Source organism: Streptomyces sp. CBMA291, from assembly GCF_014596525.1.
Lineage (GTDB): Bacteria > Actinomycetota > Actinomycetes > Streptomycetales > Streptomycetaceae > Streptomyces.
Genome location: NZ_MSJP01000094.1, coordinates 1 through 57009 on the forward strand (window position 1 = coordinate 1; position 57009 = coordinate 57009).

At 72.7% G+C, this 57009-nt stretch carries 51 protein-coding genes and 1 pseudogene; 22 read left to right on the plus strand and 30 right to left on the minus strand.

From position 1 onward, the window contains the following. Positions 1-518: 518 nt before the first annotated feature. From BU197_RS22400 to BU197_RS22415, 4 genes and pseudogenes are all read right to left on the minus strand, one after another. Positions 519-1616, minus strand: a pseudogene (locus BU197_RS22400) (diguanylate cyclase domain-containing protein); the annotation flags it as partial. A gap of 182 nt (positions 1617-1798) precedes the next feature. Further along, a complete protein-coding gene (locus tag BU197_RS22405; protein ID WP_188270105.1) occupies positions 1799-2587 on the minus strand; it encodes an enoyl-CoA hydratase/isomerase family protein in 789 nt (262 codons plus the stop codon). A 395-nt stretch (positions 2588-2982) separates the two neighbouring features. Continuing rightward, positions 2983-4122, minus strand: a complete 1140-nt coding sequence (locus tag BU197_RS22410; protein WP_188270106.1) for an adenylate/guanylate cyclase domain-containing protein — start codon at positions 4120-4122, stop codon at positions 2983-2985. 694 nt (positions 4123-4816) lie between these two features. After that, positions 4817-5668 (minus strand): biotin--[acetyl-CoA-carboxylase] ligase, encoded by an 852-nt coding sequence (locus BU197_RS22415; protein WP_188270107.1) that lies wholly within the window; start codon positions 5666-5668, stop codon positions 4817-4819. Between the two features lie 134 nt (positions 5669-5802). Between BU197_RS22415 and BU197_RS22420 the strand changes: the two genes are divergently transcribed. The 4 genes from BU197_RS22420 (at position 5803) to BU197_RS22430 (ending at position 8964) form a co-directional block, all read left to right on the plus strand. Continuing rightward, the gene (locus tag BU197_RS22420) at positions 5803-7395 is read left to right on the plus strand and encodes an acyl-CoA carboxylase subunit beta (RefSeq protein ID WP_188270108.1); all 1593 of its coding nucleotides are present in this window, start codon (positions 5803-5805) and stop codon (positions 7393-7395) included. 86 nt (positions 7396-7481) lie between these two features. Next, positions 7482-7694 carry an acyl-CoA carboxylase epsilon subunit gene (locus tag BU197_RS22425; protein WP_188270109.1) on the plus strand — a complete coding sequence of 71 codons (213 nt, stop codon included), beginning with the start codon at positions 7482-7484 and terminating at the stop codon, positions 7692-7694. 426 nt (positions 7695-8120) lie between these two features. Continuing rightward, the gene (gene mmpB, locus BU197_RS31100; protein WP_262928266.1) at positions 8121-8249 is read left to right on the plus strand and encodes a morphogenic membrane protein MmpB; all 129 of its coding nucleotides are present in this window, start codon (positions 8121-8123) and stop codon (positions 8247-8249) included. A gap of 109 nt (positions 8250-8358) precedes the next feature. After that, positions 8359-8964 (plus strand): nucleoside triphosphate pyrophosphatase, encoded by a 606-nt coding sequence (locus tag BU197_RS22430; RefSeq protein WP_188270110.1) that lies wholly within the window; start codon positions 8359-8361, stop codon positions 8962-8964. Between the two features lie 18 nt (positions 8965-8982). Here BU197_RS22430 and BU197_RS22435 read toward each other — a convergent pair whose 3' ends face one another. Continuing rightward, entirely contained in the window at positions 8983-9426 is a 444-nt protein-coding gene (locus BU197_RS22435; RefSeq protein ID WP_188270111.1) for a hypothetical protein, read from the minus strand. A 372-nt stretch (positions 9427-9798) separates the two neighbouring features. On the opposite strand from BU197_RS22435, the gene BU197_RS22440 reads away from it, so the two are divergent. Then, positions 9799-11553: an acetyl/propionyl/methylcrotonyl-CoA carboxylase subunit alpha gene (locus tag BU197_RS22440; protein WP_188270112.1), complete on the plus strand. Its 1755-nt coding sequence runs from the start codon at positions 9799-9801 to the stop codon at positions 11551-11553. A gap of 82 nt (positions 11554-11635) precedes the next feature. Further along, on the plus strand, positions 11636-12181 hold the full coding sequence (locus BU197_RS22445) for a TetR/AcrR family transcriptional regulator (RefSeq protein ID WP_188270113.1): 546 nt from the start codon (positions 11636-11638) through the stop codon (positions 12179-12181). A 36-nt stretch (positions 12182-12217) separates the two neighbouring features. Here BU197_RS22445 and BU197_RS22450 read toward each other — a convergent pair whose 3' ends face one another. Further along, positions 12218-13141, minus strand: a complete 924-nt coding sequence (locus BU197_RS22450; RefSeq protein ID WP_188270158.1) for a DeoR/GlpR family DNA-binding transcription regulator — start codon at positions 13139-13141, stop codon at positions 12218-12220. A gap of 254 nt (positions 13142-13395) precedes the next feature. Further along, on the minus strand, positions 13396-14835 hold the full coding sequence (locus tag BU197_RS22455) for an NAD(P)H-quinone dehydrogenase (protein WP_188270114.1): 1440 nt from the start codon (positions 14833-14835) through the stop codon (positions 13396-13398). Between the two features lie 266 nt (positions 14836-15101). On the opposite strand from BU197_RS22455, the gene BU197_RS22460 reads away from it, so the two are divergent. From BU197_RS22460 to BU197_RS22470, 3 genes are all read left to right on the plus strand, one after another. After that, positions 15102-15539: a gamma-glutamylcyclotransferase gene (locus BU197_RS22460; protein WP_188270115.1), complete on the plus strand. Its 438-nt coding sequence runs from the start codon at positions 15102-15104 to the stop codon at positions 15537-15539. Between the two features lie 196 nt (positions 15540-15735). Then, complete coding sequence (locus BU197_RS22465; RefSeq protein ID WP_188270116.1) at positions 15736-16539, plus strand: purine-nucleoside phosphorylase; 804 nt, start codon at positions 15736-15738, stop codon at positions 16537-16539. Between the two features lie 63 nt (positions 16540-16602). Beyond that, entirely contained in the window at positions 16603-18255 is a 1653-nt protein-coding gene (locus BU197_RS22470; protein ID WP_188270117.1) for a phospho-sugar mutase, read from the plus strand. 150 nt (positions 18256-18405) lie between these two features. Here BU197_RS22470 and BU197_RS22475 read toward each other — a convergent pair whose 3' ends face one another. From BU197_RS22475 to BU197_RS22525, 11 genes are all read right to left on the minus strand, one after another. Beyond that, positions 18406-19248, minus strand: a complete 843-nt coding sequence (locus tag BU197_RS22475; protein ID WP_188270118.1) for a phosphate ABC transporter ATP-binding protein — start codon at positions 19246-19248, stop codon at positions 18406-18408. 19 nt (positions 19249-19267) lie between these two features. Continuing rightward, positions 19268-20143, minus strand: a complete 876-nt coding sequence (locus BU197_RS22480) for a sortase (protein WP_188270119.1) — start codon at positions 20141-20143, stop codon at positions 19268-19270. Continuing rightward, positions 20140-21420 (minus strand): hypothetical protein, encoded by a 1281-nt coding sequence (locus BU197_RS22485; protein ID WP_188270120.1) that lies wholly within the window; start codon positions 21418-21420, stop codon positions 20140-20142. Before BU197_RS22485 ends, BU197_RS22480 begins: the two co-directional genes overlap by 4 nt. A gap of 97 nt (positions 21421-21517) precedes the next feature. Beyond that, positions 21518-22489 carry a substrate-binding domain-containing protein gene (locus tag BU197_RS22490; RefSeq protein ID WP_188270121.1) on the minus strand — a complete coding sequence of 324 codons (972 nt, stop codon included), beginning with the start codon at positions 22487-22489 and terminating at the stop codon, positions 21518-21520. A 132-nt stretch (positions 22490-22621) separates the two neighbouring features. Then, a complete protein-coding gene (locus BU197_RS22495) occupies positions 22622-25216 on the minus strand; it encodes a hypothetical protein (RefSeq protein WP_188270122.1) in 2595 nt (864 codons plus the stop codon). A 14-nt stretch (positions 25217-25230) separates the two neighbouring features. Further along, positions 25231-27057 carry a phosphate ABC transporter substrate-binding protein PstS gene (gene pstS, locus BU197_RS22500; protein ID WP_317453405.1) on the minus strand — a complete coding sequence of 609 codons (1827 nt, stop codon included), beginning with the start codon at positions 27055-27057 and terminating at the stop codon, positions 25231-25233. Then, on the minus strand, positions 27054-28253 hold the full coding sequence (pstA, locus tag BU197_RS22505) for a phosphate ABC transporter permease PstA (protein ID WP_188270123.1): 1200 nt from the start codon (positions 28251-28253) through the stop codon (positions 27054-27056). Before pstA ends, pstS begins: the two co-directional genes overlap by 4 nt. Before the next feature lie 109 nt (positions 28254-28362). Then, the gene (gene pstC, locus BU197_RS22510; RefSeq protein ID WP_317452121.1) at positions 28363-29406 is read right to left on the minus strand and encodes a phosphate ABC transporter permease subunit PstC; all 1044 of its coding nucleotides are present in this window, start codon (positions 29404-29406) and stop codon (positions 28363-28365) included. Between the two features lie 77 nt (positions 29407-29483). Then, on the minus strand, positions 29484-29837 hold the full coding sequence (locus BU197_RS22515; protein ID WP_188270125.1) for a DUF1508 domain-containing protein: 354 nt from the start codon (positions 29835-29837) through the stop codon (positions 29484-29486). A gap of 177 nt (positions 29838-30014) precedes the next feature. Beyond that, complete coding sequence (locus tag BU197_RS22520) at positions 30015-30698, minus strand: PH domain-containing protein (RefSeq protein WP_188270126.1); 684 nt, start codon at positions 30696-30698, stop codon at positions 30015-30017. Positions 30699-30732: 34 nt separating this feature from the next. Then, entirely contained in the window at positions 30733-31173 is a 441-nt protein-coding gene (locus BU197_RS22525) for a class F sortase (RefSeq protein WP_317452122.1), read from the minus strand. 1207 nt (positions 31174-32380) lie between these two features. Here BU197_RS22525 and deoC point away from each other — a divergent pair. Genes deoC through BU197_RS22540 form a run of 3 tightly spaced genes read left to right on the plus strand, consistent with a single transcriptional unit; the run spans position 32381 to position 35701 of the window. Beyond that, the gene (gene deoC, locus BU197_RS22530; RefSeq protein ID WP_188270127.1) at positions 32381-33370 is read left to right on the plus strand and encodes a deoxyribose-phosphate aldolase; all 990 of its coding nucleotides are present in this window, start codon (positions 32381-32383) and stop codon (positions 33368-33370) included. 5 nt (positions 33371-33375) lie between these two features. Further along, positions 33376-34812: an aldehyde dehydrogenase family protein gene (locus BU197_RS22535; RefSeq protein WP_188270128.1), complete on the plus strand. Its 1437-nt coding sequence runs from the start codon at positions 33376-33378 to the stop codon at positions 34810-34812. Next, the gene (locus tag BU197_RS22540; protein WP_188270129.1) at positions 34805-35701 is read left to right on the plus strand and encodes an aldehyde dehydrogenase family protein; all 897 of its coding nucleotides are present in this window, start codon (positions 34805-34807) and stop codon (positions 35699-35701) included. Before BU197_RS22535 ends, BU197_RS22540 begins: the two co-directional genes overlap by 8 nt. Positions 35702-35762: 61 nt before the next feature. Here the strand turns inward: BU197_RS22540 and BU197_RS22545 are convergent, their stop codons facing one another. Further along, a complete protein-coding gene (locus BU197_RS22545) occupies positions 35763-36158 on the minus strand; it encodes a hypothetical protein (protein ID WP_188270130.1) in 396 nt (131 codons plus the stop codon). A 52-nt stretch (positions 36159-36210) separates the two neighbouring features. Here BU197_RS22545 and BU197_RS22550 point away from each other — a divergent pair, with 52 nt between their 5' ends. Continuing rightward, positions 36211-36906 (plus strand): uridine kinase, encoded by a 696-nt coding sequence (locus tag BU197_RS22550; RefSeq protein ID WP_188270131.1) that lies wholly within the window; start codon positions 36211-36213, stop codon positions 36904-36906. Between the two features lie 150 nt (positions 36907-37056). On the opposite strand, the gene BU197_RS22555 is transcribed toward BU197_RS22550, so the two are convergent. After that, positions 37057-37776 (minus strand): SigE family RNA polymerase sigma factor, encoded by a 720-nt coding sequence (locus tag BU197_RS22555; RefSeq protein ID WP_188270132.1) that lies wholly within the window; start codon positions 37774-37776, stop codon positions 37057-37059. A gap of 171 nt (positions 37777-37947) precedes the next feature. Here BU197_RS22555 and afsQ1 point away from each other — a divergent pair, with 171 nt between their 5' ends. The 5 genes from afsQ1 (at position 37948) to BU197_RS22580 (ending at position 41936) form a co-directional block, all read left to right on the plus strand. After that, positions 37948-38625 (plus strand): two-component system response regulator AfsQ1, encoded by a 678-nt coding sequence (gene afsQ1, locus BU197_RS22560; protein WP_017239746.1) that lies wholly within the window; start codon positions 37948-37950, stop codon positions 38623-38625. After that, positions 38622-40151, plus strand: coding sequence for an ATP-binding protein (locus tag BU197_RS22565; RefSeq protein WP_188270133.1), 1530 nt, complete (start codon positions 38622-38624; stop codon positions 40149-40151). The genes afsQ1 and BU197_RS22565 overlap by 4 nt, the downstream gene beginning before the upstream one ends. Beyond that, positions 40148-40792: a hypothetical protein gene (locus tag BU197_RS22570; RefSeq protein ID WP_188270134.1), complete on the plus strand. Its 645-nt coding sequence runs from the start codon at positions 40148-40150 to the stop codon at positions 40790-40792. The genes BU197_RS22565 and BU197_RS22570 overlap by 4 nt, the downstream gene beginning before the upstream one ends. Positions 40793-40999: 207 nt before the next feature. Then, entirely contained in the window at positions 41000-41641 is a 642-nt protein-coding gene (locus BU197_RS22575; protein ID WP_188270135.1) for a VanZ family protein, read from the plus strand. Positions 41642-41732: 91 nt separating this feature from the next. Continuing rightward, a complete protein-coding gene (locus BU197_RS22580; RefSeq protein WP_188270136.1) occupies positions 41733-41936 on the plus strand; it encodes a PspC domain-containing protein in 204 nt (67 codons plus the stop codon). Between the two features lie 76 nt (positions 41937-42012). Here BU197_RS22580 and BU197_RS22585 read toward each other — a convergent pair whose 3' ends face one another. Together BU197_RS22585 and BU197_RS22590 are read right to left on the minus strand one after the other, a co-directional pair. After that, positions 42013-42408 (minus strand): hypothetical protein, encoded by a 396-nt coding sequence (locus tag BU197_RS22585; RefSeq protein WP_188270137.1) that lies wholly within the window; start codon positions 42406-42408, stop codon positions 42013-42015. 259 nt (positions 42409-42667) lie between these two features. Beyond that, entirely contained in the window at positions 42668-43822 is a 1155-nt protein-coding gene (locus tag BU197_RS22590) for an adenosine deaminase (RefSeq protein ID WP_188270138.1), read from the minus strand. 221 nt (positions 43823-44043) lie between these two features. Between BU197_RS22590 and BU197_RS22595 the strand changes: the two genes are divergently transcribed. Continuing rightward, positions 44044-44817: a dienelactone hydrolase family protein gene (locus BU197_RS22595; RefSeq protein WP_188270139.1), complete on the plus strand. Its 774-nt coding sequence runs from the start codon at positions 44044-44046 to the stop codon at positions 44815-44817. A gap of 30 nt (positions 44818-44847) precedes the next feature. Here the strand turns inward: BU197_RS22595 and BU197_RS22600 are convergent, their stop codons facing one another. Beyond that, positions 44848-45819, minus strand: coding sequence for a LysR family transcriptional regulator (locus BU197_RS22600; RefSeq protein WP_188270140.1), 972 nt, complete (start codon positions 45817-45819; stop codon positions 44848-44850). A 62-nt stretch (positions 45820-45881) separates the two neighbouring features. On the opposite strand from BU197_RS22600, the gene BU197_RS22605 reads away from it, so the two are divergent. The 3 genes from BU197_RS22605 (at position 45882) to BU197_RS22615 (ending at position 49109) form a co-directional block, all read left to right on the plus strand. Then, on the plus strand, positions 45882-47156 hold the full coding sequence (locus BU197_RS22605) for an MFS transporter (protein ID WP_188270141.1): 1275 nt from the start codon (positions 45882-45884) through the stop codon (positions 47154-47156). A gap of 169 nt (positions 47157-47325) precedes the next feature. After that, a complete protein-coding gene (locus BU197_RS22610) occupies positions 47326-48033 on the plus strand; it encodes a L,D-transpeptidase (RefSeq protein ID WP_188270142.1) in 708 nt (235 codons plus the stop codon). A 104-nt stretch (positions 48034-48137) separates the two neighbouring features. Continuing rightward, positions 48138-49109, plus strand: coding sequence for a sigma-70 family RNA polymerase sigma factor (locus tag BU197_RS22615; protein ID WP_188270143.1), 972 nt, complete (start codon positions 48138-48140; stop codon positions 49107-49109). Between the two features lie 9 nt (positions 49110-49118). On the opposite strand, the gene BU197_RS22620 is transcribed toward BU197_RS22615, so the two are convergent. From BU197_RS22620 to BU197_RS22650, 7 genes are all read right to left on the minus strand, one after another. Next, positions 49119-49394 carry an STAS domain-containing protein gene (locus tag BU197_RS22620; protein WP_188270144.1) on the minus strand — a complete coding sequence of 92 codons (276 nt, stop codon included), beginning with the start codon at positions 49392-49394 and terminating at the stop codon, positions 49119-49121. A gap of 228 nt (positions 49395-49622) precedes the next feature. Then, positions 49623-50897, minus strand: a complete 1275-nt coding sequence (locus BU197_RS22625; RefSeq protein ID WP_188270160.1) for a thymidine phosphorylase — start codon at positions 50895-50897, stop codon at positions 49623-49625. 99 nt (positions 50898-50996) lie between these two features. Continuing rightward, the gene (locus tag BU197_RS22630; RefSeq protein WP_188270145.1) at positions 50997-51401 is read right to left on the minus strand and encodes a cytidine deaminase; all 405 of its coding nucleotides are present in this window, start codon (positions 51399-51401) and stop codon (positions 50997-50999) included. After that, positions 51398-52663, minus strand: a complete 1266-nt coding sequence (locus BU197_RS22635) for an ABC transporter permease (protein ID WP_188270146.1) — start codon at positions 52661-52663, stop codon at positions 51398-51400. The genes BU197_RS22630 and BU197_RS22635 overlap by 4 nt, the downstream gene beginning before the upstream one ends. Continuing rightward, complete coding sequence (locus tag BU197_RS22640; RefSeq protein WP_188270147.1) at positions 52660-53787, minus strand: ABC transporter permease; 1128 nt, start codon at positions 53785-53787, stop codon at positions 52660-52662. Before BU197_RS22640 ends, BU197_RS22635 begins: the two co-directional genes overlap by 4 nt. Further along, on the minus strand, positions 53784-55460 hold the full coding sequence (locus BU197_RS22645; RefSeq protein ID WP_317452123.1) for an ABC transporter ATP-binding protein: 1677 nt from the start codon (positions 55458-55460) through the stop codon (positions 53784-53786). Before BU197_RS22645 ends, BU197_RS22640 begins: the two co-directional genes overlap by 4 nt. Positions 55461-55675: 215 nt before the next feature. Further along, entirely contained in the window at positions 55676-56734 is a 1059-nt protein-coding gene (locus BU197_RS22650; RefSeq protein ID WP_188270148.1) for a BMP family protein, read from the minus strand. Positions 56735-57009 lie beyond the last annotated feature (275 nt).

Below are 57009 nucleotides of genomic sequence, written 5' to 3' on the forward strand. Positions count from 1 at the left end.
GTGCCGGGGCGCCGGGCGGGGCTGGGCGGATGGGCCTGATGCCCGATGCGCGCCCCGGGCGCGAGCGCCCGGCGGGGGCGCCGCTCTCAGCCACCCTCCGCCGCCCGGCCCGGCTTCCCGCCCGAGCGGGGCGTCCGCTCGGGGTCCGGTCCGGTGGCCGGTCGCGGGTCCGTGTCCGGGTCGGCCGTCGGATCGGCCACCGGACCGGCCGTCGGGTCGGCCGTCGGATCCGCGTCCATGACCGGCCTCGCGCCCGCCGTCGCCCCCGAGTCTGCTGTCGGGTCCGCGTCCATCACCGGCCTCGGGCCCGCCGTCGCCCCCGAGTCTGCCGTCGGGTCCGCGCCCGTGGCCGGCCCCGGGTCCGCCGTCGGATCCGCGTCCATCACCGGCCTCGGCCCCGCCACCGCGCCCGACGGCTCCCTGGGCTCCGGCCCCTGCCCCTGCCCCGGCCCCGGCCCCTGCTCAGGCCCAGACTCAGGCTCCGGATCCACCGGCAAGGGAAGGATCGCCGGGGCGTCTCGGAAGCGGCGGCGGTCCCGGGCGTTCGGGGGGGCGTCCGCGAGGCGGATGACCGTGCCGTCGCGGCCCGCCACCACCGGACGGCCCGAGCGGGCCGCCTTCGCCTGGTACTGGGCCGCGTCGGCGAGGCGGAAGAGGCGGCGGGCGGACCTGAGGGGGCCGATGGGGTCGCCGGTGGAGGCGACTCCGCAGGCCACGCCCTCGCCCAGCTCCAGTTCCGCCGCCCGCTCGCAGACCTCCTCCGCCACCGCGACCACCTCGTCCGCCGACGGTCCGACCGTCAGCAGACAGAACTCGTCGCCGCCCAGCCGGGCCACGAGGGCGCCGGGGAGCTTCGCGCCGCAGCGGGAGAGGACCGAGCCGAAACGTTCGAGGAGCCGGTCGCCGACCGCGTGCCCATGGGTGTCGTTGACCCGCTTGAGGCCGTTGAGGTCGCAGACCACCAGGCTCACGACGGAGCCGTCCGCCCGGTAGCGCTCGACCGCCTCGTCGAGGCGCGCGTCGACGGCCCGCCGGTTGGCGAGCCCGGTCAGCGGGTCGGTGAAGGCCAGTTTGCGGACCTCCTCCAGCCGCTCGGCCTGGATGATCCCGGCGGCGACGACCGCCGCGAGGACGGTGGCGAAGCCCGCGTCCTCGCGGGTGAAAGGTTTCTCCTCCAGGGGCCTGGCCACGTACAGCTCGCCCCAGGCCCGCCCGTGGAGCACGATCGGGGCCACGACGCAGCTGCCCCTCCCCCGCCGCCGCAGGCCCTCCACCCGGCTGGTCCGCACCGGATCGGCGACCGTCTCCACCCAGGCGTCCGGCTCGCCGCCGCCCGCCCACCGCTCGTGCAGGAACTCGGTGATCTCGGGGAACTGGTGCACCGGGTACGTCTCCGCGTCCGGGAACTCCTCCTCGCCCTCGGCCCGCTCTCCCGCGTTCACCAGGACCTTGAGGCGCCCGTGGTCCCGCTGCCAGACGGAGAGGGCGGCGAATCCGCCGTCGAGCCCCTCGCAGGCACCGAGCGCCGCCGCCCGCCAGAACTCGCGCGGAGTCTGCGCCGAGGTCATCCTCTGCGCCAGCGCCACCACGGCCCGCAGCCGCCCATCCTCACCCATTCCTCCAGCTTAGGTACGTTTGATCCGTTTTCCTCCGCGAAACGTCACGTTATGTAATAACAAGTGTGCAGAAAAGTACGACCGGGGGCCGGTTCCCACGCCCGACACCCCGGCCGAGACCGGAACTCACCCCCGACGCCCCCGGTCGAGCCCGGCGCCCGCACCCGGCTCGCTCCCGCGCCTCACTCCCCCGGCCACTCCGGCTTCCGCTTCTCGTTGAAGGCCGCCACGCCCTCGGCGCGGTCGCCCGAGAAGGCCGTGGCACGCCAGGCCGCGTCCTCGACTTCCAGGCCCGCCCGCAGGTCCAGGCCCTGGCCGAGCCTCATCGCCTTCTTCGCCGAGCGCAGACCGACCGGCGAGTTGACCGCGATCCGTCCCGCGAGTTCGAGCGCGCCGGTCCGCGCGTCCTCCGCGAGCAGGTCGACCAGGCCCAGCTCACGGGCCTCCTCCGCCGCCACCCTGCGGGCCGTGAAGATCAGCTCGGCTGCGCGCGCCGCCCCCACCCGGCGCGGCAGCAGCTGCGTACCGCCGCCGCCGGGGATGACTCCGACGGAGACCTCGGGGAGGCCGACCACGGCGGTCGCGTCGGCCACGATCACATCGCAGGAGAGGGCCAGCTCGAAGCCGCCGCCGAGGGCGAAGCCGTGCACGGCGGCCACCGTCGGCATGGGCAGCTCCAGGACGCCGGTGTAGGCGGCGCGGGCGGTCGGGCGCTGCCGGACCAGCTCGGCGTCGGTGAAGGAGTTGCGCTCCTTGAGGTCGGCGCCGACGCAGAAGGCCCGGTCGTTCGAGGAGGTGAGGGCGGTGACGCGGACGGAGGGGTCGGCGGCGAGCGCCGTACAGGCGGCCCCGAGGGAGCGGGCCATCTCCGAGGAGACGGCGTTCATCGCCTTGGGCCGGTCAAGGACCAGCTCGGCGACGTAACCGTCCTTCCTGACCACCACGAACTCACCGAAACGCTGCTCGGACATGACCGCACACCCTCCCGAACCCATGGCCCGCGCGTTAACGGCTGTTAACGCGTGTTCGCCAGTGATCCTAGGGCCTGCCCGGCGGATCAGGGCCGGAAAGTCCGCGACGTCCGGTGCGGTGGACGGCCAGGCGGAGAGGCTGCCGCGTACGGGACGCACCCGGGTGCCTCGACAACGCGGCGAGGTGCGGTGCCGGGCGGCGCGGGCCAGGCGGGATCCGGAAGAGACGGTCTAGGTCGTCTCTTCCGGATCCTGCCGGTCAGGCCCGCGTCGTCCGGTGCCGTGCATCGCAAGGCGGAGAGGCTGCCGGGTACTGGGCGTACCCGGGTGCCTCGACAACGTGGCGAGGTGCGGTGCCGGGCGGCGCGGGCCAGGCAAGATCCGGAAGAGACGGCCTAGGTGGGGCGGCGGCTCAGGAGCCAGGGTTCGACGACGCCGAGGCCTCGGACCGGGCGCTGCCACATGGGCTGGAGCGCGAAGCGGTACGTGGTGGCCTCGCGGCCCTCCTCGGCGGCGCGGACGGCCTCCTCGGCGGCCTCCGTCTCCGAGACGGGCGCCTCCCCCGTCCTGGACAGCTCCTCGGCGAGCGCGCCGTCGACGAGGACGGCGTCCTTCGGCGCTATCGAGGTGAGCCGGCTGGCGAGGTTCACGGTGGTGCCGAAGACATCGCCCATCCGGGTCGTGACCGTGCCGAACGCGATGCCGACCCGCAGCGCGGGCATCGTCTCGTCGTGCCCGAGGGTCTCGATCAGGCGCAGCGCGATCTCGGCGGCGGTCCCTGCGTCGTCGGCGCAGTACAGCACCTCGTCGCCGAGGGTCTTGATCAGCCGGCCGCCGTGCGCGGCGACCAGGTCCGCGCAGGTGGTCTCGAAGGCCTCGACGAGTTCGCCGAGTTCCTCCTCCTCCAGGCGACGGGTGAGCCGGGTGAAGCCGACGAGGTCGGCGAAGCCGACGGCGAGCCGCCGGTCGACCATCTCCTCGTCGTCGGCCGCCTGCACGACCCGGCCGGTGGCGGCGGCGAGCTGGCGCCGCCACACGTAGATCAGGAACTCCTCCAGCTCGGGCAGGAGCAGCTCGATCAGGGGGTACGTGACCTCGGTGCGGGTCATGCCGGGCTCGGGCGGCTCGGTGAGGCCTTCGAGGAAGGAGTCGATCTGCCATTCGGCCAGCCGGGCGGTGGTCTGGCCGGTGGAGCGGGCGACCTGGACGGCCATCGGTTCGCTGAGTAGTCCTGCCTCGACGAGTCCGGCGAGCCGCCGCAGGGCGAGGACGTCTGCCTCGGTGAGGGCCTTGGCCTGGCCGATGTCGGCGAAGCCCATGGCGCGCCAGAAGCGGGAGGCCAGTTCCATGGAGACACCGGCGGTGCGGGCGGCCTGGAAGGGGGTGTAGCGGCGGTCCGCGCCGATGATGAGCTGTTCGAGGCGGATCGCGAGGGGGTCGTCGCTCGGCTCCGCCGTGTGGTCGACCTCGTGGTGAGGGGTCGGGTACGCGGAGGACTGTGGTCCGCCGCCCGCGTTCGCGTCGTCGACGGTCACCGGCCGCCTCCTGCCCGTTCCCTGCCCACTTGTCCTGCCGATCTGTCGCCTGGATCGCGCTCCACGATACGGCAGGTGTGGAATGGCTCACGCCCGAACGGCGAGGCGTTCCGCCCTGTGGACAGGCCAGGGGGCCAGGAGGGGGCGTCTGGGGCGGGCGGGGCGGGAAGGGACTCGCCCGGCCCGGGGAGCCCGCCCCGGAAGGGCCGGCCGGGCCCTGGGACCCACCACCCGAAGCCCGCCCGGACGGACTTGAGGACCCGGCACAGGAAAGCCCACGACCCTACGCCGAGAGCCCGTACCGGCCCGTGAAAACCCGTGGTCCCGGCCCGCGAGAACCCATGGCCCCGGCCCGCGAGAGCCCGTACCGGCCCGTGAAAGCCCCCGGCTCCGGTCCCGGGAGCCCGTACCGCCCCGGAGAAGGTCGGCCGGTTCTCGCGAGCCCGGCACCGGAAAGCACAGCCGGGCCTCGGAAGCCCGCCCCGCGCCCGAAGGCCGCCCCGTTTCTGAAGCCCGTCCCGCCCGGCCCCGACGCCCTTCCCGCCCGGCCCCGCCGCCCGTCCCGTTCCCGAAGCCCGTCCCGGCCCCGACGCCCGCCCTGCGCCGGTGTCCGCCCTACGTAAGTCCCCCTACGTAAGTCCCCCCCTACACCGGTGGCCCCACGTCGCTGCCCGCCCTGCGCCGGTGTTCGTCCCTACGCCGGTGTCCGCAGATGGACGATGTCCCCCGCTGCCACCGCCTCCGTGCCGCCGCCCTCCGTGGCGACCACGATCCGGCCGTCGTCGTCGAGGGTGACGGCCTCGCCCTCCAGCATCCGCTCGCCCGGCAGCTCGACCCTGACCCGGCGGCCGAGGGTGGCGCAGCCCGCCGTGTAGGCCGCCTGGAGGCCGGAGGCCACGGGGTCGCCGTCGGCGCGTACCCACTCCTCGTACCACTGGGCGAAGGAGCGCAGGACGGCCCGCAGGAGGGTGTCGCGGTCGGTGGAGACGGCTCCGGCGAGGAGGAGGGAGCCCGCGCGGGGGACGGGGAGTTCGTCGGCGCGCAGGGAGACGTTGATGCCGCAGCCGATGACGACACCGTCCTCACCGGCGCGTTCGGCGAGGATGCCGCCGGTCTTGCGCTCCTCGCCTTCGACGGTGACCAGCAGGTCGTTAGGCCACTTGAGGGACATGTCGACCCCGGCGGAGCGGGCGAGTCCAGTCGCCACGGCCACACCGGTGAGCAGCGGGAGCCAGCCCCAGCGCTCGACCGGGACCGGGGGCTTGACGAGGACGGAGACGAAGATCCCGGAGCGGGCGGGCGCCGTCCAGGCACGGTCGAGGCGGCCGCGGGCCGCGCTCTGCTCCTCGGCGACGAGGATCGCGCCCTCGGGCAGTCCGCCCGCGCGGGCGGCGAGGTCGCTGTTGGTCGATCCGGTGGTGGCGACCACGTCGAGCGAGGTCCACAGTCCGTCGGGCCGGAGGAGTCCGCGGCGCAGGGCGGGGGCGTTGAGCGGGGGCCGGTCGAGGTCGGACCAGCGTCCGCCGGAGTCCTGGGAGGGAGTCATGCAAGCCAGACTAGGTGTGGCAAACACCGCAGTGCCGAACGGTACCGGCGTCGCTACGCTACGGCCCAGTAGCCAAGCAGTAGCCCATTCGTCGTCCACGAATCCACCGTGACCAGGCAGGGAGCCGCATCCCGATGTCCGAGCCGGCAGAGCAGTACGAGATCGACATTCACACGACCGCGGGCAAGATCGCGGATCTGAGGCGCCGGATCGGGGAGGCCACCCACGCCGGCTCGGAGCGCGCGGTGGAGAAGCAGCACGCGAAGGGCAAGCTGACCGCGCGTGAGCGGATCGCCCTGCTGCTCGACGAGGGCTCGTTCGTGGAGCTGGACGAGCTGGCCCGGCACCGGTCGACCAATTTCGGTCTGGAGAAGAACCGTCCGTACGGCGACGGGGTCGTCACCGGCTACGGCACGGTCGACGGGCGTCCGGTGGCGGTGTTCTCGCAGGACTTCACGGTCTTCGGCGGCGCGCTGGGCGAGACGTACGGCCAGAAGATCATCAAGTTGATGGACTTCGCCCTGAAGACGGGCTGCCCGGTCGTCGGGATCAACGACTCGGGCGGCGCGCGCATTCAGGAGGGGGTGAGCGCGCTCGGGATGTACGGCGAGATCTTCCGCCGCAACACCCATGCCTCCGGGGTGATCCCGCAGATCTCGCTGGTCGTCGGCCCGTGCGCGGGCGGGGCGGTGTACTCGCCCGCGATCACCGACTTCACGGTGATGGTGGACCAGACCTCGCACATGTTCATCACGGGTCCCGATGTGATCAAGACGGTGACCGGCGAGGACGTGGGCTTCGAGGAGCTGGGCGGGGCCCGGACGCACAACGCGACCTCGGGCGTGGCCCATCATCTGGCGGGCGACGAGAAGGACGCCGTCGAGTACGTGAAGTCCCTCCTGTCGTACCTGCCCTCGAACAACCTCTCGGAGCCGCCCGCGTTCCCCGAGGTCGCGGAGACCGAGGCGACGGACGAGGACCGCGAGCTCGACACGCTCATCCCGGACTCGGCGAACCAGCCGTACGACATGCACCAGGTGATCGAGCACGTCCTCGACGACGGCGAGTTCCTGGAGACGCAGTCGCTCTTCGCGCCGAACATCCTGACCGGTTTCGGGCGGGTCGAGGGCTTCCCCGTGGGGGTCGTCGCCAATCAGCCGATGCAGTTCGCGGGCTGTCTGGACATCGACGCGAGCGAGAAGGCGGCGCGGTTCGTGCGCACCTGCGACGCGTTCAACATCCCTGTCCTCACCTTCGTGGACGTGCCGGGCTTCCTGCCGGGCGTGGACCAGGAGTACGGCGGGATCATCCGGCGCGGCGCGAAGCTGATCTACGCGTACGCGGAGGCCACGGTGCCGCTGATCACGGTGATCACGCGGAAGGCGTTCGGCGGCGCGTACGACGTCATGGGCTCCAAGCACCTGGGCGCTGATCTGAACCTGGCGTGGCCGACGGCGCAGATCGCGGTGATGGGCGCGCAGGGAGCGGTGAACATCCTGCACCGCAGGACGATCGCGGCGGCCGAGGACCAGGAGGCGGAGCGGGCACGGCTGATCCAGGAGTACGAGGACACCCTGCTCAATCCGTACACGGCCGCCGAGCGCGGTTACGTCGACGGGGTGATCCTGCCCTCGGACACGCGCCCGCAGATCGTGAAGGGGCTGCGTCAGCTGCGGACGAAGCGGGAATCCCTGCCCCCGAAGAAGCACGGGAACATCCCGCTGTAGAGACGGCTGTGGACGGCTGTGGGCAGTCGCAGAGGGCTGTGGGCGGCCGTGGAGGGCCTTACGTGGTCCGGACCGGAGGAGACGACATGATCAGGGTCGTACGGGGAAACCCGACGCCGGAGGAGTTGGCCGCCGCGCTCGCGGTGGTCCAGGCACGGGCGGCGGCGGTGGCCGCCGCCGCCGCCCGAAGCGGCGCCCCGGCCGCGCCGGAGGGATGGTCGGACCCCTCCCGCATCGCCCGCTCGGTACGGCAACGGCCGGGCCCGAAGGCCTGGGCGAGGACGTACTGGCCGGTGTGACCGCCTCGCCCGTCCCGGACGGGCGGAGGGAAGGCCGGGCCGCCGCGCGCGGGGGCCCGGCCTTCCGTGCGCGGGGTCCGGCCTTTGGTGTGCACGGGCTCTGCCTTCGGTGCGCGAGGGTTGGGCCTTTCGCGCGGGGGGTTCGGCATTCCCTGCGCGAGGGCTCTGACTTCCGCGCGAGGGTCCGGCCATCGACGTGCGAGGGTCCGGCCTTCCGTGCGCGAGGGTTCCGTCCCTCACGTGCGAGGGTCCGGCCTCCCCCGAGCGAGGGTCCCGTCCCTCACGCGCAAGGGTCCGGTCTTTCCCGCAGGGCAGGCCGGTCTCCCGTGTGTGGCCCGTCGTGGTGTGCCGCGTAGTCCCCCGGTGCCAGGCGCTTGAGTATCCGTACTCAGGCGTCCCGGCCGTCCCGCCCTCAGGATCGGAGGCATGCTGTGGTCCGACCCGAAGAATCAGCCGCCGAAGTTCCTCCGTGACATGCAGGCGATGCTCCGTCGCTCGGGCGTGCTGCTCGCGCTGGCGATGGTGGTGGGCATGGTCGTGGCCAGCGCGCGCTGAGCCGCGGGAGGATCCGGCCCCCGGCGACCCCGGTCACCGCTCCCCCGACGGCACGGTCCCCCTCCCCCGACCGGCGGCGGCCCCCTCCCGTACTGGCTACGCTTCCCCCATGACTGCTCATCCGCGCCGTGTCGTGCTCGCTTCCGCCTCCCCCGCCCGGCTCGGGCTGCTCCGGCAGGCCGGTCTCGCTCCCGAGGTGATCGTCAGCGGGGTCGACGAGGACGCGACGCACGCGCCGACCCCGGCGGAGCTGGCACTCGCCCTCGCGGAGGCGAAGGCCGCCCATGTGGCCGCCCGGCCCGAGGCCGCCGGTGCGCTGGTCATCGGCTGCGACTCGGTCCTCGAACTCGACAAGAAGGCGCTCGGCAAGCCCGCCGACGCCGAGGAGGCCGTCGCCCGCTGGAAGGCGATGCGCGGGCGCGTCGGCGTCCTCCAGACGGGGCACTGCGTCTACGACACGGCCACCAAGCGCTACGAGTCGGCGACCGCCTCCACCGTGGTCCGCTTCGGTGAGCCGACGGACGAGGAGATCGCCGCGTACGTGGCCAGCGGCGAGCCGCTGCACGTGGCGGGCGCGTTCACCCTGGACGGGCGCTCGGCGCCGTTCATCGACGGCATCGACGGGGACCCGGGCAATGTGATCGGCCTGTCCCTGCCGCTGCTGCGGAAGCTGCTCGCGAAGCTGGACGTGCGGATCACGGACCTCTGGGCCTGAGCCACCGGCCCCGGGCCGTCAGGCCGCCGCGCTCGCCGCGCCCCGCTCCTCCTCCGACTCCGACTCCTCGGCCTCCTTGCCGTACGCCACCAGGGTGAGGACGATCAGGCCGAGGACGCCCACCAGGAAGGCGAAGACGCCCCAGCCGAGGAGGGCCACGGCGAGCGCGCCGAGCAGTCCGTGGGCGAGGGCGCAGCCGACGAGGAGGGTCCGGCCGAGGCGTCCGGGGCGGCGGTCGCGGATGCCCGCGACGAGGGCGACGAGGGCGCAGAGCGCGAGGGCGGCGCCGGAGGCGATGCCGAGGGCCCAGGTGCCGGTGTGCGTCGCCGCGGGGTCGAGCCCGCCGAGGGACATCGACTGGGCCTTGACGAACCGGGCCATCACCGCGTTGACCGCGACGACACCGGGCGCTTCGAGGAGCAGGACCAGTGCCGTGACGAGAGCGATCGGTCTGCGGGCCATGCGGCCACCCCCTGTGTTCACCTGTTACCGGCAGTACGTTCGACAGCGCGCAGGCTACTGGCCGGTAATTCTCTGGACAAGGGTTCGCACGGGCCCGGCAGCGCCGGTCCGCTTCGCAAAGAATCACCAGGGCATTCGTGGAGACCCGACAAAGAATCGGGAAAGGCAACTGGCCTCACGGACAGAGACCTGCGCCACACCTCGGAGCTACTGTGCCGTAAAGGAACCCTGCGTACCGTGGTGCGACAAGGGAATTCACGACCCGAGCAGGCCCGAGGTCACGCTCCGTGTGGGCAAGCTCACCACTGGGGACGGGTCGAAAGTCCGTGTCGGCAGTCCCTAAACTCAGCTTGTTTCAAGGAGGGAGCCATCGTGCGCAAGGTGCTCATCGCCAACCGTGGCGAAATCGCTGTTCGTGTGGCGCGGGCGTGTCGTGACGCCGGTATCGGCAGCGTGGCCGTGTATGCCGAGCCTGACCGGGACGCCCTGCACGTCCGGGCGGCCGATGAGGCGTTCGCTCTGGGCGGTGACACTCCGGCGACCAGTTATCTGGACATGGCTAAGGTCCTCCAGGCGGCCAAGGACTCGGGTGCCGACGCGATCCACCCCGGGTACGGCTTCCTGTCGGAGAACGCCGAGTTCGCCCAGGCGGTCCTCGACGCCGGTCTCACCTGGATCGGTCCGCCGCCGCAGGCCATCCGTGATCTGGGTGACAAGGTCGCCGCCCGTCACATCGCCCAGCGTGCCGGCGCTCCGCTGGTCGCGGGCACCCCCGACCCGGTGTCGGGTGCGGACGAGGTCGTGGCCTTCGCGGAGCAGCACGGCCTGCCGATCGCGATCAAGGCGGCGTTCGGCGGCGGCGGGCGTGGTCTGAAGGTGGCCCGGACGCTGGAAGAGGTCCCCGAGCTGTACGACTCCGCGGTCCGCGAGGCCGTCGCGGCCTTCGGGCGGGGTGAGTGCTTCGTGGAGCGCTACCTGGACAAGCCGCGGCATGTGGAGACGCAGTGCCTGGCCGACTCCCACGGCAACGTGGTCGTCGTGTCCACGCGTGACTGCTCGCTCCAGCGCCGTCACCAGAAGCTGGTCGAGGAGGCCCCCGCGCCGTTCCTGACGGCCGAGCAGAACGTACAGCTGTACGCGGCGTCGAAGGCGATCCTGCGGGAGGCCGGTTACGTCGGCGCCGGAACGGTGGAGTTCCTCGTCGGCACGGACGGCACGATCTCCTTCCTGGAGGTCAACACCCGTCTCCAGGTCGAACACCCGGTCACCGAGGAGGTCACCGGTCTCGACCTGGTCCGTGAGATGTTCCGGATCGCCGACGGCGAGGAGCTGGGCTACGGCGACCCGGAGATCCGGGGTCACTCCTTCGAGTTCCGTATCAACGGCGAGGACCCGGGCCGCGGTTTCCTGCCCGCGCCCGGCACCGTCACCCTTTTCGCCCCGCCCACCGGCCCCGGCGTCCGCCTCGACGCGGGCGTCGAGACCGGCAGCGTGATCGGCCCGGCGTGGGACTCGCTCCTCGCCAAGCTGATCGTCACCGGCGCCACCCGTGAACAGGCGCTCCAGCGCGCCGCTCGCGCCCTGGCCGAGTTCAAGGTCGAGGGCATGGCGACGGCGATCCCGTTCCACCAGGCCGTCGTGGTCGACCCGGACTTCACCGCCGACCCGTTCCGCGTCCACACCCGGTGGATCGAGACGGAGTTCGTCAACGAGATCAAGCCCTTCGCCCCGGCCGGTACCGACACCGACGAGGACGAGACGGGCCGCGAGACGATCGTCGTCGAGGTCGGCGGCAAACGCCTTGAGGTCTCCCTGCCGTCCTCACTCGGCATGACGCTCGCCCGTACGGGTCTGGCGGCCGGCGCGAAGCCGAAACGCCGCGCGGCGAAGAAGTCCGGCCCGGCGGCCTCCGGCGACACCCTCGCCTCCCCGATGCAGGGCACGATCGTGAAGGTGGCGGTCGAGGAGGGCCAGGAGGTCAAGGAAGGCGATCTGATCGTCGTCCTGGAGGCCATGAAGATGGAGCAGCCGCTGAACGCGCACCGCGCGGGCACCGTCAAGGGCCTGACCGCCGAGGTCGGCGCGTCGGTGACCTCGGGCGCCACCATCTGCGACATCAAGAGCTGAGACGTCGCACCGAGTACGGTGACGAAGGGCCCGCAGGCAGCCGCCTGCGGGCCCTTCGTCGAGGGGAGGGACCCGCAGCGCCATGCGAGCCGACGCACGCCGCAACCACGAGCGCCTGCTCACCGAGGCCCGTGCCGCTTTCGCCGGGCAGGGCACCGATGCGCCCCTGGAGGAGATCGCGCGCCGGGCGGGCGTGGGCATCGGCACCCTGTACCGCCACTTCCCCACCCGGGCCGATCTGCTGAACGCGGTCTTCCAGGAGGCGCTGGGGGCGCTGCTGCACCGCTCGGCCGAGCTGACGGAGTCGGCGGAGCCGTGCCGGGCCCTGGTGGAGTGGCTGCGGGCCCTCGTGGCGCACGCGGGCGAGTACCGGGGCCTCGCACACGCGCTGATGTCCGCCTCGCACGACCGGAGTTCGGCGCTCGCGGGGTGCAGCGACCCCTTGCGCGCGGCGGGTGAGCGGCTGCTCGGGCGGGCCAGGGAAGCGGGTCAGGTGCGGGCGGACGTGTCGATCGGCGATCTGATGCAGCTGACCAACGCGATCGCGCTGGCGGCCGAACAGTGCCCGGAGGACGGGGAGCTGGCGGACCGTCTGCTCGCGCTGACTCTGCGGGGCATCAAGGACTGAGGTCCTTCGGCGGCGTCGCGGCTGGGCCGAGGGCCTTCAACGGCGTCGCAGATCGGAGACCCGCGCCGGGCGCTCCAGGGTCTCGGCGGCCATGCCTCCGCCCGGCACCCGGTACTGACCGGCCACGATCCGCCCGCGCTGGACCGGAAGCGGCATGTCACGCCGGGGGCGGGCGCCCGGGGGAACCGGGTCGCCGCCCCCGACGCCACCGGCTCCGGTGCCCGCGACGGCGATCTGGACGCCCTGGTCGGCGAGGGCCTGGAGTTCACCGGCGGCCCGGTCGTCGTGGACGGGCGGCTCGTCGGTGACCAGCCGGGTGATGACGTCCGTGGGCACGGTCTGGAACATGGTGTCGGCGCCGAGCTTGGTGTGGTCGGCGAGGACCACCACCTCGGCCGCCGCCTGCACCAGGGCCCTGTCCACGCTCGCGGAGAGCATGTTGGAGGTGGAGAGCCCGCGCTCGGCGGTGAGACCGCTGCCCGAGAGGAAGGCACGCGAGACCCTGAGGCCCTGGAGGGACTGCTCGGCACCACTGCCCACCAGGGCGTAGTTGGAGCCGCGCAGGGTGCCCCCGGTCATGACGACCTCGACCCGGTTGGCATGGGCCAGGGCCTGGGCGACGAGCAGCGAGTTGGTGACCACGGTGAGACCGGGCACCCGGGCCAGTCTGCGGGCCAGCTCCTGGGTGGTGGTCCCGGCGCCGACGACGATGGCCTCGCCCTCGTCGACCAGGCTCGCGGCGAGATCGGCGATCGCGGTCTTCTCCGCGGTCGCGAGATGGGATTTCTGGGGGAAACCGGATTCCCGGGTGAAGCCGCCCGGCAATACGGCACCGCCGTGGCGGCGGTCGAGGAGTCCTTCTGCCTCCAGTGCCCGTACGTCCCTCCGTACGGTCACTTCCGAGGTCTGGACGACGCGGGCGAGCTCCCGGAGCGACACGGCTCCGTTGGCTCGCACCATTTCAAGGATCAACTGGCGACGTTCTGCAGCGAACACGAAACTGACAGTAACGTGACCGGGCGAGAAATTTCTGCGCTTTGCACCAGATTGCAGAAGATACACACAGACGGGGCCTCCAAGTGATATGGGAGACCCCGCCGTGCGCCGCTCTCGGCCGTTCGAGGGCGGCGCACGGCGGGGCTATGCCCCGCCTTGCCGGGGGTTGTCCGTTCGGCCCGTCGCTCCTCTGGGCGGGAGCGGCGGGCCCGAGGGGGTCAGACCTCGCCCGCGGACTTCCGGGTGTGCAACTGCCGTGCCACTTCCGCGATCGAACCCGACAGGGAGGGGTACACCGTGAAAGCGTTTGCGATCTGTTCGACCGTCAGATTGTTGTCGACCGCGATCGAGATCGGATGGATCAGTTCGCTCGCCTTGGGCGCGACGACACAGCCGCCGACGACGATGCCGGTGCCCGGACGGCAGAAGATCTTGACGAAGCCGTCCCGGATGCCCTGCATCTTCGCGCGCGGGTTGCGCAGCAGCGGCAGCTTGACGACCCGGGCGTCGATCTTCCCGGAGTCCACGTCCGCCTGGGTGTAGCCGACGGTGGCGATCTCGGGGTCGGTGAAGACGTTCGACGAGACCGTCTTCAGGTCGAGCGGGGCCACCGCGTCGCCCAGGAAGTGGTACATCGCGATGCGGCCCTGCATGGCGGCGACCGAGGCGAGCGCGAAGACACCGGTGACGTCACCGGCGGCGTACACCCCGGGGGCGGTGGTGCGGGAGACCTTGTCGGTCCAGATGTGACCGGAGTCCTTCACCCTGACCCCGGCCTCCTCCAGGCCCATCCCGGCCGAGTTCGGGATCGCGCCGACGGCCATCAGACAGTGCGTGCCGGAGATGACCCGGCCGTCCGAGAGGGTGACCTCGACCCGGTCGCCGACCCGCTTGGCGGACTCGGCGCGCGAGCGGGCCATGACGTTCATGCCCCGGCGCCGGAAGACGTCCTCAAGGACCGCCGCCGCGTCCGGGTCCTCGCCCGGCAGCACCCGGTCGCGGGAGGAGACCAGGGTGACCCGGGAGCCCAGCGCCTGGTAGGCACCGGCGAACTCGGCGCCGGTGACGCCGGAGCCGACCACGATCAGCTCCTCGGGCAGCTCCCCGAGGTCGTAGACCTGGGTCCAGTTCAGAATGCGCTCGCCGTCCGGCTTGGCGTCGGGCACCTCGCGCGGGTGGGCGCCGGTCGCGATCAGCACGGCGTCCGCCGTCAGCGTCTCCTCGGTGCCGTCGGCGGCGGTGACGATCACCTGGCGGGAGCCGTCCACGGCCTGCCGGCCCGAGAGCCGGCCCCGGCCGCGCAGCACCCGGGCACCGGCCCGGGTCACCGAGGCGGTGATGTCGTGCGACTGGGCGAGCGCGAGCCGCTTCACCCGTCGGTTGACCTTGCCGAGGTCGACGCCGACGACACGGGCCGCCTGCTCGACGGGCGGGGTGTCGTCCGCCACGATGATGCCGAGTTCCTCGTAGGAGGAGTCGAAGGTGGTCATCACCTCGGCCGTGGCGATCAGGGTCTTGGAGGGGACGCAGTCGGTCAGGACGGACGCGCCGCCGAGGCCGTCGCAGTCGACGACGGTCACCTCCGCGCCGAGTTGGGCGCCCACCAGGGCCGCCTCGTATCCGCCGGGTCCGCCGCCGATGATCACGATCCGGGTCACTGGGATCTACGCCTCGCGCTCTCGTTCTGCCGGGGGGTCCCCCCTGCTGGGATTGCAGTGCGTACGCCATTGTCCCGCACGCTTCAAGTGCGTACCCCATTGTCGCGCACGCCCGCCGCCGCCTCACGTCGGCCCCTGCCGACCGGACGGCGACGGCCGCCCGCGCACGGCCCCCGGGACCGGTGCCGCACCCCCCGACGGGCGCCCCGGGACCCGGCGCCGCACGCTCCGACGGTCACCCCGCCCCCTCCCGTACCCTCGGTCCCATGTCGCTCTACGCCGCGTTCGCCGGCAACCTCGACGCACGGCTGATGAGCCGCCGCGCACCGCACTCCCCGCTGCGGGGCACCGGCTGGCTCAACGGCTGGCGGCTGACCTTCGGCGGCGAACAGCTGGGCTGGGAGGGGGCGCTCCCCACCCTCGTGGAGGCCCCCCGGTCCCAGGTCTTCGTGGCGCTCTACGACATCGCCCCGATGGACGAGGACTCCATGGACCGCTGGGAGGGCGTCGGCCTCGACATCTACCGGCGGATGCGGATCCGGGTGCACACCCTGGACGGCGACGAGCCCGCCTGGGTCTACGTGCTCAACGCCTACGAGGGCGGGCTGCCGTCCGCACGGTACCTCGGCGAGATCGCCGACGCCGCCGAGTCGGCGGGCGCGCCCCACGACTACGTGATGGAACTGCGCAAGCGCCCCTGCTGAGCCGGGGCGCGCCGCCCGCCGGGGCGGTGCCGCGAACCTCCCCCGCCTGCCCTTTTCGTCGGAAACGACAACACAACGATCCGGTGATCGTCGGCATCGTCATCTACGCGCGTAGGCATCCAGCGGATACGCTGCTGCGGGTAACAAATCCGTCCGGGGCCCCGCCTCGGACCCCCTCCCCGAGGCGAGAGAGTCAGTGAACGCAACTGCCACCCCGTACGAGGCCGCCGAGGCCGCAGCCGCGCGCCTGCGCGAGCTGACCGGTGCCGAGAAGCACGACGTCGTCCTGGTCATGGGCTCGGGCTGGGCGCCCGCCGCCGACGCGCTCGGCGAGCCCGAGGCCGAGTTCCCCGTCACCGAGCTGCCCGGTTTCCCGCCGCCCGCCGTCGAGGGCCACGGCGGCCGGGTCCGCTCGTACAAGATCGGTGAGAAGCGCGCCCTCGTCTTCCTCGGCCGCACCCACTTCTACGAGGGCCGGGGCGTCGCCTCCGTCGCCCACGGCGTCCGCACCGCCGTGGCCGCGGGCTGCTCCACGGTCATCCTGACCAACGGCTGCGGCGGTCTGCGCGAGGGCATGCGCCCCGGCCAGCCCGTCCTGATCAGCGACCACATCAACCTGACGGCCGCCTCCCCGATCGTCGGCGCGAACTTCGTCGACCTCACCGACCTGTACTCGCCGCGGCTGCGCGCGCTGTGCAAGGAGGTCGACGCGAGCCTGGAGGAGGGCGTCTACGTCCAGTTCCCCGGGCCGCACTACGAGACCCCCGCCGAGATCGGCATGGTCCGCGTCCTGGGCGGCGACCTCGTCGGCATGTCCACCGTCCTTGAGGCCATCGCCGCCCGCGAGGCGGGCGCCGAGGTCCTGGGCATCTCCCTGGTCACCAATCTGGCGGCGGGCCTCTCCGGCGAGCCGCTGAACCACGAGGAGGTCCTCCAGGCCGGCCGCGACTCGGCGGCCCGGATGGGCGAACTGCTGACCCGGGTCCTGGCCCGCGTCTGACCCTCGGGGGGCCGCCGCGCGGCGGCCCCCCACCACCGGCCGCACCCCCTCGAAAGGCACACCGTGACGCAGGACGATCTCCTCACCCGGGCCCACGCCTGGCTCGCCGAGGACCCCGACCCGGAGACCCGTGCGGAGCTGGCCGCGCTCCTGGAGGCGGGTGCGGGCGACGAGCTGGCCGCGCGGTTCGCGGGCACCCTCCAGTTCGGCACCGCCGGGCTCCGGGGCGAGCTGGGCGCCGGGCCGACGCGGATGAACCGCTCGGTGGTCATCCGGGCCGCCGCCGGGCTCGCCGCGTACCTCAAGGCCAAGGGCGAGGAGGGCGGTCTCGTCGTCATCGGCTACGACGCCCGCCACAAGTCCGCCGACTTCGCCCGGGACACCGCCGCCGTGATGACCGGCGCGGGGCTGCGCGCCACGCTGCTGCCCCGCCCGCTGCCGACGCCCGTCCTGGCGTACGCCATAAGGCATCTGGGCGCGGTCGCGGGCGTCGAGGTGACCGCGAGCCACAACCCGCCGCGCGACAACGGCTACAAGGTCTACCTGGGCGACGGCTCGCAGATCGTGCCGCCCGCCGACGCGGAGATCGCCGCCGAGATCGCCGCCGTGCGCTCGCTGCACGACGTGCCCCGCCCGGAGTCCGGCTGGGAGACCCTCGGCGACGAGGTCCTCGACGCCTATCTGGAGCGTACGGACGCCGTCCTCACCCCCGGCTCCCCCCGCACCGCGCGGACCGTCTACACGGCGATGCACGGCGTCGGCAAGGACGTCCTGACGGCCGCGTTCGCCCGGCACGGCTTCCCGCCGCCCGCCCTGGTCGCCGCACAGGCCGAACCGGACCCGGACTTCCCCACGGTCGCCTTCCCCAACCCGGAGGAGCCGGGCGCCATGGACCTCGCCTTCGAGGCGGCCAGGGCCGTGGACCCCGATCTGGTGATCGCCAACGACCCGGACGCCGACCGCTGCGCGGTGGCCGTCCCCGACGCCTCCGTCACCGGCGGCTGGCGGATGCTCCGGGGCGACGAGGTGGGCGCGCTGCTCGCCGCGCACCTGGTGCGCCGGGGTGTGACCGGGGTGTTCGCCGAGTCGATCGTCTCCTCCTCGCTGCTCGGCCGGATCGCGCGGGCGGCGGGCCTGGGCCACGAGGAGACGCTGACCGGCTTCAAGTGGATCGCCCGCGTCGAGGGGCTGCGGTACGGCTACGAGGAGGCGCTGGGGTACTGCGTCGACCCCGGGGGCGTACGCGACAAGGACGGCATCACGGCGGCGCTGCTCGTCACCGAGCTGGCCTCGGTCCTGAAGGAGCAGGGCCGGACCCTGTCCGATCTGCTCGACGACCTCGCGGTGGAGCACGGGCTGCACGCCACCGACCAGCTGTCGGTGCGGGTCGAGGACCTGTCCGTCATCGCGGACGCGATGGCGGCGCTGCGGGCCCGTCCGCCGGTCTCGCTCGCCGGTCTGGGCGTGGTCTCGGCGGAGGACCTGGCGAAGGGCACGGAGTCGCTGCCGCCGACGGACGGACTGCGCTACCACCTGGAGGGCGACTACCGGGCCCGGGTGATCGTCCGCCCGAGCGGTACGGAACCCAAGATCAAGTGCTATCTGGAGGTCGTGGTGCCGGTCGCCTCGGCGGACGACCTCGCTCCGGCGCGTACGAAGGCGGCGGAGCTGCTGGTGGCCCTCAAGCGCGATCTGTCGGCGGCGGCCGGGCTCTGAACCGTCCGAACCGTCCGGTGGGGTCGGTGGGAAGCGTGCTTCCCACCGACCCCACCGGCGTACCTGCTTCCCCCGGGCGCATGCGGCCGGGCGGGTGAACCCGGGCGGTACGAGGGACGGGCGCGGGCCCTCGCGCGGGCGTCGTGCGGGTCAGCCGAAGCGGCCGTTGACGTAGTCGGCGGTGCGGGGGTCGACCGGGGAGTTGAAGACGGTGGCGGTGGGGCCGTGTTCGACGATGGCGCCGGGGGTGCCCTGTTCGGCGAGGAAGAAGGCGCAGGAGTCGGAGACCCGGGCGGCCTGCTGCATGTTGTGGGTGACGATGACGACCGTGACCTCGGACTTCAGCTCGGCGATGGTCTCCTCGACGCGCCGGGTGGAGGTCGGGTCGAGGGCGGAGCAGGGCTCGTCCATGAGCAGGACACGGGGCCGGACGGCGAGGGAGCGGGCGATGCACAGGCGCTGCTGCTGACCGCCGGAGAGCGCCCCGCCGGGCTGCCGCAGCCGGTCCTTGACCTCGCGCCAGAGTCCGGCCTTGGTGAGGCACTCCTCGACGAGGTCGTCCTTGGCGTCCTTGCCCGCGCGGATGCCGCCGAGCTTGAGACCGGCGAGGACGTTCTCGTAGAGGGACATGGCGGGGAACGGGTTGGGCTTCTGGAAGACCATGCCGATCTCGCGGCGGGCGTGGGTGATGCGGCGGCCGCGGTCGTAGATGTCGGCGCCGTCGAGGAGGACCCGGCCGGCGAGGGAGGCGGTGCCGGTGAGTTCGTGCATCCGGTTGAGGATGCGCAGGAAGGTCGACTTGCCGCAGCCGGAGGGGCCGATGAGGGCGGTGACCTCGCGGGCGGGCATGGCGAGGGAGACCCGGTCGAGGACCTTGCGGTCGCCGAACCAGGCGGAGACGGCCTCGGCTTCGAGGGCGGCGGCCCGCGAGGCGGCGGCCGGGGCTCCGGCGGGCACGGGCGGCAGGGTGACGGTGTCGGCGAGATCGGTCATCGTGTGGACTCCGCGGGGTTCAGAGGAGGTTGGGGAGGAGCCGGGTCAGTTCGCCGGAGACGAGGACGCCGAGGGCCGCGAGGACGGGCACGGCGGTGACCCAGGTCTGGCGGGCTCCCCAGCGGCGGCGGGCGAGGACGGTGAGCAGGGCGGCGGCGAGGAGGCCCTGGGTGCCGAGGAAGATCCGCGGCCAGGCGTCGGACTCGCCCGCGAGGGGCTTCTCCGCGGCGGTGATCCAGCCGGGGCGCAGGGGCCGGACGGGGCTGGGCTGGGGGGTGCCGACGAGCTTGGCGTCGACGCGGAGGACGTCCTCGGGGGTGTACGCGCCGCCGGTCGCGGTCATCAGGGTGAGGCGTCCTTCGCCCTGGGCGAGGGGGGCCGGGTTGGGGTCGCCGGGGCGGCGGACTCCGGTGACCTCGTAGACGGCCTCGCCCTGCCCGGTGGTGATGTCGATGCGGGCGCCCCTGGGCAGCCGGTGCACGTCGTTGAAGGGGCTGCCGTAGCCCCATTTGCGGCCCATGAGGACGCTGGCTCCGGCCTGGCCCGGCAGGGCGGTGTCGCGGCGGTGGCCGGGTCCCGACATGAGGACCTGGGAGGTGGTGCCTTCGGCGACGACCTCGCGCAGTCCGAGGGCGGGGATGCGCAGGAGGGCGACGGGGGCGCCGGGTTCGAGGGGCTTGCCGTCGTAGGTGAGCTGGCCGACCGGGGCGGTGCCGAGGGCGAGTTGCTCGCGCAGGTCGTCGTAGGCGGTGGCCTGGTCGCGGGCGTGCTGGAGGTGGCCGACGACGGTGAGGTTGGCGGCGAAGCCGATGAGCAGCGCGGCGAGAACGCACAGCGCCGCCCCGGCCAGGGCGAGCCCGGCGCGGGGGGCGGTGGGTGGCGGTGCGGTGGTCACGGGCGGGCGCCGCCCTTGCGGCGTCGGGTCTGGACGACGGCCGCCGCGCCGAGGAGGACGAGGGCGAGGGAACCGAGGGCGGCGGAGGTGACGGTGGCGCCGGTCGCGGCGAGGGAGCCGGAGCCGCCGTGGGTGCCGGAGCCGCCGGAGGTGCTGCCGCCGTCACCGGAGGAACCGGAGGAGCCCGAGCCCGTGTCCGAGCCGGAGGAGCCGGAGCCGGAGGCCGAGCCGCCGGTGGTGTCGCCCGAGGTGGCGGAGTCGCCGGTCGCGGTCGGGGTCGGGGTCGGCCCGTCGGTGCCGGTGGGCTCGGGGGTGTCGGTGGGCTCGTCGGTCGGCTCGTCGGTGGGGTCCGTGGGCGTGTCGGTGGGGCCGCCGGTGGGGGCCGTGGTGGCGGTGCCGGTGGGGGTGGGCGCGGTGGTGCCGGTGGGGGTGGTGCCGGTGGGCTCGGGGCCCGCCTCGGTCACGTACAGGGTGAAGACGAAGAAGGAGCCGGTGTGGGCCTCGGGGGCGGTGGGGGTGAAGGTGGCGAGGATGGGCAGGCCCTCGTCGCCGGTGACGGTCAGTCCGGTGAGGGTGGTCTCGGCCTTGCCCGCGGCGACGGGCACGGTGGCGATGTCGATGAGTTCCTCGTTGACGAACTTCTGGAAGGTGACCGTGCCGGCCGCGTCCCGGGGCTGGACGGTGGCGGTGAGCTTGGCCTGTCCCCCCGCGGTGGGGGCGGCGGGCTCGGAGACGACCTCGGTGACGGTGGTCATCTGGGCGATGGGGGCCCAGCTGGTGCCGGTGACCTCGATCATCGCGGAGAAGTAGTCGGCCGTCTCCGCGCCGTGCGCGGTACGGCAGTACAGGCGCAGCTCGTAGCGGCCGTCGACGGGGCCGCCGCCGCGCAGTTCGGCGAGCCGGTCCTGGAGGGTGCCGTAGTCGGCGGCGGTGTCGAAGGAGCGGGTGAAGGGGCCGCCGCTGAGCGGGTCCCCGGCGGTGGTGACGGCCAGGTTGACGATCTGCTCGGCGTTGTCGGGGCTGACGGCGGCGAGCAGGGCCTTGACGTAGGGCTTGGCGGGGTCGGCCGGGGCGGGGCAGGCGGCGGGGGTGGTGACCCCGGTGGCGAAGGGCTTGGTGGTGGCGGAGCCCGATCCTCCCTTGAGGGTGAACGTGCCGTGCACGGTGACCGCCTTGGCGGGGACGGCCAGCGCGAGGACGGCGGCGAGGGCGCCGCAGAACAGGGCGAGCGCGGTGAGCAGCGCCACGGGCGGGCGCAGTGGTGCGGGGCGGTTCATGCGGGTCCCCCGGGGGGTCGGTAGCGGATCGGGTACGCCGTGGGGCCGGGCACCTGGGGGGTGCCCGGCCGGTGTGCGGTCAGGAGAGCGGTGCTGCTTAGCGCTCGCCGGTGACGGTGGTGGCGCCGCAGGCGGTGCCGAGGGTGCCGAAGCCGTAGTTGGCGATCGTGGTGGAGGCGGCGCAGACCTTGGAGGAGGTGCCGACGAAGGTCTGGGCGATCGTGGCGTTGCTCAGCTTGGCGGTCGGGACGACGTTGTAGACGTCACGGGTGAAGGGGAAGGAGAGGTTCAGCGTCTTGTCGGCGTTGCGGGGCGCGACGGTGCCGATGGTGCCGAGGACGGCCGCACCGCGACGGTCGGTGACGACGAGCTTCTCCTGCGCCGTGTACTGGGCGACGGAGTAGGGGGCGATGTCGCCGGCGGTGTCGAGGACGGTGCCGTCGTTCTCCTGGACGCCCTGCTGGACGCAGGCGCCGGGGGCGGTGACGCCGATGGAGGTGAGGAAGAACTGGCGCGTGCCGGAGTTGGCCTGCGGCAGGATCGGGGTGAGGGCCACGCCGTTGAGGGACGTGATGGAGCACTCGTAGATGCCCTTGAGCTGGGCCACCGTCAGGTCGGCGGGCAGCGCGCTGTCGGAGCGCTTGGCCCAGGAGACCGCGTCCTTGGCGAAGGGGATCCAGGTCAGGTCCGTGGTGGAGACGTCGGCCGGGCCGCGGGAGGAGCGGGCGAAGTCGAGGCAGCCGGAGTTGGTGTCCACGGCGTTGCGCAGGGCGTCGATGCCCGCCGAGGAGCCGTTCGGGCGGGTCAGGTCACAGCCGGTCGCCTTGGTCTTGATACTGGCGGAGCCGGTGGCGTCCCAGGAGGCGACGGTCTTCTGGCCGATGGCGTTGGTGATGACGTTGCCGAGGCCGTTCACGACGTCCTGGGTCGTGTCGGAGCCGACGCCGGCCAGGGTGCGGTACTGGGTGATCGGGTTGGGGTCGGCCTGGGCGGGGGCCGCCAGGAAACCGAGGCCGAGAGCGGCCGTACCGAGAGCGGCGACGACACGGGCGCGGGACTTGACGTTCACTTCTGATCTCCTCGCGTGGAAACGGGTGTCATGGAATGGACGCACAAGCTAAATCCGGATTTTTTATCCGGCCGGTCCGTCGACCGGCCGGGGACAACAATTCCGTACGGGTGTCTCCGGCGACCACCACATTCAGCCGCTCTTCAGGTTACGAATTCCTGTACTAGGTGAATCCGAGGGAATTCGGCGGCGGCCTGAGATACCGAGGACCACGGGGCCAGCGATGCCCGCGAGACCGCCCGCGACGAGGACGGCGAGCAGGACCCACCGGATGACGCCGAGGACCTGGGAGGGGGTGCTGCCGGTGCTCGCGAGGGGCTGTCCCACCGGGCCGGGGGAGCCGTTGCCGCCCCCGGTGGAGGCGGGCGGCGGGGCGGCGGCGGACGGGCCGGAGGAGCCGCCGGACGCGCCGGAGCCGGAGCCCGCGCCGCCGGTGGATCCCGAGCCGCCGGAGCCTGAGCCCGCGCCGGAGGAGCCGTCGGAGCCGGACGTGCCGGAGGACCCGGCGGAGCCGGTCGTACCGCCGTCCTGGCCGCCTGGGCCACCGGTCCCGGTGGTCCCCGTGGAGCCGGTGGATCCGGTCGTGCCCCCGTCGTCCGGGCCGGGTGCGCCCGGCGCGCCCTTGACCAGCCGGTCGGCGGCGGCCACCGTCTGGGCCTTGAGCTTCGCGGGCAGCGGGGCGTAGCCGTAGGGCAGCTCGCCGGGGGCGGTGCCCTGCTTCTGGCCTGCTCCCGCCGCGTACCGGAGCACGCGCGCGTAGTCCTTGCGGGCGTCGGCGGGCAGGGCAGTGGAGGCGGCGGCGTAGGTCACCACGGTGAGCGGGTAGGCGCCGCCCCGGGTGCGGGCCGGGTCGGCGGCGAGGACGCCGGGGACGGCCGAGTCCTTGTACTGGCCGACCGCCGCCAGCATCGAGGAGGTGGTGGGCCGGACGTAGGTGCCGTCCGCGTTGGGCAGGGCGGCGGTCTGGAGCTGGTAGCGGACGGCGGAGCCGGAGTCGGTGAGGCCGTAGGCGCGGCGCTCGCCGGGGAAGTACTCGGGGCCCGAGAGCTTGAGCCCGCCGGAGGCCGTGGGGTCGTCGAGCGCCTCGTATTTGGCGTTGTTGGTACCGCGCCGGGTCCAGCGGGCGGCGTCGTGCAGATCGACGGCGTAGGGCGAGCGGTCGATGGCGCCGTACGTGATGCTTTTCTCGCCCACCTTGATTTCGGTCTCGGTGGGGTCGGCCTTCGGGAATTCGTAGGACCCTTCGGTGACGAGTCCGAGGTCCTTGAAGTTCGGATTGACCTTCATTCCCCAGGGGTCCGGCTTGCCTTCGAGGAAGGCGCGGGATTCCGCGTTTCCGCGCAGATAGTCCCAGACGACTTTGGTGGCGTCGGAGCGCTCGGCGGAGAGCAGGATGCCGCCCGGGTAGACCTGGGGTGCCTGCGGGACGCGGGCGAAGTCCGGGTTGAGTTCCAGGAACTCGGGGTCGCGGACGAGGGAGTCCGGGTTGCCCTTGAGGTGGTCGGGTGCGGGCTTGTCCCAGGTGAGGTAGCGGACGTCGAGCGGGTACGAGGAGGTGAGCAGCTTGGCGAGCAGCCGCGGGCTCAGCTTCAGGTCCCGGACGAGTCCGATGCCGTTGGCCTCCCAGAAGACGCCGACGGTGAGGGCGCTGACGGCCACCGGGGCGTGTACGAAGCCGGCTTTCTCGCCGCCTTCGACGGGCTCGACGGTGAAGGCGAGTCCGGGGGTGGTGGAGGTCGGGTTGAGGAGGTTGCCGCGGGCGAGTTCCTCGCCGCGCTGGGTGAAGGTGAAGCGGGTGCTGCCGGTGGCGCAGAGCGCCGACTGCCAGGAGGTGACGGCGTCGGTGACGAGTTCGGAGCCGGTCATGCGCCGCTCGGTGCGGTCGGTGGGGCAGGGTTCGCGGACCGGCAGGAAGTCGAGCGGGAAGACGATCCGCCGGTCCCAGTTGGTGGTGGTGAAAGGGGAGGTGTTGGGGCGGTGGTCCACTCCGGTGGAGCCGTCGGGGTCGTGGGAGCCGCGCGGGACGACCACCAGCCAGCAGCGGCGCCCTTGGGCGTCGGTGCCGGTGCCGAGGGGGTCGCCGCAGCCCAGGTGGGGGGCTTCCCGGGTGGTCTGGAGGTTGAAGGCGACCTCTCCGGTGCCGTCCGCCTGGGTGGCGGCGAAGAACTCCTCGTTGGTGTCGCCGGGGCCGAAGTAGGTCCAGTCGGTGGTCTTCGTCGTCTGCGGGCCCGTCACCGGGCGGAAGGGGACGAAGGGGCTGGTCATCTGCCCGGGGTACTCCGTGCTGGGGATCAGCTCGTCGTACTCCTTCTCCAACGGGTCGGTGCCGACGAGGAGTTCGCGCCGGGCGATGTGCGTGCCGAAGTTGCCGCCGCTGGTGGCGGCGCCGCCGAACTGGCACTGCTCGCGGGCGGGTCCGGCCGGGTCGTCGCCCCAGCACTGCATGATCTGGAGGTAGTCGCTCTTGCGTCCCTGGGTGGGCGTCCCGCCCTTCCAGGTGACCTTGAGGCCCTGGGCCCGCAGGTTCCTCGTCTGGTGGACGGTGACTTCGAGGGAGGAGAAGTCGTCGTACGGGCCCTTGGTGCCGCGCTTGGTCAGCGCGGAGTTCTGGGCGGGCCCGGTGGCCGCCGCCGCGGGGGTCTCCCGGGGCAGCGGGACCAGGGCGAGGACGACGGCGGCGAGCAGTGCGCCGAGCCCCGCCGTCGTCCTGGCGCGGGCGGTCCTCATGGGCTGGTTCCGCTTCACCGGGTGCCTCCCTCGCGTCCGGCGCGGGCGGCGAGGGCGCGGGCGACGAGCGGGGGCCCGACGACCGTGGCGAGGAGGAGGACGGCGGAGAGGGCCATGAGCAGGCCGCGCAGACCGCCTCCGGTGTCGGCGGCGAGGGTGACCGGGGTGGCGACGACGCTGCCGCCGCCCCCGTCCTGGCCGATGCCGCCTCCGCCGCCTCCGCCACCGGCGGTCGCGCCGCCGTCGGCGAGCACCTCGCCCGTGTCGGGGTCGACGGCGGCGCCGCCGCCGGTGGCGGTGCCGGTCGCGCCCGAGCCTCCGGTGGCGCCGCCGCCGGTGGCCGTACCGGCGGCGCCCGAACCGCCGCCGGTCGTGGTGGTGTTGGCGCCGCCGGTGGTTCCTCCGGTGGTACCGCCCGAGGCCGTGCCCGCTCCGGATCCGCCGGTCGAACCGCCGGACGTGGTGCCGCCGTTGGTGCTGCCGCCGGTCGAACCTCCGGTGGCCGTACCGCCGTTGGATCCGTTGGTCACGGGGGTGTCGTTGCCGTGCGCGCCTCCGGTGCCGGCGGAGCACTGGGTGGGGCCGCGCTTGTCACAGGGCTGCGGCCGGGGCGCGTTCTTGGCGAGGGTGTTGGTGCCGTCCGCCGAGAAGGTGGGGTTGCGGCAGTCGGACAGGTCGACGGCGCCGGTCGGCGCGCCGGGGATGCGGCGGATCTGCTCGAAGCCCGCCTGGACGAGGTTCTTCGGCAGCGGCGAGTAGCCCAGTTCCTCGGCCTGCTGCTGGCCCTCGCAGAGGAAGTAGCGGGCGAAGGTGCCCAGCGAGCGGCCCTTCTCCTGGGTGTGCGGGGCGGTCTCGCTGGTGGGGACGACCATGTAGCTGTAGCTGGAGAGCGGGTAGCCGCGCGAGTCCCTGGTGCGGTAGACGTCGTCGAGGATCTGGGTGAGGTAGTTCGTCGAGTTCCGGTCGTCGTTGATCCGCGCGTTCATCAGGGCGACGGCGACGCTGGAGGCGGTGGGCTCGACGTAGTACCCGGCGGAGTTGAGGATCTTGGCGACGGGGAAGTGCGCGTTCATCGCGTACGAGTACTCGACGTAGGTGATGGCGCCCTCGCCCTGCGGCTGGCGGACGTGCGCGGAGACGCCGAGGGAGCCGGACTTGGCGACGGTGGTGGTGCCGGGCACCACCGGGAAGTACGAGGTCATGCCGCAGGGCGTCTGGCGTCCGGCCCGTCGGCAGTAGTCGTCCCAGGTGTCGCTCTGCTCCTTGGCGAGCCAGGTGGTGAACTGGGCGGTGGTGCCCGAGCCGTCGGAGCGGACGACGGGCACGATCCGGCGGGCCGGGAGGACGAGACCGGGGTTGTCGGCCTTGATCTCCGGCGCGTTCCACATGGTCAGCTGCCCGGTGAAGATCTTCGCGAGGACGGGGCCCGACAGACGCAGGTTGGTGACCTGCCGGCCGCCGATCCGCAGGTTGTACATGAAGGCGGTGCCGCCCGCGACGATCGGCATGTACGCGTAGCCGCGCCCCGGCGGCACGTCGGTGGCGTTGCCGTCCTTGAGGCCGTACGGGATCTCGGAGACGGCGAAGTCGACGGTGCCGTTCTTGAACTGCTCGCGGCCCTGGGAGGAGCCGTTGGCGTTGAAGTTGACGGTCAGGCCGATGTTGGCGCCGATGTTGCGGCGCCACTGCTCGACGGCGTTGGAGCTCCAGGTGGAGCCGGAGCCGGTGATCTTGGTGTATCCGGCGGCCTGCGCGGCGGGCGGCCGGACGAGGAGGGCGAGCAGCGCGCACAGGACGGCGGCCAGGCCCAGGAGGCTGCGGGTGGCGGACACGGGTCTCACGGCGTACTCCTCGGTGACACGGGTGCGGATCGGTCCGGGCGGGCGGCGTCCCGCCGGGACGCGAGGGCCCGGCGCCGCTCCTGGCGCTTCGTCAGCTGTCCGGGGCCGCGCCCGCCCGCGATCCGGGCGAGGACGAAGAGGAGCAGGACGAGCAGCATGAGGACGGCGGCGGTGCCGAAGCCGCGGGCGATCATGTTCGGTTCGGGCGACTTGACGAGTTCGAAGGTGGCGAGCGGCAGGGAGACCTGGGCGCCGGAGGTCGGCAGGGCGTTCAGCTCGGCGGTGAACCCGGCGGTGAGCAGCACGGGCGAGGTCTCCCCCACCCCGCGCGCGGTGCCGAGGATCACGGCGGTGGTGAGTCCGGAGCGGGCGGTCGGCAGGACCACGTGCCAGACCGTGCGCCAGCGCGAGGAGCCCATGGCGTACGAGGCTTCCCGCAGGGTGCCGGGGACCAGGCGGATGACGACGTCGGAGGCGCGGATGATGATCGGCAGCATCATCACGGAGAGCGCGAGCGAGGCGGCGAATCCGGAGCGCTCCATGCCGAGGCCCAGGATGACGGTGGCGTAGATGAAGAGTCCGGCCACGATCGAGGGCAGCGCCGTCATCGCCTCGACGATGGTGCGGACGAGCCGGGCGAAGGCGCCGGGCACCTCGTTGAGGAAGACGGCGCAGACGATGCCGGAGGGCACGGTGAGCGCGAGCGCGATGCCGACCTGTTCGAGGGTGCCGACGACGGCGTGCAGGATGCCGCCGACGTCGAGGGGTTCGAGCGGTCCCGCGAGGCTCATGTCCTCGGTGAAGAAGTTGAGGTGGACCAGGGCCTCGCGGCCTTCCCAGAGGGTGAAGGCGACGACGAAGACGAGGACGGCGAGGAGGAGGAGGCCGAGGCTGCGCACGACGACGCCCGCGATCCGGTCCCGGACGGCGGGCCCGTCCTCGTCGAAGGAGACGAGCAGCGCGTAGAGCCCGAGGAAGAGGACGTACGCGACGAGGACGAAGCCGACGGCGCCGCTGAAGGGCAGCAGCCGGGCGAAGAGCAGCCAGGTCAGGGCGAGCGAGGCGACGGCGGCGCCGAGTCCGGCGTACACGTCGGAGGCGCGCAGGCTGCCGGTGGTCCTTCGGTGTTCGGTTCCGGGCGGCGGGGCCGTCTCGGCGGGCGGGCGCAGCGTCGGCCGCTCCGGGGCGATGGTCATGTCGTTCGGGTCCCCCTCGGGGAGCTGTGGGGCCCGTCCACGCGCGTGGAGCGGGCCGGGGGTTCGGTGGGGTGCGGTCGGCGGGCGGCCCTGGCCTCCCGGACCGTCCCTACGCGTCGCTGGTGGCGCCGGAGCGGCTGCGGGCGACGATGGACGAGGCGGCGAAGTTGACGATCAGGGTCATGACGAAGAGCGCGAATCCGGCGGCCATCAGGGCGGACATGCCGAAGGGCGTGGCTTCGCCGTAGCGCAGGGCGATCAGCGAGGAGACCGAGCTGGTGCCGGTCTGGAGGACGTGCCACTGGATGGTGAAGACCTGCGAGATGACCATGTAGACGGCGATGGTCTCGCCGAGGGCGCGGCCGAGGCCGAGCATGGTGCCGCCGATCATGCCACCCTTGCCGAAGGGCAGGACGACGCTGCGGATCATGCCCCAGCGGGTGGCGCCGAGCGCGTAGGCGCCCTCCCGTTCGCCCGCCGGTGCCTGGGAGAAGACCTCGCGCATGATCGAGCAGATGATCGGCGCGACCATCATCGCGACGACGAGCCCGGCGACGAAGGTCGACGAGGTGTAGACGGTGGGCGGGGCCAGCGGGTCGTCCGGGTCGGCGCCGTCGACCCGGAGGAAGGGGATCCAGCCGAGGTAGGTGGCGATCCAGCGGGCGATCGGCAGGATCGATTCCTCAAGCCAGAAGACGCCCCACAGTCCGTAGACGACGGAGGGCACGGCGGCCATCAGGTCGACGGTGGAGACCAGGGTGCGGCGCAGCCGGGGCGGGGCGTACTCGGAGATGTAGAGCGCCGCCCCGGTGGCCAGCGGTACGGCCACGCAGATCGCCACGAGGGCGATGAGGACCGTGCCGAGGAGGACGGCGGCGATGCCGAAGCGTCCGCCGTCGGGCTCCCAGTTCTCCGTGGTGAGGAAGGCCGGCCCGGCACGGTCGAGGGCCTGCCAGGCGCGGATCAGCAGGAAGCCTCCGACGAGGAGCATGACCGCGAGGACGAGGCCGCCGCCGGTGCGGGCGACGGTGCGGAAGACCCGGTCGGGAAGGCCGGGGTCGGCGTACAGCCGTCTCGGCGTGTCGGGCGGCGGGTCCGCCGGGCTGCCGGACGGCCGCCGGCCGTTCGGTGGGTCAAGGGTCTCGGTCGTCACGGTACGACGTAAGTCCCGCCGGGTGGACTCGTCGGCCCCGTCATGTGAACGGGGGGCGTGCGCGGGGCAACTTCCGTTCACCGAAGCACTGTTGAGGCCCATCCGGGCCCCTCGTCGGCGATCAGTGCCCGGAACCGCGCATAAGCGGTGCGACAGGTGGAATGGCGCTCGTAGGAGCGTCCGGAGAGGGCGGCGGTCCGCCCCTCCGTGTCGCGCAGCAGCCAGACCCAGCCGTTGCCGCCGGCGGTGTGCTGCACCCCGCCTGCCATGGCCTCGTGTCCGGCGCACAGGACGGCGAAGGCCTCCCGGCAGCCGGCGTGGTCGTCGTAGAAGCCCCCCGACTTCGCCACGACCCGTCCGTTCTGGGCGACGAGCCGCCACCCGTAGCGGCCGTCGGTCCCCATGTCGACCAGACAGCGTGTTCCGGACACACCTGTGCCCTTGGTCATCGCCCCCACCCCCACAGTCTCGGCAGGGGCAATCTATTGAGCGGCCGAGACAGTTGGGAGATAAACCAAATTCGGGCGGAGACGCTTCACCCTGCCGTTGCCCCTAGGACACCGGAGGACCCCCGGGGGCCCCGGAATCCCGGGGGCGGGACGTCGAGATCAAGCCGTGGCGGCCAGGATCACGAGCAGCAGGAACCCCGCGACGGCGGGACCGACGATCTCGTACGCCCAGCGGACCCGCACCTCGCCCTGCGCGTCCGGGTCCTTGGCGTGCTGGGCCGCCATCTCGCGCAGATCGGCGACGGTCTGGTCGGTGGGGGCGATCCGGGAGGCCCGGTCCCGGACGTCGGCGGCGGTGGAGACGTGCCCGTGCGGGTCGTCCTGGGAGGCGCGGACGGCCTTGCGGGCGGCCTTCTTGCGCTGCCGGAGCGAGACGGGCACCGCCCACAGCTGGTACTTGGCGCCGTCCTGGGTGAAGACCTCGCTGGAGTAACCGGCCCGGATGTCGGCGACCTGTGCCAGGGGCAGCGTGATCGTCCGGAAGGGGTTGCGGATACGGAGCCGGCCGTGGCCCGCGTACACGGCGGGCCGGATCGTGAAGGCCACGATCAGCGGGACGGCGAGGACGAGCCCGGCCAGCGCGTACCAGGGCGCGCGGCCCTCGCCCCGGATCATCGCGTCCCCTGCGAACAGGGCCGCGACGAGCAGCAGGAACACTCCCCCGGCGATGCCGAGGGGCGAGCGGAAGGACCGGTCGGCGAAGTCGTCGGCCGGCTGCTGCTCGGGGGTCGACGCGCGCCTCGGCTCGTGGCCGGGCTCGGGGGTCGGCTCGGGGGTCGTCATGCCGCCGATTCTGCCTCAGCGGACCCGGGGCGACTCAGGCGGCCCGCGCGGCCGTCAGGTCCGCGTACAGAATGATGTCGTCCGGGCGGTGTCCGTCGGCCGGCTCTCCGCCGCAGGTGACGAGCCTGAGTTCGGGCCCCCGGGTGTCGCCGTACACCTTGGCGGTCGGGAAGGCGTCCTTGTCGGCCTGCTCCAGTTCCCTGACCCGGAAGACCGCGGTGGTGCCGTCGGCGCGGGTCACGGTGATCTCGTCGCCGACCCGGACGCGGGAGACGTCCTTCAGGACGGCGGGGCCCTCGACGGTGTCGAAGTGTCCGATGAGGACGGCGGGGCCGGTCTCGCCGGGGGTGACGCCCTTGTCGTACCAGCCGATGCGGTCGGCGTCCGCGACCGAGGGCACCTCGACGGTCCCGTCGGCGGCGAGCCCCAGAGTGAGGAAGGGCCCGGTGCCGACCCCGGCGGCGGGGATCCGCACCCGGACGGGCAGCGACCGGGCGAGCCCGGCGGCACGGGGGTCGCGGCGGCCGGGGAGATCCGGGCGGGCGGGGTGTCGGCCCCGGGCTCGGCCCCGGCGGAACAGCCGGTGAGGCCGAGGAGCACGACCCCGACGAGGAGGGAGACGGTACGGGCGGGACGGCGGCGAGACGGCACGGCGGACTCCGGACGAACGACCGACGACCGGCCACCGGGAGACGGCGACCGGCCGGGGGCTGGGGTGGTGGTGGGGGGTGTGGGGTGTGGGGTGTGGGACGACGGTCGGGCCGTCTCTTCCGGGTCCCGCCGTTCGGGCCCGCGTCTTCCGGTGCCGGGCGGCGCGGGTCGGGCGGAATCCGAGAAGAGACGCCCTGGCCCGCTCGGGTCAAGGGGGCGGGAAGGTCTCAGGGGGTAAGGGCCCGGCGCGCCGCCCCGGAGGGACGGCCGGGGCGGGGCGCCGGACGGGGTCCGTACGACCGTGTCCGGCGGCCCGCCGCCGGAGTGGGCTCCGGGGCGGGACGGACGCGGTCGGCGGACCGGCGGCGGATCAGACACGACCGGCGGACCGGCAGCGAATCAGACGCGGTCGGCGGACCGGCGACGGAAGGCACGCGGCGGGCTTGGTCTCGGTCGCGGTCTCGGTCTCGGCGGGCTTGGTCTCCGCACCCGCGGGCTTCGCGTCCACCGGCTTCTCGTCCACCGGTCTTCGTCTCCACCGGCTTCGTCTCCACTGACTCCTCGTCCACCGGCCTTCGTCTCCACCGGCTTCGCGTCCGCCGGAGCCTCCACCCGGTTTCTCGCCCCCGCCTTCGCCGCAGCTGTCGGGGCCTCGGCGGGCCGGTGGCCGGGAGGCCAGGAGGCCAGGGGCCGCCGACAGCGCGGCGGCCTGACCGTCCGCCGCGAAGGCGGCTCCGGCGGTGAGCGCCGGGACGGGGAGCGCGGCACCCGCGAGGGCGACGGCGACGGCCGTCCCCGGCCTGTCCGTCATGGGCCACCGGCGCGTGACGGACCTCACCACCCCGGCCGGGAGGCGCCCCCGCACCCCGGCGACCCCGGCCCCCCATACCGCCACGCGCCCGGCCCCATACCGCCACGCCCCCGTCCCCGTACCCCCGCGACCCCGGACTCCCCCGCCACGGCCTCCGGCTTCCCCGGCCCCCCTCCCCTGTACAGGTCGCTACGCGCGTAGATATGCTCGACTGGTGACCATGCCCACCACTGCATCCGCAGCACCCTCCCCGGCGCCCACCGGCGCGGGAGGTGCCCCCTTCGCCGACGTGACCGCGTCCGACGGTGCGCTGCGCCGCTTCCTCCACGGGCTGCCCGGCGTCGACGCCGTCGGCCTGGAGGCGCGCGCCGCGACCCTCGGCACCCGTTCGATCAAGACCACGGCCAAGGCGTACGCCATCGACCTGGCCATTTCCATGATCGACCTGACGACGCTCGAAGGCGCGGACACCCCGGGCAAGGTCCGGGCGCTCGCCGCCAAGGCCGTCCACCCCGATCCCTCCGACCGCACGGCCCCGACGACCGCCGCCGTCTGCGTCTACCCCGACATGGTGGCCACCGCCAAGGCCGCCCTCGCGGGCTCCGGCGTCAAGGTCGCCTCCGTCGCCACCGCCTTCCCGGCGGGCCGGGCGGCGCTCCCGGTGAAGCTCGCCGACACGGCCGACGCCATCGCGGCGGGCGCCGACGAGATCGACATGGTCATCGACCGGGGCGCGTTCCTCTCCGGGCGGTATCTGGAGGTCTTCGAGCAGATCGCCGCGATCAAGGCCGAGTGCGGCGACCGCGCCCGGCTCAAGGTGATCTTCGAGACCGGCGAGCTGTCCACGTACGACAACATCCGCCGTGCCTCCTGGCTCGGCATGATGGCCGGCGCCGACTTCATCAAGACCTCCACCGGCAAGGTCGCGGTCAACGCCACCCCGGCGAACACCCTGCTCATGCTGGAGGCCGTACGCGACTTCCACGCGCAGACGGGCGTGCGGATCGGCGTGAAGCCGGCCGGCGGCATCCGCAACACCAAGGAAGCGATCAAGTTCCTGGTCCTCGTCAACGAGACCGCGGGCGAGGACTGGCTGGACAACCACTGGTTCCGCTTCGGCGCCTCCAGCCTGCTCAACGACCTGCTGATGCAGCGCCAGAAGCTGGCGACCGGCCGCTACTCCGGCCCCGATTACGTGACGGTGGACTGATCAACATGGCATCTGCATTCGAGTACGCACCGGCACCGGAGTCCCGGTCCGTCGTCGACATCGCCCCGAGCTACGGCCTCTTCATCGACGGCGAGTTCGTCGACGCGTCCGACGGCAAGGTCTTCAAGACCGTCTCCCCCGCCACCGAGGAGGTCCTCTCCGAGGTCGCGGAGGCGAGCGCCGAGGACGTCGACCGCGCGGTCAGGGCCGCCCGCAAGGCCTTCGGGGCCTGGTCCGCGCTGCCCGGCTCCGAGCGGGCCAAGTACCTGTTCCGGATCGCCCGGATCATCCAGGAGCGCAGCCGTGAGCTGGCCGTCCTGGAGACCCTGGACAACGGCAAGCCGATCCGGGAGACCCGGGACGCCGACCTGCCGCTGGTCGCCGCGCACTTCTTCTACTACGCGGGCTGGGCCGACAAGCTCGACCACGCCGGGTTCGGCGCGAACCCGCGCCCGCTGGGCGTGGCCGGGCAGGTCATCCCGTGGAACTTCCCGCTGCTCATGCTGGCGTGGAAGATCGCCCCGGCGCTGGCGACCGGCAACACGGTCGTCCTGAAGCCCGCCGAGACGACCCCGCTCTCCGCCCTGTTCTTCGCGGACATCTGCCGTCAGGCGGGACTCCCGAAGGGCGTCGTCAACATCCTGACCGGCGCCGGACGCACGGGCGCCGCGCTGGTGGAGCACCCGGACGTGGACAAGGTCGCCTTCACCGGTTCGACCGCCGTCGGCAAGGCCATCGCGCGTTCCGTCGCGGGCACCGACAAGAAGGTCACCCTGGAGCTGGGCGGCAAGGGCGCCAACATCGTCTTCGACGACGCCCCGATCGACCAGGCCGTCGAGGGCGTCGTCAACGGCATCTTCTTCAACCAGGGCCAGGTCTGCTGCGCCGGTTCGCGGCTGCTGGTCCAGGAGTCGATCCACGACGAGCTGCTCGACTCCCTGAAGCGCCGCCTGTCCACGCTCCGCCTCGGCGACCCGCTGGACAAGAACACCGACATCGGCGCGATCAACTCCGCCGAGCAGCTGGCCCGCATCAGCACGCTCGTGGAGCGGGGCGAGGCGGAGGGCGCCGAGCGCTGGACCGCCGCCTGCGACCTGCCGTCGAGCGGCTACTGGTTCGCCCCCACGCTCTTCACCGGGGTCACCCAGGCGCACACGGTCGCCCGGGACGAGATCTTCGGCCCGGTCCTGTCGGTGCTGACCTTCCGTACGCCCGCCGAGGCGGTGGCGAAGGCCAACAACAGCCAGTACGGCCTGTCCGCGGGCATCTGGTCGGAGAAGGGCTCCCGCATCCTCGCGGTCGCCGACAAGCTCCGCGCGGGTGTCGTCTGGGCCAACACGTTCAACAAGTTCGACCCGACCTCGCCCTTCGGCGGCTACAAGGAGTCGGGCTACGGCCGTGAAGGCGGCCGTCACGGTCTGGAGGCCTACCTCGATGTCTGAGTCGACCAACCGTCTGAACGTCTTCAAGACCTACAAGCTGTACGTGGGGGGCAAGTTCCCCCGCTCCGAGAGCGGCCGGGTGTACGAGGTGACGGACACGAAGGGCAAGTGGCTGGCGAACGCCCCGCTCTCCTCCCGCAAGGACGCCCGGGACGCGGTGGTCGCCGCCCGCAAGGCCTTCGGCGGCTGGTCGGGCGCGACCGCGTACAACAGGGGTCAGATCCTCTACCGCGTCGCGGAGATGCTGGAGGGCCGCCGCGAGCAGTTCGTCCGCGAGGTCGGCGAGGCCGAGGGCCTGTCGAAGCAGAAGGCGGCGGCGGCCGTGGACGCGGCGATCGACCGCTGGGTCTGGTACGCGGGCTGGACCGACAAGATCGCCCAGATCACGGGCGGCGCCAACCCGGTCGCGGGCCCGTACTTCAATCTCTCCTCGCCCGAGCCGACCGGTGTCGTCACGGTCCTGGCCCCGCAGGACTCGTCCTTCCTCGGCCTGGTCTCGGTGATCGCCCCGGTGATCGCCACCGGCAACACGGCGGTGGTGGTCGCCAGCGAGCGGCACCCGCTGCCCGCGCTCTCCCTCGGCGAGGTCCTGGCCACCTCCGACCTCCCCGGCGGCGTGGTCAACATCCTCTCCGGCAAGGCGTCCGAGATGGGCCCGCACCTCGCGGCCCACCAGGACGTCAACGCGATCGACCTGACGGGCGCGACCGGCGGCGATCTCGCCCGCGAGCTGGAGATCGCGGCGGCGGAGAACCTGAAGCGCGTGCTGCGCCCCCGTACCGAGGACTTCACGGCGTCCCCCGGCACGGACCGCCTGACGGCCTTCCTGGAGACCAAGACCGTCTGGCACCCCACGGGCTCGCTGGGCGCGGGCGGTTCCTCGTACTGAGCCGGGCGGCACCGCCGCGTCACCGCGTGCGGCCCCGGGAAGCCCCCCGGGGCCGCACGCGTCAGGGCAGCAGCCCCTGGCTCAGCGGTCCGGCCACCGGCAGGTCGGCGACGGCCCCGCCCTGGGTGACGTGGTCGGTGACCATGTTGGTGCCGACCGGCTTGAAGTCGGCGACCTGGGTGCCGAGCCCGTTGTTCAGCGGGTCGACCCCGGTGTTGGCCAGCGGGTCGAGACGGAGCCGGGTCAGCGGGGCCACCCCGTGGGCGACCCCGTTGAGCGCGCCCGCCCCGGCGGCGTTGGCGTCCGCCCTGGTCAGCGACTCGACCGGGAGCGGCAGCGGGGCGGCCTGCGCGGCGGCTCCCGCGCCGAGCACCGAGGCGCCGACCGCGGTGACGCCGAGGCCCGCCTTGAGCAGGGCGCTGCGGCGGGGCGTGCGGGGTGCTGCGTGACGCGCCATGGTGATCCTTCCGAGGGGTGAGCGAGCGGACACCGACAGTAGTGGAGGTGTGATGCTCGATACCAACGGCCTCCGTCGGGGGTCCCCTGCACGGGGGAATGGTTCACACTGGTGTCCCGTGAGTTCCCCATCGATTCAGACCCGCGTCGTCCTGCTCGCGGGCCCCTCGGGCTCCGGCAAGTCCTTCCTGGCCGCCGCCGCGGGTCTCCCGGTCCTCCGTCTCGACGACTTCTACAAGGAGGGCGACGCCCCCTCGCTCCCGCTCGTCGACGGCAGTACGGACATCGACTGGGACTCCCCGCGGGCCTGGGACGCGGACGCCGCCGTCCACGCCATCGCCGAACTGTGCCGTACGGGCCGGGCCGACGTCCCCTTGTACGACATCGCCACCAGCTCCCGTACGGGCCGTGAGCGGCTGGACATCGGGCGGACCACGCTGTTCGTCGCGGAGGGCATCTTCGCCGCCGAGATCGTGGCCCGCTGCCGTGAGCTGGGCGTCCTCGCCGACGCGCTCTGTCTGCGCGGCCGGCCCTCGACGACCTTCCGGCGCCGGCTCGTCCGCGATCTGCGCGAGGGCCGCAAGTCGGTGCCGTTCCTGCTGCGCCGGGGCTGGCGTCTGCTCCGTACGGAGCGGGCCATCGTCGCCCGGCAGACGGCGCTCGGCGCCCATCCCTGCGCCCAGCCGGAGGCCCTGGGCCGGCTGGCCGCCGCGGCGGCGGGCCGCCGCCGCTCCCCGGCCTCGAAGTAGGAGGGCGGGAACAGCACGGCGCGGGCCGTGCGGGCCCCCCAGACCCGTACGACCCGCGCCGTCCCCCGTACCCCCGTACGGCCTCCCCCGTGCTCCCGGTGGTCCCGATCCCCCGTGACCGCCGGGGCCTTGCCCCGTATCCCCCTGCCTTCAGGCCACCAGCTCGCCGAAGGACTCCTCCTCGTCACGTCCGAAGCTGAGCACCTCGTCCTCGCGCAGCCGCCGCAGCGACCGCCAGATGCTCGACTTCACCGTGCCGACACTGATGTCCAGGATCTCCGCGATCTCCGGATCGGTCCGGCCCTCGTAGTACCGCAGCACCAGCATGGTCCGCTGAAGCTCGGGCAGCCGGGCCAGGGCCTGCCACAGCACCGCGCGCAGCTCCGTGCCGCGCATCGCGTCCGTCTCGCCGACCGTCTCCGGCAGCTCCTCGGTCGGGTACTCGTTCAGCTTGCGGCGGCGCCAGGCGCTGATGTGCAGATTGGTCATGGTGCGACGGAGATAGCCGCCGACCGCGGCCTTGTCGCTGATCCGCTCCCAGGCGCGGTACGTGGAGAACAGCGCGCTCTGGAGCAGGTCCTCGGCCTCGAACCGGTCCCCGGTGAGGTGGTAGGCGGTGGCGTACAGGGAGGCCCGACGCTCCTGCACGTAGGCCGTGAACTCGGCCTCCGCGCAGCCGACGCGTTCCCCCGTGACCTCCCCGTACGCCGCTCCCCCGTCAGCGACGGCCACCATGTGCGGCGCCTTGCGCTGACGTCCGGCCACGCGAACGCACCCCCGTCCGTTCGCACCGGACTTCTCGGTGCTCCGTACGACGTCGTGGAGCCGCGTGACTACTGCGCCTGAGGTGGTGCCGTGCAGTGCGGTCATCTCGCGCCCCCCGTCGAGTGGAGTGTGGTTCGGTCCGTGTGCCAAGAAGCCTGCCCATCGGACTTCATGGCGCTGTCCGCCGACTGTCACAGGCGTGTCACAGGCCCCGGGGGCGGAAGCGCGCCTCCCGCACGGTCGAACTCGGACGGCCCATGGGACAGAATGCGTCTCGTGCCTTTTCTGTTGCTGATCGAGGACGACGACGCCATCCGCACCGCCCTTGAACTGTCCCTGTCGCGGCAGGGCCACCGGGTGGCCACCGCCGCGACCGGGGAGGACGGCCTCCAGCTGCTGCGCGAGCAGCGGCCGGACCTCGTGGTGCTCGACGTCATGCTGCCCGGCATCGACGGCTTCGAGGTCTGCCGGCGCATCCGCCGCACCGACCAGCTGCCGATCATCCTGCTGACCGCCCGCAGCGACGACATCGACGTGGTCGTGGGGCTGGAGTCCGGCGCCGACGACTACGTGGTGAAGCCGGTCCAGGGCCGCGTCCTGGACGCCCGCATCCGGGCCGTGCTGCGGCGCGGCGAGCGGGAGTCCACGGACTCGGCGACGTACGGCTCCCTGGTGATCGACCGCTCCGCGATGACGGTCACCAAGAACGGCGAGGACCTCCAGCTCACCCCGACCGAGCTGCGGCTGCTCCTGGAGCTGAGCCGGCGGCCCGGCCAGGCGCTCTCCCGGCAGCAGTTGCTGCGCCTGGTGTGGGAGCACGACTACCTGGGCGACTCGCGGCTCGTCGACGCCTGTGTGCAGCGGCTGCGCGCCAAGGTGGAGGACGTGCCGTCGTCCCCGACCCTCATCCGCACCGTGCGCGGGGTCGGCTACCGGCTGGACGTCCCTGCGTGAGCAAAGGGATCCTCACCCGGCTGCGGCTCTCCAGCCTGCGGCTGCGGCTCGTCGTCGTCTTCGCCCTGGTGGCCCTCACCGCCGCCGTCGCCGCCTCCGGCATCGCGTACTGGCTCAACCGCGAGGCGGTCCTGACCCGTACCCAGGACGGGGCGCTCAACGACTTCCGGCAGGAGATGCAGAACCGGGCGGCGACGCTGCCGCTGCGGCCCGGCCAGGACGATCTGCGGCGGACCGCCGAGCAGATCGCGGGCGGCGGCGCCGACTACCAGGTGCTGCTGCTCGGTGAGCGGGACGCGGGCAAGCCGATCGTCGGCGCATCCGACCCCGACGACTTCACCCTGGCCGACGTGCCGCACTCGCTGCGGGAGGCGGTCGACACCGAGCGTCCGGTGACGGAGGCCAACCCGTACGCGTACCACCTGTTCTGGCAGCGCACCGAGCGGCGCGGGACGCCGTATCTGGTCGGCGGCACCCGGGTGGAGGGCGGCGGGCCCGCCGGATACATGTTCAAGTCGCTCGCGGCGGAGAAGGCCGATCTGAACTCGCTCGCCTGGTCGCTCGGCATCGCCACCGCGCTCGCCGTGGTCGGCTCGGTGCTGCTCGCGCAGGTCGCGGCGACGACCGTGCTGCGCCCCGTGCACCGGCTCGGCGAGGCGGCCCGGCAGCTCGGCGAGGGCAAGCTCGACACCCGGCTGCGGGTCACCGGCGCCGACGAGCTGGCCGATCTCACCCGTACGTTCAACAGCGCGGCCGAGTCCCTCCAGAAGAAGGTCGCGGACATGAGCGCCCGCGAGGAGTCCTCCCGACGGTTCGTCGCCGACATGTCGCACGAGCTGCGGACCCCGCTGACCGCGCTGACCGCCGTCACGGAGGTCCTGGAGGACGAGCAGGACTCCCTCGACCCGATGATCGCCCCGGCGGTCGCCCTCGTGGTCAGCGAGACCCGGCGGCTGAACGACCTGGTGGAGAACCTGATGGAGGTGACCCGTTTCGACGCGGGCACCGCCCGGCTCGTCCTCGACCAGGTCGACATCGCCGACCAGATCACCGCGTGCATCGACGCGCGCGCCTGGCTCGACGCGGTCGATCTGGACGCCGAGCGCGGGATCGTCGTGCCGCTCGACCCGCGCCGCCTCGACGTGATCCTGGCGAACCTCATCGGCAACGCGCTCAAGCACGGCGGTTCCCCGGTCCGGGTCTCGGTGCGCACCGAGGAGGACGAGCTGGTCATCGCGGTGCGCGACCACGGGCCCGGGATCCCCGAGGAGGTGCTGCCGCATGTCTTCGACCGCTTCTACAAGGCGAGCGCGTCCCGCCCCCGCTCCGACGGCAGCGGGCTCGGTCTGTCGATCGCCATGGAGAACGCGCTGATCCACGGCGGCTCGATCTCGGCGTCCAACTCGGTCGGCGAGGACGGGGCGGTGGACGGAGCGGTGTTCGTGCTGCGGCTGCCGCTGGACGCCTCGGGCATCACGAGCGAGGTGCGGACCCGCAGCAGACAGGGCGAGGTGGAGGAAGCGTGAGGCGCCGTGCTTACGGGCGTACGGGGATGGCGGGCGCCCTGACGGGGGTCGCGCTCGCCACCCTGGTCACCGGCTGCGGGATCAGGACCACCACGGTCCCGGTCGACGCGGGCGCGGCGCCGTCCCGGGTGCCGTGCAGCATGCCGGGGGACTCGATGCCGGGGGCGGCGCTCACAGGGGTGCCGGTGCGGGTGTTCCTGGTCTGCGGTTCCCAGCTGGAGGCGGTGGACCGGCGGTCGCCGCTGCCGGAGGAGAAGGCGGGCGTCGACGCGGTCCTCACGGCCCGGGGGCTGCTCGCGCAGTTGCTCGCCGAGCCTTCGGAGGCGGAGGGCGAGGCCGGTTTCACCACGACGGTGCGCGGTCCGCTGACGGTGGACGGCGGGCACCGGGGCGATCCGGCGGGCACGCTGCGGCTGAGCCGTCAGCCGGAGGACCTGGCGCCGACGGCGCTCTCCCAGCTCGTCTGCACCTTCGCGGAGGGCGCGGCGGGCGAGGGCGGGCACGCGGTGCTGCTCGGTGGCCCGGGGGCGTATCCGCCGAAGCGCTACCGCTGTACGGGTGAGCTGCGCGAGCGTCCGGAGGCGACCCCGCCGACGGGTGCGGCGACGGTCCCGCCGGGGGCGGTGGCGACGGCGGGCTAGGCCGTCCCTTCCCGGTCCTGCCTGGCCCGCGCCGCCCGGCACCGCACCTCGCCGCGCTGGCGAGGCACCCGGGTACGCCCCGTACGCGGCAGCCTCTCCGCCTGGCGACGCACGGCACCGGACGACGCGGGCCTGACCGGCGGGATCCGGAAGAGACGGCCTGGGCCGTGCGGAACCGATTCCGCCGCCGGGGGCGTCTTGGGGTGCGTGCAGCGTCAAGGTTCGGGCGGGAGTACCGCCATGGTCGTCCGCGTGACGGGGTTCTTCCTCCTCGTCGCGCATCTGCTGCTCGTCGCCTGGGTCGGTCTGCGGCCACGCGACGTGGCCTGGGTGACCGCGCCGAACACGGTGCCGCTCGCGGGGCTCCGGGCCGATCTGGCGCTCGGCGGTGCCGCGGCGGCCCGGCTGATCGCCGAGGGGCTGCTGCTGCTCGCCCCGCTGGGGGTGCTCCTTCCGATGGCCGACGGGCGGCTCGACGTCTCGGGGTGGGGTTCGCTGCTGCGGACGACGGCCGCCGGGGCGCTGGTCTCGCTCGCGCTCGAACTGTTGCAGACGGCGGTGCCCGGTCAGGTCGTGGACGTGGACTCGGTCCTGCTGAACACGGCGGGGGTGGCGCTCGCGCATCTCCTCTTCGTACCGGCCGGGCGGGTTCTGCTGCGCCGCAGGTCGCGGGCGCGGCAGGCGGGGGTGTCCGCCGGTGGGGGCCGGGGCGCGACCCTGGCGAGGGGCGGGGGTCCTCGGGGTCCGGTCCTGCCGAGGGGTGAGGGTTCCCGGGGGGCGACCCTGCTGAGGAATGAGGGTTCTCAGGGTGCGACCCCGACGATTTCCAGGGTTCCCCTCGCCCGGTAGGGCGACGCCCGGGGGGGCCGTACGGCGGCACCATGGAGTCATCGGGAGCCCACCGGATCGGTTCCCGGAGACGACTCCGAAGGAGCCCACCATGGCCGCACCACTGTCCCGCCCCCGTGACGGACGCGTGATCGGCGGAGTGTGCGCGGCGCTGGCCCGGCGCTTCGGCATCTCCGCGTGGACGATGCGTCTGATCTTCCTCGTCTCGTGTCTGCTGCCCGGCCCGCAGTTCCTGCTCTACCTGGGCCTGTGGATCTTCCTGCCGGCCGAGCGGAGTTCGTCCTCGTCCTGGTAGCCGCCGCACGGCGGAGGGGCGCGCGTCCGGGGGTCCGGGTGCGTGCCCCTTCGGCGTGGGTCGGCCCCGCGGGAGGTCAGCCCAGCGGGAGGCCGTTGAGGGGCAGACCGCTCAGGGGCAGCGCGCCGAGGGGCAGTCCGCCGAGGAGGCCGCCGAGCGGGGTGGCGCCGAGGCCGCTGGTGGCGGCGCCGAGCGGGAGGTTCTGGGTGGCCTGTCCCGCGGCGGCCGGGACGGCCTTGACGCCCTGGTCGACGCCCTGGCCGAGGGCGCCCTGACCGGCGCTGAGGGACTCGCCCGCGCCGTCGGGGAGGGTGGTGAGGCCGTCACCGAGCGGGACGGCCTGGGAGGCCGTGCCCAGCGCGTCGGCGTCGAGCGGCAGGGACGGCGCGGCGGAGGCCGTGCCGGCGGCGGCGACGGCGAAAGCGGCACCGAGGGCGGCGACACCGAGCTTCTTGGCGGCAGACTGCTTCATCTGAAAATCTTCCTTGGGGGAATGCGGGGGCTCAGGGGGAAAGCCCGGAGGGGGGAATCCTGGGAACGCCGGAACGCCGGAAACGCCGGGAACACTGGGAACGCCGGGAAGCCGGGAAACCGGAACACTGGACAACAGGAATGCAGAGGGCTCTGCAACCTAACCAGTGAAGGACTCCGCCGCAATCACCGCAAACACCGGAAAGCGGCCGGGTGTCGCGCCGACCCGGCCGCTTCCCGCCCTCCGCCGGGGCGGTGCCTCAGCCCTTCGTGGAGGAAGGCTTGCTGGTCGTGGCGGTCTGCTGGAACAGCCATTCGGATTTCAGCTCGGCGTATCCGGGCTTGACGACCTCGTTGATCATGGCCAGACGTTCATCGAAAGGAATGAAGGCGGATTTCATCGCATTGACCGTGAACCATTCGATGTCGTCGAGCGTGTAATCGAATGCCTCGGTCAGCAGCTCGAATTCCCGGCTCATGCTGGTGCCGCTCATCAAGCGGTTGTCCGTGTTGACCGTGGCCCGGAACCGGAGCCTGCGCAGCAGCCCGATGGGGTGCTCGGCGAAGGAGGCGGCCGCACCCGTCTGGAGGTTGGACGAAGGGCACATCTCCAGCGGGATCCGCTTGTCCCTGACGTACGCGGCGAGCCGGCCGAGGCTCACCGAGCCGTCCTCGCCGACCTCGATGTCGTCGATGATCCGCACGCCGTGCCCGAGCCGGTCGGCGCCGCACCACTGGAGCGCCTGCCAGATGGAGGGCAGCCCGAAGGCCTCGCCCGCGTGGATCGTGAAGTGGTTGTTCTCCCGCTTGAGGTACTCGAAGGCGTCGAGGTGCCGGGTGGGCGGGTAGCCCGCCTCCGCGCCCGCGATGTCGAAGCCGACGACGCCGGAGTCGCGGTAGCGGTTGGCCAGCTCCGCGATCTCCAGGGCGCGGGCGGCGTGCCGCATCGCGGTCAGCAGGGCGCCGACCCGGATGCGGTGCCCCGCCGCCCTGGCCCGCCGCTCGCCCTCGCGGAAGCCCTCGTTGACCGCCTCCACGACCTCCTCAAGGGTGAGACCGCCCTCCAGGTGCTGCTCGGGGGCGTAGCGCACCTCCGCGTAGACGACGCCGTCCTCGGCGAGGTCGACGGCGCACTCGGCGGCGACCCGGAACAGCGCCTCGCGGGTCTGCATCACGGCGCAGGTGTGCGCGAAGGTCTCCAGGTACCGCTCAAGGGAGCCGGAGTCGGCGGCCTCGCGGAACCAGGTGCCGAGCCGGTCCGGGTCCGTCTCGGGGAGCTGTCCGTAGCCCTGCTCCCGGGCGAGTTCGATGATCGTGCCGGGGCGCAGTCCGCCGTCCAGGTGATCGTGGAGAAGCACCTTGGGGGCGCGCCGGATCTGGTCCGCGGTGGGGATGCTGGGAGTCTGGCTCGTCATTGCCGCACTCTAGCGCCTACGCGCGTAGAGCGCGCCCCGTCCGACCGGGTGGCGCGTCCGCGCCCGGTTCCCCGGGGTGTCGGAGGGCGGGTTCGAGGCGCGTCGCAATGTGTCCTGTTTCGAACGTTCTTGAGCGGTAAGGGCGTTCGCTGACCGGACGATACGTAACAGAGATCGCGTGTACGACTGGTGTACACCTCCGCTTCTGAGACTGTTCTGTCATGGCGCACATCGCACTCGTGGGGGCGTCCGACGCCCGGAGACCCCGGCTCGGTCGGCCCGTTGGCGGTTCCCGGCCCTCGTCGGCGGGGGGCGTGGTCCTGCTCCTGCCGGACGGCGAACCGGTGTCCGGGCGGCGGGCCTCCGCGCGGGCCCACGCGGCGGTGCTTCCGCTGGGCCGGGCGCTCGCCCGAGCGGGCCGGAGCGACGATCTGGTGACGCACGTGGTGCGCTACCGGGGGCGCGGCTGGAACGGCACGGACGCCAACCTGGCGGCGGACGCCTCCTGGGCGGTCGCCGAGGCGGTACGGCGCTACGGCGACGTCCCCGTCTGTCTCGTCGGCCACGGTCTGGGGGCGCGGGCGGCGCTGCGGGCCGCCGGGCACGACGCGGTCGACGCGGTCCTCGCGCTGGCCCCCTGGCTGCCGGAGGACGACGTGGCGGCGGAGCCGGAGGCCGTACGGCAGCTGGTGGGGCGCAGGGTGATGCTCGTCCACGGGACGAACGACGCGGTGACCGACCCGGAGCTGTCGTTCCGCTTCGCCGAGCGGGCGAAGAAGGCGAACCGGGACACCTGCCGGTTCGAGGTGCACTCCGACGGGCACGGGCTGCGCCAGTACGCCTCCGAGGTCCGGGCCCTCGCCGCCGACTTCGTCCTCGGCGCCCTCTTCGCCCGCCCGGTGGCCCGCCCGGTGACGGACGCGATGGCCGCTCCCCCGCCCCTGGGCCTGCGGATGCCGCTCGCGGCGGGGTTCGCGGGGTCGCGGCGCCGGTGAGGGGCCCGCCCGTCGGCTCCGGCCGGCCGCTCACGGTGCCGGTGGCGGGTCCTTCGGCAGCAGGTGGCCGCGTCTGCCCAGCAGGAACTTCTTGAAGGCGGCCACCGGTGCCGTGTCCGGGTGCCCGTCGAGCCAGGCGACGCCGATCTCCCGGACCGCGCGCGGGGCGGTGACCGTCAGCTCGACGACCCCCGGGCGCGGCACGGCGGGCGGGGGCAGCAGGGCGACGCCGAGACCGGCGGCGACCAGACCGCGCAGGGTCTCGGCCTCCTCGCCCTCGAAGGCGATCCGGGGCTTGAAGCCCGCCTCCGCGCACAGGTCGTCGGTGATGCGGCGGAGCCCGTATCCCGGCTCCAGGGTCACGAAGGTCTCCTCGGCGGCTTCGGCGAGGCGGACCCGCTTGCGGCTCGCGAGCCGGTGGTCGTCGGGGACGACGAGCCGCAGCCGCTGCTCGTCGAGGCGGCGGCCGACCAGATCGGGGGCGTCGGGGACCGGGGAGGTCAGACAGAGGTCGAGGTCTCCGGCCCGGAGCCGTTCGATCATGGCCTCGCCGTAGTTCTGGACCAGGGTGAAGCGGATGCCCGGGTGGTGGACGCGGAAGGCCCGGATGAGCCCGGGGACGGTCTCGGAACCCATGGTGTGCAGAAAGCCGAAGGCCACCCGGCCTGCCGCCGCGTCGGCGTCGGCGCGTACGGTGTCCGCCGCCCGCTCCACCTCGGCGAGGGCCCGCTCGGCGGCGGCGAGGAAACGGCGGCCCGCCGGGGTGAGGGAGACCGTGCGCCCGCGCCGGGCGAAGAGGCCGACGCCGAGGTCCTCCTCAAGGCGGACCATGGCCCGGGAGAGCGTGGACTGCGGGACGCCCATCTCGGCGGCGGCCCGGGTCACGTGCTCGTGCCGGGCGACGGCGGCGAAGTAGGCGAGCCGGGGCGCGAGCAGCAGACCCATGTCGTCTTCGTTACTGTTCGGTGACAGGCGAGGCTGTGACCTGTACTCATGCACCATAGGAACGATTACAGCAGTTCCGTGCATTGGACGCATGAAATGCGCCGACCTACGTTCATGGCATGCCTTCCGCCAGTACCAAGGCGGGCGCCTCCACCGCGTCCGCCGATCTCGTCGTCGACACCCGCCTCGCCCCGGGCACGCCCGCCTACCGCCGGATGAGCCTCGCGCTCTTCGCCGCGGGCCTCGCCACCTTCGCGCTCCTCTACTCCACGCAGGCGCTCCTCCCGGCCGTCTCCGCCGAGTTCGGCGCCACGGCCTCCGCCGCCTCCTGGACGGTCTCCGCCGCCACCGGCGCCCTCGCCCTCTGCGTCCTGCCGCTGAGCGCGCTCTCCGAGCGCTTCGGGCGGCGCGCGATGATGACCTCCTCGCTCACGGTCGCGGTCGTCCTCGCGCTCCTGGTGCCGCTGGCCCCCAGCCTGGAGTCGCTGATCGTGCTGCGCGCCCTCCAGGGCGCGGCCCTCGCCGGGCTCCCGGCCTCCGCGATGGCGTACCTGGCCGAGGAAGTGCGGCCCCGGGCGCTGATCGGCGCGATCGGTCTCTTCGTGGCGGGCAACTCGATCGGCGGGATGAGCGGGCGTCTGGTGACCGGCTGGGTGGCCCAGGTGTGGGGTTGGCGTGCCGGAGTGGCCGCCGTCGGTCTGACCTCGCTGCTGTGCGCGCTGGCCTTCCGGGCGCTGCTGCCGAAGGCCCGTCACTTCACCCCCGGCACGCTGAACCCGAGGGCGCTGGCCCGGACCGTGCGCACGCACCTCTCCGACCCGCTGCTGACCCGGCTCTACGCGATCGGCGCGCTGTTCATGACGGTCTTCGGCGCGGTCTACACGGTGATCGGCTACCGCCTGGTGGAGGCCCCGTTCTCGCTGCCGCAGGGCGTCATCGGCTCGATCTTCCTGGTGTACCTGGTCGGCACGGTCTCCTCGGCGGCGGCCGGCCGGCTCGTCGGACGGCTCGGCCGGCGCGGGGCGCTCTATCTGGCGGTCTCCACGACCGCGGCGGGACTGCTGCTCTCGCTCTCCGAGTCGCTGACGGCGGTCCTCGCGGGCCTGGTCCTGATCACGGCCGGTTTCTTCGCGGGCCACGCCGTCGCCTCCTCCTCGGTGAGCCGTACGGCGAAGACGGGCCGCGCGCAGGCCTCGGCGCTCTACCAGTCGGCGTACTACCTGGGCAGCAGCCTGGGCGGGGCGCTCGGCGCGGTCGCCTTCCACTCGGGAGGCTGGGCGGGCACGGTCGTCATCGGTCTCGTCGCGGTCCTCGGCGTCGTGTCGGTCACGCTGTACGGCAGCCTCAGCGCCCGCAGCGAGGCGCGCCGCCTCCACCCCGCCGCGTCCTGCTGAACCCGCCGGAATCCGACGGTCCCCTTCCCCTCGGACTCCGGCGGACTCCCCCGGCTTCCCGTCCCGTCGGACCGTGCCGGAATCCGCCGCCTCTTCCCGGCGGACCGCCGCAACTGAGACGCTCCACCCGACGTCTCAGTCCACAGGAACCAAGGGGGAGTTGACGAAGATGAAGGCAATCTCGGGCCGAGCGGCGAAGCGAGCGGGCATAGCGGCCGGTATCGCTTCACTGCTGGTGCCGGTGACGGTCACGCTCGGTGCGGCACCGGCGCAGGCGGCGTCCTGCAACGTGACCACGGGCCCGTACCAGAAGCAGGTGGAGAAGTTCCTCGGGCGGCCGGTCGACGGGCGTCAGTCGCTCGCCGACTGCAAGGCCATCCAGTCGTTCCAGCTGAAGCACGGCATCACCCCGAGCGCGGGGTACGCGGGGACGGTCACCTGGCGGACGATGAACACGATGCTCCAGCAGCGGGCGGCCGGGTCGAACCCGAACAAGGACCGCAAGTGTCCGACGAACAAGGGCCGGATCGCCTGTGTGGACCTGACCCGGCAGCTGAGCTGGATCCAGGACGGCGCCCGTCTCAAGTACGGCCCCGTGCCGGTCCGTACGGGCAAGGACGGCACCGAGACCCGGACCGGCCTCAAGAAGATCTACATGCGCAACATCAACCACTGGTCGACGCTGTACGACGTCGCCATGCCGTACGCCCAGTTCTTCGACGGCGGCCAGGCCTTCCACTCGGTCACCAAGTCCATGTGGAACCCGCCCGGTTCGGCGGGCTGCGTCAACATGCGCCCGGCCGACGCCAAGGCGTACTGGAACCTCCTGCGCAACGGTGACGACGTCTTCGTCTACGGGCGCAAGCCGGGAACCTGACCTCAAGCCGGGAACCCGCCCCCGGCTGTCGGTCCTCTGCGGTAGCTTCCCTCTCACCGGCACCGAACGGGTGCCGGTGAGGGGTGAGTGGGGGTGTGGACCCGATGAGCGACGCCGTGACCGCGACGACCGACGAACTCGACAAGTACCGCAAGGAGCTGACCGGTTACTGCTACCGGATGCTCGGTTCCTCCTTCGAGGCGGAGGACGCGGTCCAGGACACCATGGTGCGGGCCTGGAAGGCCATCGAATCCTTCGAGGGCCGCGCCTCGCTGCGGTCCTGGCTGTACCGGATCGCCACCAACGTCTGCCTGGACGCGCTGAACGCGGGCAACCGGAGGGCACGGCCGATGGACCTCAGCTCGCCGACCCCGGTCGCGCAGGCGCGGCTCGTCAAGCAGCCCGAGGTCACCTGGATCGAGCCCATCCCCGACGGCCGGGTGCTTCCCTCGGTCGCCGACCCGGCGGAGACGGCCGTCTCCCGGGAGACCGTCCGGCTCGCCTTCGTCGCCGCGCTCCAGCACCTGCCGCCCAAGCAGCGGGCGGTGCTCATCCTGCGCGAGGTGCTCGCCTGGAAGGCGGGCGAGGTCGCCGAGCTGCTCGACACCACCGTCGCCTCGGTGAACAGCGCCCTCCAGCGGGCCCGCGCCACCCTCGCCGAGCAGGCACCCGCCGCCTCCGACAGCGCGAACCCGCTGGACGAGGAGCAGAAGGCCCTCCTCGAACGGTACGTGGCCGCCTTCGAGGGCTACGACATGAAGGCCCTGACCGCGCTCCTCCACGAGGACGCGACCATGACCATGCCGCCCTACGACCTCTGGCTCCAGGGTCACGACGACATCGTGGGCTGGATGCTCGGCGTCGGCGACGTCTGCCGGGGCTCGAAGCTGGTGCCCACGGTGGCCAACGGCTCCCCCGCCTTCGCCCACTACCACCCGGTCCCGGAGGGCGGTTACGTCCCCTGGGCGCTCATCGTCCTGGAGCTGCGCGACGGCAAGGTGGCGGGGATGGACTTCTTCCTCGACACCCCGCGCTGGTTCCCGCTCTTCGATCTCCCGGAGCGACTGGAGGCGTGACCCGGCCGGTCAGACGGGCAGGATCCCGTCGAGACCGGTCAGCAGGAGCAGGGCCCGCAGCTCCGGGCCCGCTCCCCGGAAACGGATGCGGTGGCCCCGCCGCCCGGCCGCGAGCCGGAGCCGGGCCAGGACGTCCACGGCGGCGAGGTCGACGGGTGCGAGCGCGCCGACCTCGCACACCACCTCGCCCGGCGGGGCCGCGCCGAGCCGGGCGCAGAGGAGGGCCACCTCGTCCCTGGTCGGGCGGGCGGTCAGGGTCACGACGAGCGGTCTGCTGATGTCCACGGGGCTGAGACCGCCCGACGCCCCGGAACTCATCGGCGCGCGTCGGGCGGAGCCCGGACCCGGACCGCGCGCCCCGGTCCGTACGGGCTCCTCCGACGCGCGCCCGGAACCGTACGCGCCACGGGCTCGGGGCCGCACGCGACGCGTGCTCGGGGCCGTCCGTACGATCCCGGGCCATGCGGTCCCGGGCCGCGCGGTCCCGGGCCGTACGGGCCTCCCCGCCCCCGGTCAGGCGATGCGGTCCAGGACGATCGGGGTCGGGGTGAAGGCGGTGCCCTCGGGGGCGATGTCCCAGGCCGTGCCCAGGGACTCCAGGGCGTAGCCGAACTTCTCCGGGGTGTCCGTGTGCAGGGTGAGCAGCGGCTGCCCGGCCGTCACCGGGTCGCCCGGCTTGGCGTGCAGTTCGACGCCCGCGCCCGCCTGCACCGGGTCCTCCTTGCGGGCCCGTCCCGCGCCGAGGCGCCAGGCGGCGATGCCGATGTCGTACGCGTCCAGGCGGGTCAGGACGCCCGAGGCGGGGGCGGTGACCACATGCCGCTCGCGGGCGACCGGAAGGGCCGCGTCCGGGTCGCCGCCCTGGGCCGCGATCATCCGGCGCCAGACGTCCATCGCCGAGCCGTCGGCCAGCGCCTTCGCCGGGTCGGCGTCGATTCCGGCGGCGGCGAGCATCTCGCGGGCGAGCGCGAGGGTCAGCTCGACGACGTCCGCGGGGCCGCCGCCCGCCAGGACCTCGACCGACTCGCGGACCTCCAGGGCGTTGCCCGCCGTGAGCCCGAGCGGAGTCGCCATGTCGGTGAGCAGCGCGACCGTCCGCACCCCGCTGTCGGTGCCGAGGCCGACCATCGTCGAGGCGAGTTCCCGGGCGTCCTCGATGTTCTTCATGAAGGCGCCGGAGCCGACCTTGACGTCGAGGACCAGGGAGCCGGTGCCCTCGGCGATCTTCTTCGACATGATCGAGGAGGCGATCAGCGGGATGGCCTCCACGGTGCCGGTGACATCGCGGAGCGCGTAGAGCTTCTTGTCCGCCGGGGCGAGACCGTCGCCCGCCGCGCAGATCACCGCGCCCGTCGTGTCGAGCACGCTCAGCATCTCCTCGTTGGAGAGCAGGGCGCGCCAGCCGGGGATGGACTCCAGCTTGTCGAGGGTGCCGCCGGTGTGGCCGAGCCCCCGGCCGGAGAGCTGCGGGACGGCCGCGCCGCAGGCGGCGACGAGCGGGGCGAGCGGGAGGGTGATCTTGTCGCCGACGCCGCCGGTGGAGTGCTTGTCGGCGGTGGGCCGGGAGAGCGCGTCGAAGTTCATCCGCTCGCCGCTGGCGATCATCGCGGCGGTCCAGCGGGCGATCTCCGCGCGGTTCATGCCGTTGAGCAGGATGGCCATGGCCAGGGCCGACATCTGCTCGTCGGCGACCGCGCCTCGGGTGTACGCGTCGATGACCCAGTCGATCTGCCCGGGGCTCAGCTCGCCCTTGTCCCGCTTGGTGCGGATGACGGAGATGACGTCCATGTGGTCCGTGTGGTCCATGTGCTGCCTCTTTCTACGCGCATAGAAGGGGAAAGGGGGGAGCGGCCCTTCCCATCGTGCCGGAAGGGCCGCTCCGAAGAGTTACTTGACCAGATGGTCGGGGCCGAAGGCCTGCGGCAGCATCTCGGCCAGGGTGATGAACCCTGCCGGGGTCTCCAGGACGAGCCCGGGGCCGCCGAACTCGTACAGCAGCTGCCTGCACCGGCCGCAGGGGACCAGGGGCTCGCCCCGGCCGTCCACGCAGACGAAGTGGGTCAGACGGCCGCCGCCGGAGGCCTGGAGCGCGGAGACGAGCCCGCACTCGGCGCAGAGCGCGAGGCCGAACGAGGCGTTCTCCACGTTGCAGCCGGAGACCGTCCGCCCGTCGTCGACCAGGGCGGCGGCCCCCACCGGATACCCGGAGTAGGGGGCGTAGGCCCGGGTCATGGCCGCGCGGGCGGCGACCCGCAGGGCCTCCCAGCCGTCCTCGGCCAGGGCGCCCGTCACTTGCCCTGGCCCTTCCGGTACGGCAGTCCGTCCGCCTTCGGCATCCGCAGCCGCTGCGCCGACAGGGCGAGCACCAGCAGGGTGGTGATGTAGGGGGCGGCGTCGACGAACTGGCTCGGGACCTGGTCGGTCAGGGCGTACCAGAGGGCGAAGCCGGTGGCGAAGGCTGCGGAGACCACCCCGACCACGTACTTCTTCCGGTACAGCTGCCAGAGGGCGGCGATGAACAGGAGGACCGCGACGAGCAGCAGCAGGGCGTGCACGTTCTCGGCGCCGCCGCGCAGCTTGAGGCTGTCGGTGAAGCCGAAGAGTCCGGCGCCGAGCGCCATGCCGCCGGGCATCCAGTTGCCGAAGATCATCGCGGCGAGGCCGATGTAACCCCGGCCGCCGGTCTGGCCCTCCTGGTAGATGCCGGTGGCGACGATCGCGAGGAACGCGCCGCCGAGACCCGAGAGGGCGCCGGAGGCGGTGACGGCGATGTACTTGTACTTGTAGACGTTGACGCCCAGGGACTCGGCCGCGACCGGGTTCTCGCCGCAGGAGCGCAGCCGCAGGCCGAAGGCGGTGCGCCAGAGCACCCACCAGGTGGCCGGGACCAGCAGGATCGCGACGATGGTGAGCAGCGAGAGGTTCGTGACCAGGCCGCCGAGGAGACCGGCGAGGTCGGAGATCAGGAACCAGTGCTTGCCCTGGAGGTTCGCCAGCCAGTCGGAGAGGCCCGGGACGGTGACCTGGGTGATCTCGTCGATGCGCGGGGACTGCTTGGAGGAGCCGCCCTCGGCCTTGTCGAAGGTGAAGTTCGACAGGTACTGGGTGAAACCGGCGGCGAGGATGTTGATCGCCACGCCGGAGACGATGTGGTTGACGTTGAAGGTGATGGTGATGATCGCGTGCAGCAGACCGCCGAGCGCGCCGCCCGCGAGACCGAAGAGGACGCCCGTCCAGGGGCCCCACTGGTAGCCGGCCCAGGCACCGAACCAGGTGCCGAGGATCATCATGCCTTCGAGACCGATGTTGACGACGCCCGCGCGCTCGGACCACAGACCGCCGAGTCCGGCGAGGCCGATCGGCACGGCGAGCTGGAGCGCGCCGGAGACCTGTCCGACGGAGGTCAGGTCGTCGGCGCCGGAGACGACCCGGACCAGCGAGAAGAGGACGAGACCGGCCGCGACGATCAGCAGGATCTTCGGCCAGGTCAGCTTGCGGCGCCCGGTGCCCTGGGGTGCGGCGCTCGGCTTGGCAAGGGTGCCGAGGATGCTCATGCCGAGACCTCCTTGTCGGTCGTGTCGGTCTTGAGGGCGCCACCGGCGGCGAGTTCCTCGCCGACCTTCTGCTGCTGGCGGCGGGTGCCGTAACGGCGGACGAGTTCGTAGGAGACGACCACGGCGATCACGATGATGCCCTGCATGATCTGCGTGATCTCCTTCGGGTAGCCCTCGACGTCGAGCGACGAGGACGCCTTGTCGAGGAACGCGAAGAGCAGCGCGGCGAAGAGGATGCCGACCGGGTGGTTGCGGCCGAGCAGCGCGATCGTGATGGCGGTGAAGCCGACGCCGACCGGGAAGGAGAGGCTGTACGTGTGGGTGTCGCCGAGCAGCGTCGGCATGCCGGAGAGACCCGCGAGGCCGCCCGAGAGCAGCATCGAGGTGAGGACCATCTTCTTGGCGTCGACACCGCTGGCCTGGGCGGCGGACTCGCTCTCGCCGGTGGCGCGCAGGTCGAAGCCGAAGCGGGTGCGGCCGAGGACGAACCAGTAGACGACGCCGAGGGCGAGGGCGACGAAGGTGAAGCCGTAGATCTCGCCGTTGCCCTGGCCCATGTCGATGCCGGGGAACCAGCCGGACTCGGCGATCTTCCCGGTCGTGAGGTCGTTGGAGCCCGGGGGCTGGACGCCGAGGTTCTTCGGCAGGATCAGCCAGGCGATCAGGGAGGTCGCGATGGCGTTGAGCATGATCGTCGAAACGACCTCGGAGACACCCCGGGTGGTCTTGAGGATGCCCGCGATACCGGCCCAGAAGGCACCGGTGAGGGCCGCGACCAGGACGATCAGCAGGATGTGCAGCGGGCCGGGCAGCTCGACGGCGGCGCCGACCACGGCCGAGAGCATCGCGGCGAGGCGGTACTGGCCGTCGACGCCGATGTTGAAGAGGTTCATCCGGAAGCCGATGGCGACGGCCAGGGCTGCCAGATAGTAGATCCCGGTCTGGTTGACGATCAGGACCTGGATGTCCGAGTAGGCGGCGTTGTCGATCATCAGCCGGATCGGCTCGATCGGGTCGAGGCCCGTCGCGAGCAGCACCAGCATGGTGAGCACGAACGAGGAGACCAGCGCGAGCACCGGGCCGGCGGCACCGATGATCAGCTTGTCCTTGTCGAATTTCATCATCGGGCGTCACCGTCTTCGGACTGCTCGGACTGCGGGTACCGCTCGTCGGCCGCTTCGGCGCGTACGGCGCCTTCGGCGTCTTCAGGGCCCTCGGCGCCTTCGAGGTGGCCGGTGGCCGCGCCGGTCATGGCGGAGCCCAGCTGCTCGGGGGTGATGGTCGCGGGGTCGGCGTCCGCGACGAGACGGCCCCGGTACATCACCCGGAGGGTGTCGGAGAGGCCGATCAGCTCGTCGAGGTCGGCGGAGATCAGCAGCACCGCCAGGCCCTCGCGGCGGGCGTCCCGGATCGCGTCCCAGATCTGCGCCTGCGCGCCGACGTCCACGCCCCGGGTGGGGTGGGCGGCGATGAGGAACTTGGGGCCGTGGCTCATCTCGCGGCCGACGATCAGCTTCTGCTGGTTGCCGCCGGAGAGGGAGGCGGCCGTCACGTCGATGCCGGGGGTGCGCACGTCGTACTCGCGCACGATCCGCTCGGTGTCCTCGCGGGCGGCCTTGAGGTCGAGGATGCCGCGCCGGGAGTTGGGCGCCTCGGTGACATGGCCGAGGATGCGGTTCTCCCAGAGCGGGGCTTCGAGGAGCAGCCCGTGGCGGTGCCGGTCCTCGGGGATGTAGCCGATGCCGCCCTCGCGGCGCTTGCGGACCGAGGTCCGGGAGATGTCCTCGCCGTCGAGGGTGATGACGCCCGCGTCGGGGAGCGCCATGCCCATGAGGGCTTCGATCAGCTCGGTCTGGCCGTTGCCCTCGACTCCGGCGATGCCGAGGATCTCGCCCTTGTGGATGGTGAGGGAGACGTCGTCGAGGAGCCTGCGCCCCTGCGCCGGCTCCTCGTGCACGGTGAGCGCCCGCGCCGGGTCGGCGGGGGCGGCGGTGGTCAGCGGGGCGCCGGTGGCGCCGCTCTCGACCAGCGTCAGGTGCTCGACCCTGAGCATCGGCACGTCGGTGACGGTGGACTCGCGGGTCTCCGGGGAGGGCAGCTCGCTGCCGACCATCAGCTCGGCGAGCTGCTTGGTGGTGGCGGTCCTCGGGTCGGCGGTGCCGACGGTGGTGCCCCGCCGGATGACGGTGATGTCGTCGGCGACCTTCAGGACCTCGCCCAGCTTGTGCGAGATGAAGATGACGGTGAGGCCCTCGGCCTTGAGTTCGCGCAGGTTGTCGAAGAGCGCGTCGACCTCCTGCGGGACGAGGACGGCGGTCGGCTCGTCGAGGATGAGGATGCGGGCGCCCCGGTAGAGGACCTTGAGGATCTCCACGCGCTGCCGGTCGGCGACGCCGAGGTCCTCGACGAGGGCGTCGGGGCGCACCCCGAGACCGTAGGCGTCGGAGATCTCCCGGATCCGCTTGCGCGCCTTGGCTCCGATGCCGTGCAGCTTCTCGCCGCCGAGGACGACGTTCTCCAGGACGGTGAGGTTGTCGGCGAGCATGAAGTGCTGGTGCACCATGCCGATGCCGCGCGCGATGGCGTCACCGGGGCTGCCGAAGGAGACGGTCTCGCCGTCGACGGCGATGGTGCCCTCGTCCGGCTTCTGCATGCCGTAGAGGATCTTCATGAGGGTCGACTTGCCGGCGCCGTTCTCGCCGATGAGGGCGTGCACGGTGCCCTTGCGGACCGTGATGGCGATGTCCTTGTTGGCGACGACGCCGGGGAATCGCTTGGTGATGCCGTGCAGTTCCACGGCGGGGGGGCTGGACGCGTTGATGACGCACTCTCCTTGGCCGGAAGGAGTGGGAGCGGGGGGCAGGGCGGGGCGAAGTTATCGTGCCAGGGAGACATCTACACGCGTAGTGCTGGCAAGAGACGGAATTCCGTACGGGAACGGGGCCGGGGCCCGGCCCTGGTGGGGTGCCACCGGGGCCGGGCCCTCGGGCCCACGGTCGTGACCGGCTTCCCTTACGGGGTGGTCTTGACCGTGATCTTGCCGTCGACGATGTTCTTCTTCGCCTGGTCCACCGCGGCGATGACGTCGGTCATCTTCTTGAACGCCGGGTTGGAGTCGGCCAGACCGACGCCGTCCGTGGCGAGGCCGTAGCGGATCTCGCCGGTCTGCGGCTTGCCGTCCTCGACCGACTTGATCAGGTTGAAGACGGAGTCGGCGACGTCCTTGGTGACCGAGGTCAGGATGTGGTCCTTGTACTTGGCCAGACCCGCCTGGTTGTACTGGTCGGAGTCGACGCCGATGGCCCACTTGCCCGCGGTGGCGGCGGCCTCGATCGCGCCGGAACCGGCCAGACCGGCGGCGGCGTAGATCACGTCGGCGCCCTTGTCGAGCTGGCCCTGCGCGGCGGCCTTGCCGAGGTCGGGCTTGGAGAAGCCGTCGAAGTTCGGCGGCTGGGTCAGGTACTGGGTGAGCACCTTGGCCTTGGGGTTGGTGTCCTTGACGCCCTGGACGTAACCCGCCTCGAACTTCTTGATCAGCGGGACCTCGACGCCGCCGATGAAGCCGACCGTGCCGGTCTTCGAGGTCTTGGCGGCGGCGACGCCGGCCAGGTACGAGCCCTGCTCCTCGTTGAAGACGAGGTTGGCGATGTTCGGGCCGGTGACGGAGGTGTCGTCGATGATGCCGAAGGTCGTCTTGGGGAACTGCTTGGCGACCTTCTCGATGGCCGGGGCGTAGGCGAAGCCGACGCCGATGACCGGGTTGTTCCCGGCGCGGGCCAGCGAGGTGAGGCGCTGCACCTTGTCGGCGTCGCCCTCGCCGGCCGACGGCTCGGCCTCGGCGCCCTTGACGCCCAGCTCGTCCTCGGCCCGCTTCAGACCGGCGTAGGCGGCGTCGTTGAAGGACTGGTCGCCGCGGCCGCCGATGTCGTACGCGATGGCGGCCTTGCCGCCCTTCGCGGAGGCGTTCGGGCTGGCGCCGGAGTCCGACGACGACTTGCCACAGGCGGTGGCGGAGAGCGCGAGCGCGGCCGAGGCGATGCCCACGGTCGCGATCCTGGTGATCCGGCGCAAGAGGAGGGTCCCTTCGAGACTGACCGAAAGCGCCTCTTCCGGCGCTGGTTTCGCGGCGATCGTAACGCGCGTAGATGTCAGTTAAAGACCCGTTCATCAGTCGTTACCGGATCGTCGCGTACCCGGGTCCGGGAAGGCGACCGGGGGCGTTCGGCCCGGCACAGCCGGTTATACCGCTCTCCGGCACCGGACGGCCAGAGGCCGGTGGGGACGCGCTCGGGAAAGGGCCGGACGGGGGGCGGGGAGAGCGACGGGAGCGGGGGTGGGGAGAGACC

Bases quoted from the DNA above. Each gene is read 5' to 3' on its own strand.
- BU197_RS22580 (WP_188270136.1), top strand. From the start codon at position 41,733: ATGGCCGCACCACTGTCCCGCCCCCGTGACGGACGCGTGATCGGCGGA.
- BU197_RS22605 (WP_188270141.1), top strand. From the start codon at position 45,882: ATGCCTTCCGCCAGTACCAAGGCGGGCGCCTCCACCGCGTCCGCCGAT.
- mmpB (WP_262928266.1), top strand. From the start codon at position 8,121: ATGCTGTGGTCCGACCCGAAGAATCAGCCGCCGAAGTTCCTCCGTGAC.
- BU197_RS22425 (WP_188270109.1), top strand. From the start codon at position 7,482: ATGATCAGGGTCGTACGGGGAAACCCGACGCCGGAGGAGTTGGCCGCC.
- BU197_RS22420 (WP_188270108.1), top strand. From the start codon at position 5,803: ATGTCCGAGCCGGCAGAGCAGTACGAGATCGACATTCACACGACCGCG.
- BU197_RS22635 (WP_188270146.1), bottom strand. From the start codon at position 52,663: ATGAGCATCCTCGGCACCCTTGCCAAGCCGAGCGCCGCACCCCAGGGC.
- BU197_RS22445 (WP_188270113.1), top strand. From the start codon at position 11,636: ATGCGAGCCGACGCACGCCGCAACCACGAGCGCCTGCTCACCGAGGCC.
- BU197_RS22415 (WP_188270107.1), bottom strand. From the start codon at position 5,668: ATGACTCCCTCCCAGGACTCCGGCGGACGCTGGTCCGACCTCGACCGG.
- BU197_RS22610 (WP_188270142.1), top strand. From the start codon at position 47,326: ATGAAGGCAATCTCGGGCCGAGCGGCGAAGCGAGCGGGCATAGCGGCC.
- BU197_RS22555 (WP_188270132.1), bottom strand. From the start codon at position 37,776: ATGACCGCACTGCACGGCACCACCTCAGGCGCAGTAGTCACGCGGCTC.
- BU197_RS22430 (WP_188270110.1), top strand. From the start codon at position 8,359: ATGACTGCTCATCCGCGCCGTGTCGTGCTCGCTTCCGCCTCCCCCGCC.
- BU197_RS22485 (WP_188270120.1), bottom strand. From the start codon at position 21,420: ATGAACCGCCCCGCACCACTGCGCCCGCCCGTGGCGCTGCTCACCGCG.
- BU197_RS22590 (WP_188270138.1), bottom strand. From the start codon at position 43,822: ATGACGAGCCAGACTCCCAGCATCCCCACCGCGGACCAGATCCGGCGC.
- BU197_RS22535 (WP_188270128.1), top strand. From the start codon at position 33,376: ATGGCATCTGCATTCGAGTACGCACCGGCACCGGAGTCCCGGTCCGTC.
- BU197_RS22405 (WP_188270105.1), bottom strand. From the start codon at position 2,587: ATGTCCGAGCAGCGTTTCGGTGAGTTCGTGGTGGTCAGGAAGGACGGT.
- BU197_RS22460 (WP_188270115.1), top strand. From the start codon at position 15,102: ATGTCGCTCTACGCCGCGTTCGCCGGCAACCTCGACGCACGGCTGATG.
- BU197_RS22495 (WP_188270122.1), bottom strand. From the start codon at position 25,216: ATGAGGACCGCCCGCGCCAGGACGACGGCGGGGCTCGGCGCACTGCTC.
- BU197_RS22615 (WP_188270143.1), top strand. From the start codon at position 48,138: ATGAGCGACGCCGTGACCGCGACGACCGACGAACTCGACAAGTACCGC.
- BU197_RS22435 (WP_188270111.1), bottom strand. From the start codon at position 9,426: ATGGCCCGCAGACCGATCGCTCTCGTCACGGCACTGGTCCTGCTCCTC.
- BU197_RS22585 (WP_188270137.1), bottom strand. From the start codon at position 42,408: ATGAAGCAGTCTGCCGCCAAGAAGCTCGGTGTCGCCGCCCTCGGTGCC.
- BU197_RS22550 (WP_188270131.1), top strand. From the start codon at position 36,211: ATGCTCGATACCAACGGCCTCCGTCGGGGGTCCCCTGCACGGGGGAAT.
- BU197_RS22520 (WP_188270126.1), bottom strand. From the start codon at position 30,698: ATGACGACCCCCGAGCCGACCCCCGAGCCCGGCCACGAGCCGAGGCGC.
- pstA (WP_188270123.1), bottom strand. From the start codon at position 28,253: ATGACCATCGCCCCGGAGCGGCCGACGCTGCGCCCGCCCGCCGAGACG.
- BU197_RS22545 (WP_188270130.1), bottom strand. From the start codon at position 36,158: ATGGCGCGTCACGCAGCACCCCGCACGCCCCGCCGCAGCGCCCTGCTC.
- BU197_RS22595 (WP_188270139.1), top strand. From the start codon at position 44,044: ATGGCGCACATCGCACTCGTGGGGGCGTCCGACGCCCGGAGACCCCGG.
- BU197_RS22450 (WP_188270158.1), bottom strand. From the start codon at position 13,141: ATGGTGCGAGCCAACGGAGCCGTGTCGCTCCGGGAGCTCGCCCGCGTC.
- BU197_RS22600 (WP_188270140.1), bottom strand. From the start codon at position 45,819: ATGGTGCATGAGTACAGGTCACAGCCTCGCCTGTCACCGAACAGTAAC.
- BU197_RS22475 (WP_188270118.1), bottom strand. From the start codon at position 19,248: ATGACCGATCTCGCCGACACCGTCACCCTGCCGCCCGTGCCCGCCGGA.
- BU197_RS22625 (WP_188270160.1), bottom strand. From the start codon at position 50,897: ATGGACGTCATCTCCGTCATCCGCACCAAGCGGGACAAGGGCGAGCTG.
- BU197_RS22540 (WP_188270129.1), top strand. From the start codon at position 34,805: ATGTCTGAGTCGACCAACCGTCTGAACGTCTTCAAGACCTACAAGCTG.
- BU197_RS22640 (WP_188270147.1), bottom strand. From the start codon at position 53,787: ATGATGAAATTCGACAAGGACAAGCTGATCATCGGTGCCGCCGGCCCG.
- deoC (WP_188270127.1), top strand. From the start codon at position 32,381: ATGCCCACCACTGCATCCGCAGCACCCTCCCCGGCGCCCACCGGCGCG.